The sequence below is a fragment of the Mycobacterium sp. 134 genome, assembly GCF_048282715.1.
Classification (GTDB): Bacteria; Actinomycetota; Actinomycetes; order Mycobacteriales; family Mycobacteriaceae; genus Mycobacterium; species Mycobacterium septicum.
In genome coordinates this window covers 1,866,230-1,922,748 of the sequence record NZ_JBLVUN010000008.1, presented here as the reverse complement: position 1 = coordinate 1,922,748, position 56,519 = coordinate 1,866,230, and the positions used below count along the sequence as shown (strand labels likewise).

The 56,519-nt window shown below is 65.8% G+C and carries 54 protein-coding genes, 1 tRNA gene, 3 rRNA genes and 1 pseudogene (2 of these 59 running past the window's edge); 15 read left to right on the top strand and 44 right to left on the bottom strand.

Annotated elements, in window-relative coordinates; all coding sequences use genetic code 11:
* Positions 1 to 899, top strand: partial view of a fatty acyl-AMP ligase gene (locus ACNQVK_RS14045; protein ID WP_418029991.1) — the end only. Its footprint begins 934 nt before the window's first position; the window shows 899 of its 1,833 coding nt (coding positions 935-1,833); the start codon falls outside the window, past its left edge; its stop codon occupies positions 897 to 899.
* 89 nt (positions 900 to 988) lie between these two features.
* On the opposite strand, the gene ACNQVK_RS14040 is transcribed toward ACNQVK_RS14045, so the two are convergent.
* Together ACNQVK_RS14040 and ACNQVK_RS14035 are read right to left on the bottom strand one after the other, a co-directional pair.
* On the bottom strand, positions 989 to 1,357 hold the full coding sequence (locus ACNQVK_RS14040) for an STAS/SEC14 domain-containing protein (protein ID WP_418029990.1): 369 nt from the start codon (positions 1,355 to 1,357) through the stop codon (positions 989 to 991).
* 55 nt (positions 1,358 to 1,412) lie between these two features.
* The gene (locus ACNQVK_RS14035; RefSeq protein WP_418029989.1) at positions 1,413 to 1,829 is read right to left on the bottom strand and encodes a hypothetical protein; all 417 of its coding nucleotides are present in this window, start codon (positions 1,827 to 1,829) and stop codon (positions 1,413 to 1,415) included.
* Between the two features lie 145 nt (positions 1,830 to 1,974).
* On the opposite strand from ACNQVK_RS14035, the gene ACNQVK_RS14030 reads away from it, so the two are divergent.
* Complete coding sequence (locus tag ACNQVK_RS14030) at positions 1,975 to 2,724, top strand: potassium channel family protein (protein ID WP_276128671.1); 750 nt, start codon at positions 1,975 to 1,977, stop codon at positions 2,722 to 2,724.
* 4 nt (positions 2,725 to 2,728) lie between these two features.
* Here the strand turns inward: ACNQVK_RS14030 and ACNQVK_RS14025 are convergent.
* Positions 2,729 to 2,812, bottom strand: a tRNA-Leu gene (locus ACNQVK_RS14025).
* An 89-nt stretch (positions 2,813 to 2,901) separates the two neighbouring features.
* On the opposite strand from ACNQVK_RS14025, the gene ACNQVK_RS14020 reads away from it, so the two are divergent.
* A complete protein-coding gene (locus ACNQVK_RS14020) occupies positions 2,902 to 3,642 on the top strand; it encodes a hypothetical protein (protein WP_418029988.1) in 741 nt (246 codons plus the stop codon).
* 14 nt (positions 3,643 to 3,656) lie between these two features.
* On the opposite strand, the gene ACNQVK_RS14015 is transcribed toward ACNQVK_RS14020, so the two are convergent.
* Positions 3,657 to 4,352, bottom strand: a complete 696-nt coding sequence (locus ACNQVK_RS14015; RefSeq protein WP_418029987.1) for a DUF6882 domain-containing protein — start codon at positions 4,350 to 4,352, stop codon at positions 3,657 to 3,659.
* A gap of 79 nt (positions 4,353 to 4,431) precedes the next feature.
* On the opposite strand from ACNQVK_RS14015, the gene ACNQVK_RS14010 reads away from it, so the two are divergent.
* Both ACNQVK_RS14010 and ACNQVK_RS14005 read left to right on the top strand, forming a co-directional pair.
* Positions 4,432 to 4,815 (top strand): hypothetical protein, encoded by a 384-nt coding sequence (locus ACNQVK_RS14010; RefSeq protein ID WP_409551634.1) that lies wholly within the window; start codon positions 4,432 to 4,434, stop codon positions 4,813 to 4,815.
* Entirely contained in the window at positions 4,812 to 5,174 is a 363-nt protein-coding gene (locus ACNQVK_RS14005) for a DUF3817 domain-containing protein (protein WP_044522150.1), read from the top strand. The genes ACNQVK_RS14010 and ACNQVK_RS14005 overlap by 4 nt, the downstream gene beginning before the upstream one ends.
* Positions 5,175 to 5,190: 16 nt before the next feature.
* Here ACNQVK_RS14005 and rdgB read toward each other — a convergent pair whose 3' ends face one another.
* From rdgB to clpS, 11 genes are all read right to left on the bottom strand, one after another.
* On the bottom strand, positions 5,191 to 5,796 hold the full coding sequence (gene rdgB, locus ACNQVK_RS14000; RefSeq protein WP_409551636.1) for an RdgB/HAM1 family non-canonical purine NTP pyrophosphatase: 606 nt from the start codon (positions 5,794 to 5,796) through the stop codon (positions 5,191 to 5,193).
* Positions 5,797 to 6,576, bottom strand: a complete 780-nt coding sequence (gene rph, locus ACNQVK_RS13995) for a ribonuclease PH (protein ID WP_003880216.1) — start codon at positions 6,574 to 6,576, stop codon at positions 5,797 to 5,799.
* 17 nt (positions 6,577 to 6,593) lie between these two features.
* A complete protein-coding gene (locus ACNQVK_RS13990; protein ID WP_044524100.1) occupies positions 6,594 to 7,361 on the bottom strand; it encodes a cyclic nucleotide-degrading phosphodiesterase in 768 nt (255 codons plus the stop codon).
* A gap of 64 nt (positions 7,362 to 7,425) precedes the next feature.
* A complete protein-coding gene (gene murI / locus ACNQVK_RS13985; protein WP_418029986.1) occupies positions 7,426 to 8,250 on the bottom strand; it encodes a glutamate racemase in 825 nt (274 codons plus the stop codon).
* 4 nt (positions 8,251 to 8,254) lie between these two features.
* Positions 8,255 to 8,920 (bottom strand): rhomboid family intramembrane serine protease, encoded by a 666-nt coding sequence (locus ACNQVK_RS13980; protein WP_418029985.1) that lies wholly within the window; start codon positions 8,918 to 8,920, stop codon positions 8,255 to 8,257.
* 10 nt (positions 8,921 to 8,930) lie between these two features.
* Positions 8,931 to 9,902 carry a cysteine synthase gene (locus ACNQVK_RS13975; RefSeq protein WP_418029984.1) on the bottom strand — a complete coding sequence of 324 codons (972 nt, stop codon included), beginning with the start codon at positions 9,900 to 9,902 and terminating at the stop codon, positions 8,931 to 8,933.
* A gap of 6 nt (positions 9,903 to 9,908) precedes the next feature.
* Positions 9,909 to 10,184: a MoaD/ThiS family protein gene (locus ACNQVK_RS13970; RefSeq protein WP_075923712.1), complete on the bottom strand. Its 276-nt coding sequence runs from the start codon at positions 10,182 to 10,184 to the stop codon at positions 9,909 to 9,911.
* A 30-nt stretch (positions 10,185 to 10,214) separates the two neighbouring features.
* Positions 10,215 to 10,628 (bottom strand): M67 family metallopeptidase, encoded by a 414-nt coding sequence (locus ACNQVK_RS13965; RefSeq protein WP_268952415.1) that lies wholly within the window; start codon positions 10,626 to 10,628, stop codon positions 10,215 to 10,217.
* A gap of 12 nt (positions 10,629 to 10,640) precedes the next feature.
* Positions 10,641 to 11,660 carry a P1 family peptidase gene (locus ACNQVK_RS13960; protein ID WP_418029983.1) on the bottom strand — a complete coding sequence of 340 codons (1,020 nt, stop codon included), beginning with the start codon at positions 11,658 to 11,660 and terminating at the stop codon, positions 10,641 to 10,643.
* A 5-nt stretch (positions 11,661 to 11,665) separates the two neighbouring features.
* Positions 11,666 to 12,244 carry a DUF2017 domain-containing protein gene (locus ACNQVK_RS13955; RefSeq protein ID WP_418029982.1) on the bottom strand — a complete coding sequence of 193 codons (579 nt, stop codon included), beginning with the start codon at positions 12,242 to 12,244 and terminating at the stop codon, positions 11,666 to 11,668.
* Positions 12,245 to 12,250: 6 nt separating this feature from the next.
* Positions 12,251 to 12,565, bottom strand: coding sequence for an ATP-dependent Clp protease adapter ClpS (clpS, locus tag ACNQVK_RS13950; RefSeq protein WP_044522132.1), 315 nt, complete (start codon positions 12,563 to 12,565; stop codon positions 12,251 to 12,253).
* 65 nt (positions 12,566 to 12,630) lie between these two features.
* On the opposite strand from clpS, the gene ACNQVK_RS13945 reads away from it, so the two are divergent.
* From ACNQVK_RS13945 to ACNQVK_RS13935, 3 genes are all read left to right on the top strand, one after another.
* The gene (locus tag ACNQVK_RS13945) at positions 12,631 to 13,941 is read left to right on the top strand and encodes a nicotinate phosphoribosyltransferase (RefSeq protein ID WP_418029981.1); all 1,311 of its coding nucleotides are present in this window, start codon (positions 12,631 to 12,633) and stop codon (positions 13,939 to 13,941) included.
* Complete coding sequence (locus ACNQVK_RS13940) at positions 13,938 to 16,061, top strand: helicase C-terminal domain-containing protein (RefSeq protein WP_418029980.1); 2,124 nt, start codon at positions 13,938 to 13,940, stop codon at positions 16,059 to 16,061. Before ACNQVK_RS13945 ends, ACNQVK_RS13940 begins: the two co-directional genes overlap by 4 nt.
* Positions 16,062 to 16,148: 87 nt before the next feature.
* Entirely contained in the window at positions 16,149 to 17,591 is a 1,443-nt protein-coding gene (locus tag ACNQVK_RS13935) for a neutral zinc metallopeptidase (protein WP_418029979.1), read from the top strand.
* A 3-nt stretch (positions 17,592 to 17,594) separates the two neighbouring features.
* On the opposite strand, the gene ACNQVK_RS13930 is transcribed toward ACNQVK_RS13935, so the two are convergent.
* The 3 genes from ACNQVK_RS13930 to ACNQVK_RS13920 all read right to left on the bottom strand — a co-directional run bounded on the left by ACNQVK_RS13930 (position 17,595) and on the right by ACNQVK_RS13920 (position 21,833).
* On the bottom strand, positions 17,595 to 18,320 hold the full coding sequence (locus ACNQVK_RS13930) for an MspA family porin (RefSeq protein ID WP_418029978.1): 726 nt from the start codon (positions 18,318 to 18,320) through the stop codon (positions 17,595 to 17,597).
* Between the two features lie 76 nt (positions 18,321 to 18,396).
* Positions 18,397 to 19,176 (bottom strand): virginiamycin B lyase, encoded by a 780-nt coding sequence (locus ACNQVK_RS13925; protein ID WP_418034159.1) that lies wholly within the window; start codon positions 19,174 to 19,176, stop codon positions 18,397 to 18,399.
* Between the two features lie 65 nt (positions 19,177 to 19,241).
* Positions 19,242 to 21,833, bottom strand: coding sequence for a glycosyltransferase family 1 protein (locus ACNQVK_RS13920; RefSeq protein ID WP_418029977.1), 2,592 nt, complete (start codon positions 21,831 to 21,833; stop codon positions 19,242 to 19,244).
* Positions 21,834 to 22,012: 179 nt separating this feature from the next.
* Here ACNQVK_RS13920 and ACNQVK_RS13915 point away from each other — a divergent pair, with 179 nt between their 5' ends.
* Positions 22,013 to 24,109: an alpha-1,4-glucan--maltose-1-phosphate maltosyltransferase gene (locus ACNQVK_RS13915; protein WP_418029976.1), complete on the top strand. Its 2,097-nt coding sequence runs from the start codon at positions 22,013 to 22,015 to the stop codon at positions 24,107 to 24,109.
* A 7-nt stretch (positions 24,110 to 24,116) separates the two neighbouring features.
* The gene (gene glgB / locus ACNQVK_RS13910; protein WP_418029975.1) at positions 24,117 to 26,324 is read left to right on the top strand and encodes a 1,4-alpha-glucan branching protein GlgB; all 2,208 of its coding nucleotides are present in this window, start codon (positions 24,117 to 24,119) and stop codon (positions 26,322 to 26,324) included.
* A gap of 6 nt (positions 26,325 to 26,330) precedes the next feature.
* On the opposite strand, the gene ACNQVK_RS13905 is transcribed toward glgB, so the two are convergent.
* Genes ACNQVK_RS13905 through ACNQVK_RS13895 form a run of 3 tightly spaced genes read right to left on the bottom strand, consistent with a single transcriptional unit; the run spans position 26,331 to position 28,877 of the window.
* Complete coding sequence (locus ACNQVK_RS13905) at positions 26,331 to 27,242, bottom strand: tetratricopeptide repeat protein (RefSeq protein WP_418029974.1); 912 nt, start codon at positions 27,240 to 27,242, stop codon at positions 26,331 to 26,333.
* 13 nt (positions 27,243 to 27,255) lie between these two features.
* Entirely contained in the window at positions 27,256 to 27,639 is a 384-nt protein-coding gene (locus ACNQVK_RS13900; protein WP_090434887.1) for a DUF3817 domain-containing protein, read from the bottom strand.
* Positions 27,640 to 27,686: 47 nt separating this feature from the next.
* Positions 27,687 to 28,877 (bottom strand): acetyl-CoA C-acetyltransferase, encoded by a 1,191-nt coding sequence (locus ACNQVK_RS13895; RefSeq protein ID WP_418029973.1) that lies wholly within the window; start codon positions 28,875 to 28,877, stop codon positions 27,687 to 27,689.
* Between the two features lie 82 nt (positions 28,878 to 28,959).
* Between ACNQVK_RS13895 and mce the strand changes: the two genes are divergently transcribed.
* Positions 28,960 to 29,436, top strand: coding sequence for a methylmalonyl-CoA epimerase (gene mce, locus ACNQVK_RS13890; protein WP_090434880.1), 477 nt, complete (start codon positions 28,960 to 28,962; stop codon positions 29,434 to 29,436).
* Here the strand turns inward: mce and ACNQVK_RS13885 are convergent.
* A complete protein-coding gene (locus ACNQVK_RS13885; protein WP_418029972.1) occupies positions 29,433 to 29,714 on the bottom strand; it encodes a hypothetical protein in 282 nt (93 codons plus the stop codon). The genes mce and ACNQVK_RS13885 overlap by 4 nt on opposite strands.
* Positions 29,714 to 30,385 (bottom strand): endonuclease NucS, encoded by a 672-nt coding sequence (nucS, locus tag ACNQVK_RS13880; RefSeq protein WP_409551655.1) that lies wholly within the window; start codon positions 30,383 to 30,385, stop codon positions 29,714 to 29,716. Before nucS ends, ACNQVK_RS13885 begins: the two co-directional genes overlap by 1 nt.
* A 46-nt stretch (positions 30,386 to 30,431) precedes the next feature.
* On the opposite strand from nucS, the gene ACNQVK_RS13875 reads away from it, so the two are divergent.
* A complete protein-coding gene (locus ACNQVK_RS13875; protein ID WP_418029971.1) occupies positions 30,432 to 32,039 on the top strand; it encodes an adenylate/guanylate cyclase domain-containing protein in 1,608 nt (535 codons plus the stop codon).
* Here the strand turns inward: ACNQVK_RS13875 and glsA are convergent.
* The gene (gene glsA, locus ACNQVK_RS13870) at positions 32,036 to 33,319 is read right to left on the bottom strand and encodes a glutaminase A (protein ID WP_418029970.1); all 1,284 of its coding nucleotides are present in this window, start codon (positions 33,317 to 33,319) and stop codon (positions 32,036 to 32,038) included. The genes ACNQVK_RS13875 and glsA overlap by 4 nt on opposite strands.
* 87 nt (positions 33,320 to 33,406) lie before the next feature.
* Here glsA and ACNQVK_RS13865 point away from each other — a divergent pair, with 87 nt between their 5' ends.
* Together ACNQVK_RS13865 and ACNQVK_RS13860 are read left to right on the top strand one after the other, a co-directional pair.
* On the top strand, positions 33,407 to 34,900 hold the full coding sequence (locus ACNQVK_RS13865; RefSeq protein WP_418029969.1) for a DNA-3-methyladenine glycosylase 2 family protein: 1,494 nt from the start codon (positions 33,407 to 33,409) through the stop codon (positions 34,898 to 34,900).
* Positions 34,897 to 35,394, top strand: coding sequence for a methylated-DNA--[protein]-cysteine S-methyltransferase (locus tag ACNQVK_RS13860; RefSeq protein WP_418029967.1), 498 nt, complete (start codon positions 34,897 to 34,899; stop codon positions 35,392 to 35,394). The genes ACNQVK_RS13865 and ACNQVK_RS13860 overlap by 4 nt, the downstream gene beginning before the upstream one ends.
* 101 nt (positions 35,395 to 35,495) lie before the next feature.
* Here the strand turns inward: ACNQVK_RS13860 and rrf are convergent.
* The 4 genes from rrf to murA form a co-directional block, all read right to left on the bottom strand.
* Positions 35,496 to 35,609: ribosomal RNA gene (rrf, locus tag ACNQVK_RS13855) — 5S ribosomal RNA — on the bottom strand.
* A gap of 156 nt (positions 35,610 to 35,765) precedes the next feature.
* Positions 35,766 to 38,886, bottom strand: a 23S ribosomal RNA gene (locus tag ACNQVK_RS13850).
* 370 nt (positions 38,887 to 39,256) lie between these two features.
* Positions 39,257 to 40,774, bottom strand: a 16S ribosomal RNA gene (locus tag ACNQVK_RS13845).
* The 16S, 23S and 5S rRNA genes sit together here, the layout of an rRNA operon.
* A 463-nt stretch (positions 40,775 to 41,237) precedes the next feature.
* On the bottom strand, positions 41,238 to 42,494 hold the full coding sequence (gene murA, locus ACNQVK_RS13840) for a UDP-N-acetylglucosamine 1-carboxyvinyltransferase (RefSeq protein WP_044519620.1): 1,257 nt from the start codon (positions 42,492 to 42,494) through the stop codon (positions 41,238 to 41,240).
* A 97-nt stretch (positions 42,495 to 42,591) separates the two neighbouring features.
* Here murA and ACNQVK_RS13835 point away from each other — a divergent pair, with 97 nt between their 5' ends.
* The gene (locus ACNQVK_RS13835; RefSeq protein ID WP_418029966.1) at positions 42,592 to 43,158 is read left to right on the top strand and encodes a cob(I)yrinic acid a,c-diamide adenosyltransferase; all 567 of its coding nucleotides are present in this window, start codon (positions 42,592 to 42,594) and stop codon (positions 43,156 to 43,158) included.
* A gap of 31 nt (positions 43,159 to 43,189) precedes the next feature.
* Here the strand turns inward: ACNQVK_RS13835 and ACNQVK_RS13830 are convergent, their stop codons facing one another.
* The 16 genes and pseudogenes from ACNQVK_RS13830 to fadD1 form a co-directional block, all read right to left on the bottom strand.
* Positions 43,190 to 43,636, bottom strand: a complete 447-nt coding sequence (locus ACNQVK_RS13830; protein ID WP_418029965.1) for a DUF2550 domain-containing protein — start codon at positions 43,634 to 43,636, stop codon at positions 43,190 to 43,192.
* A gap of 15 nt (positions 43,637 to 43,651) precedes the next feature.
* A complete protein-coding gene (locus ACNQVK_RS13825; RefSeq protein WP_090428637.1) occupies positions 43,652 to 44,017 on the bottom strand; it encodes a F0F1 ATP synthase subunit epsilon in 366 nt (121 codons plus the stop codon).
* A gap of 57 nt (positions 44,018 to 44,074) precedes the next feature.
* On the bottom strand, positions 44,075 to 45,502 hold the full coding sequence (gene atpD / locus ACNQVK_RS13820) for a F0F1 ATP synthase subunit beta (protein ID WP_044519623.1): 1,428 nt from the start codon (positions 45,500 to 45,502) through the stop codon (positions 44,075 to 44,077).
* A gap of 41 nt (positions 45,503 to 45,543) precedes the next feature.
* Positions 45,544 to 46,467, bottom strand: a complete 924-nt coding sequence (locus ACNQVK_RS13815; protein ID WP_211155326.1) for a F0F1 ATP synthase subunit gamma — start codon at positions 46,465 to 46,467, stop codon at positions 45,544 to 45,546.
* A gap of 7 nt (positions 46,468 to 46,474) precedes the next feature.
* On the bottom strand, positions 46,475 to 48,124 hold the full coding sequence (atpA, locus tag ACNQVK_RS13810) for a F0F1 ATP synthase subunit alpha (protein WP_273735029.1): 1,650 nt from the start codon (positions 48,122 to 48,124) through the stop codon (positions 46,475 to 46,477).
* A gap of 58 nt (positions 48,125 to 48,182) precedes the next feature.
* Positions 48,183 to 49,520: a F0F1 ATP synthase subunit B/delta gene (locus ACNQVK_RS13805; RefSeq protein ID WP_418029964.1), complete on the bottom strand. Its 1,338-nt coding sequence runs from the start codon at positions 49,518 to 49,520 to the stop codon at positions 48,183 to 48,185.
* Positions 49,521 to 50,039 (bottom strand): F0F1 ATP synthase subunit B, encoded by a 519-nt coding sequence (locus ACNQVK_RS13800; protein ID WP_418029963.1) that lies wholly within the window; start codon positions 50,037 to 50,039, stop codon positions 49,521 to 49,523.
* 9 nt (positions 50,040 to 50,048) lie between these two features.
* Positions 50,049 to 50,308 (bottom strand): annotated as a pseudogene (locus ACNQVK_RS13795) (F0F1 ATP synthase subunit C).
* 81 nt (positions 50,309 to 50,389) lie between these two features.
* Complete coding sequence (atpB, locus tag ACNQVK_RS13790; RefSeq protein WP_164480866.1) at positions 50,390 to 51,166, bottom strand: F0F1 ATP synthase subunit A; 777 nt, start codon at positions 51,164 to 51,166, stop codon at positions 50,390 to 50,392.
* Between the two features lie 10 nt (positions 51,167 to 51,176).
* The gene (locus tag ACNQVK_RS13785; RefSeq protein ID WP_044519629.1) at positions 51,177 to 51,623 is read right to left on the bottom strand and encodes an ATP synthase subunit I; all 447 of its coding nucleotides are present in this window, start codon (positions 51,621 to 51,623) and stop codon (positions 51,177 to 51,179) included.
* Positions 51,624 to 51,916: 293 nt separating this feature from the next.
* Entirely contained in the window at positions 51,917 to 53,113 is a 1,197-nt protein-coding gene (locus ACNQVK_RS13780; protein WP_418029962.1) for a glycosyltransferase family 4 protein, read from the bottom strand.
* A gap of 31 nt (positions 53,114 to 53,144) precedes the next feature.
* Positions 53,145 to 53,807 (bottom strand): L-threonylcarbamoyladenylate synthase, encoded by a 663-nt coding sequence (locus tag ACNQVK_RS13775; protein WP_418029961.1) that lies wholly within the window; start codon positions 53,805 to 53,807, stop codon positions 53,145 to 53,147.
* A gap of 30 nt (positions 53,808 to 53,837) precedes the next feature.
* Complete coding sequence (gene prmC, locus ACNQVK_RS13770) at positions 53,838 to 54,683, bottom strand: peptide chain release factor N(5)-glutamine methyltransferase (RefSeq protein WP_418029960.1); 846 nt, start codon at positions 54,681 to 54,683, stop codon at positions 53,838 to 53,840.
* On the bottom strand, positions 54,680 to 55,756 hold the full coding sequence (gene prfA, locus ACNQVK_RS13765; RefSeq protein WP_044519633.1) for a peptide chain release factor 1: 1,077 nt from the start codon (positions 55,754 to 55,756) through the stop codon (positions 54,680 to 54,682). Before prfA ends, prmC begins: the two co-directional genes overlap by 4 nt.
* 84 nt (positions 55,757 to 55,840) lie before the next feature.
* Positions 55,841 to 56,083, bottom strand: a complete 243-nt coding sequence (gene rpmE / locus ACNQVK_RS13760; protein WP_019344296.1) for a 50S ribosomal protein L31 — start codon at positions 56,081 to 56,083, stop codon at positions 55,841 to 55,843.
* A gap of 136 nt (positions 56,084 to 56,219) precedes the next feature.
* Positions 56,220 to 56,519, bottom strand: partial view of a fatty-acid--CoA ligase FadD1 gene (fadD1, locus tag ACNQVK_RS13755; protein WP_418029959.1) — the 3' portion only. Its footprint extends 1,254 nt past the window's final position; only the last 300 of its 1,554 coding nucleotides appear in the window; its start codon lies off the right edge, out of view; it ends in the stop codon at positions 56,220 to 56,222.

Sequence of the window (56,519 nt, the reverse complement as noted above, 5' to 3'; positions counted from 1 at the left end):
AGACGCTGGACCTGACCAACGTCGTCACGCTCCTCAACGGCTCCGAGCCGGTGACGATGGCCTCCGTCGAGAAGTTCACCTCGGCGTTCGCCCCGTACGGGCTGCCCGCGACAGCGATCAAACCGTCCTACGGGATGGCCGAGGCGACGCTGTCGGTGGCCAGCATCGCCCCGAGCGCCGCGGCCAGTGCCGTGTACCTCGACCGCGACCAGCTCAGCGCCGGACGCGCCGTGACGATCGCCCCGACCGACGAGGGCGCCGTGGCGCATGTGTCCTGCGGCCAGCCGATCCCGAATCAGTGGGCGGTGATCGCCGGCCCCGACGGCGACGAGCTGGCCGACGGCAACGTCGGCGAAATCTGGCTGCACGGCAACAACGTCGGCCAGGGGTACTTCGGCCGCGTCGATGAGAGCGAGCGGGTGTTCGCCAACAAGCTGCAGACTCGGCTCACGACGGGGAGCAACGCCGAGGAGGTGCCCGACAACGGCCATTGGCTGGCGACCGGCGACCTCGGGGTCTATCTCGACGGCGAGCTCTACCTCACCGGGCGGATCAAGGACATGATCCTGATCGACGGACGCAACCACTACCCGACCGACATCGAGACCACCGTCAGCGCGGCGTCCCCCGCCGTCCGCTCGGGTTACGTCGCGGCGTTCTCGGTGGTCGGAGACCGCGGCGAAGAACTGGTGATCGTGGCCGAGCGGGCCGCCGGAGCCGGACGTGCCGAGCCCGGCCCGATCGTCGACGCGATCCGCGCGGCCGTGTCACGCCACCACCAGATCCGGGTGGCCGACGTGCGCATGGTCGCCGCCGGCGTGATCCCCCGCACCACGAGCGGCAAGCTGGCCCGAAATGCCTGCCGCGCTGAGTATCTGAGCGGGAAGTTCAACAAGTAGGGGCTGGCTTCTGTCGCCGAGTGTGACGCTGTGGTCGTTGTCCGGCACGCAGAACGACCACAGCGTTGATTTCGGCCTGCCCGCCGGCCTCAGCCCGCGGCCCACTCCTTGGCCGCATCCAGCTCGCCGAGCCCGAAGACCTTGAGCTCGCCCGGAATCATCCACGCGAACGCATGCATGGCGTGGGCGACCCACTCCATGTCGGATACGACGGCGATCCGTTTGAACGCGGCGTGATGGCGGAACAGCACACCGAGGCCCAGCTTCAAATCCTCGACGAGCCCGCCGCTTCCGAATCCCTCATAGTCCGGCGAGATGACCTCGACGATCCGGATCTCGCCGGTGTCGAGCAATTCGTCCATCGCCGGCCGGAATTCGCGCAGATCGTCACCGCGCACTCGACCCGACACTCGGATACCGAACACACCCTCGGGCATGTCGGGAAGGACGTCGATCATCGGTTCTCCTCCCGTCTCACGCCTCGAGTCTGCACCCAAGCGACAATGCTTCGACTCAGGATCGCGAAGACTCCCAGAGACTTGATATCTCCGACGGCACGTTCTCGCTCTTGACGGCGCTCCGTGTCCACCCGCCATGGCTTCCCGGAGCGATCCTGTAGACACCATCGCCCGAATACACCCACAGCTGTTCGGGTTCGGTGGGCAGCCAGGTGATCATCACGCCGTTGCGGGGGCTGTAGGAGGAATGGTCATGGAAGACCTCCTTGCCGGCCTTGTCCCGAACCACCGCGACCCAGGGCTTCACGCCGTCCTCTTCCGTCGCCTCCTCCGCGAAGGCGGTGTAGGTGCCCGACGGGGACGCCTGGGAGTGGCCGGGGGTGACGGTCTGCGCGGACGCTCCATCGCCTTTACCGCAACCCGCGGCAATCGCCACCACCGCCAGAATCAACGCGACTATCCGCTTGCTCACGTGTGTCCGTTCCCCTTCCGCGCCACCCGCGCGTCGTACGCCTGCGCCGCGCCTCGGCGAGATGGAACGATACGGTCTGGCCGCCGAGAGCGGAATCTGTCGGGTTGCCTGAACCGACCGCGGATTTGTGTCGCACACTTTTGCGGTGACGATCCAGCAGCGCCTCGACAGGTGGGAGGCACGCGCCGAGTGGCCGCTGGCCTCGGTGGCAGCGGTGTTCCTCGCGGCGTACTCGGTGGAGGTGCTGGTGCAGCCGCACGGGTTGGCCGCCCGTGCGGTCGAACTGGCGACCTGGCTCACCTGGGCCGTGTTCACCGCGGACTATGCGGCCCGGCTGTATCTCGCCGACGACCGCAAGCAGTGGTTCCGGACCCACCTCGTCGATCTGGCGATCGTGCTGCTGCCGCTGCTGCGGCCCCTGCGGCTATTGCGACTTGTCGTACTGATCGGCGTGATCCAGAAAGCGGTCGGCCACGCGATCCGCGGCAAGGTCATCATCTACACGATCTCGGGTGCGGTCCTGCTGGTGTACGTCGCGTCGCTGGCCGTGCTGCAGGCCGAGCGTGGTCACCCCGACGCGCACATCACCGATTTCGGCCAGGCGATCTGGTGGGCGATCACCACCATCACCACAGTCGGCTACGGAGACATGTACCCGGTCACCACGACCGGACGAGTCATCGCAGCGCTGTTGATGATTGGCGGGATCAGCCTGGTCGGTTCGATCACCGCGACGATCGCGTCGTGGATCGTGCAGACCGTGGCTGTCGACGACGCTGCCAGTGCGGCGGTGACGGCGGCCCACATCAATGAGCTACGTGCCGAGATCGCGTCGCTGCGTGAGGAGTTGCGGGCGCCGGCCGTGGAGGGCGCGGGAACCGACCACCGACGGTGAAGAGTGCGGGCGGTGGGACTCGAACCCACACGCTCTTTCGAACACGGGCACCTAAAGCCCGGGCGTCTACCAATTCCGCCACGCCCGCAGAGCCCTGATCGTACAGGTCCCGTGACGGCCGAATCTGTCGGTGGGCGCCAATATCGTTGAGGCATCCGTCAGCGAGAAGGATGCACCATGCGGCCGGTCGAGGAATTCAGCAATGTGCAGCAACTCATTACGGCAGGCTTGAACGACTGTGAAATCTCGCGCCAAACGGGCATACCTCGCAAGACCGTCTGGCAATGGCGCTGCAAACCCGGAATCCGTCCGAGGTCGACAACCGACGCTTCAGGACGCTGCACCGTCCACGACTTCTCCGCACTTCCCGCCAAAGCCTATTGCTACGTCCTCGGCATCTACCTCGGCGACGGTTGCATCTCCCGAGGCGCTCGGACATGGCACCTGAGGATCACGCTCGACACAAAGTACCCAGGCATCATCGACAGCTGCCGTGACGCGCTCGACATTCTGATGCCTGGTCAGCACGCAGCTCTTGTCCGCCGCAAAGACAACTGCGCCGACGTGTCGCTCTGCTCGAACCACTGGCCATGCCTCCTTCCGCAGCACGGTCCGGGCAGGAAACACACCAGACCGATTCGGCTGGTGCCTTGGCAGGAGGCACTCGTCAAGCGAGCCCCAGAGGACTTCGTGCGCGGCCTGATTCACAGCGACGGTTGTCGCGTGATTGCGGACGATCGTGGCGTCAAGAGCATCCGGTATCACTTCTCGAATAGGTCTGACGACATTCGGGGACTCTATTGCGCAGCGCTCGATGAGCTCGGGATTCCGTGGACGCGCCCCAGCAAGTACGACGTCGCCGTGTACCGCAAAGCCGCCACCGCTCGGCTCGACGAATTCATCGGCCCCAAGGTCTAGTGGCAGTAGACGCACTACCCGGACGGAAGAACCTGACCCGACATGTTGATCAGCCGGTCGTGCTCGTCGAAAAACAGTTCGGCATGGCCGTCGGGCAGCACGACCCGCAGTCCGCCCGGAATCTGTTCGACCGACACTTCCCGCAAGGCCGCCCACACGTACACGCTGCGGGGTGCGACCGGCATGGCCTGCAACGCCTCGCCGACGCAGCGCAGCAGCCGAGGCGCGCTCGGCGCGGGTAACTGAAGGCGATCGTCGGTCAGCACGATCACGCCGACGATCCCATCCTCGAGCGCGAAGGTATAGCAGGGCTTCAACCCGAGATTCAGCGACGCGATGGCGCCCATCCACCACGCGAACTCGCGCGGCGTCACGTCGCCGAGCGGTACCTCCGCATCGCGCAATTCGGCAATACCGTTCAGCTCACCGCAGTCGCGGAGCACGGCGCTTCCGTATTCGTCCGGACGCGGGAAATCGGGGTTCGCCCATCCCCACTGCCACATCCCCCGTTCCGCCGAGGCAGCGCCGAGCAGCTCGCCCCGTGCGACGAAAGGTGCCACGCCACTCGTCGAGGCCAGCGAAAACTGATGGGTTTCGGCATCAAAGCTCCAGCCGCCGTCATACGGGGTACCTTCGCCGACGAGGTCCGAGAGATAGGCCTGCGCCTCGGCTTGAACGATCGCGGCGTCGAGCAGCATTTCTTCGAGCACGCAAAAAGCCTAAGTGCCATTCGCGGCCCATCTGGGCACGTATTTTCGACCCTCGAGACCCGCGCCGTACCATGGACGAATGTCCACTACACGGCGTAGGAGACCAGCGCTCATCGCACTGGTCTGCCTGGGCGCTGCCGGCTGCCTCGCACTGGCCTGGTGGCAGTGGACCCGCTACGAATCCGCCTCGGGCACCTTCCAGAATCTGGGCTACGCCCTGCAGTGGCCGATGTTCGCCGGGTTCTGCTTCTACGCCTATTACAAGTTCGTCCGTTACGAGGAGGCACCGCCGGAGCGGGACAACGGTGAGCTCACCGAGATCCCCGCGGGCCTGTTGCCCGAACGCCCCAAGGCCGCCGCGGCGGACGCCGGCGATCAAGAAATGTCCGAGTACAACGCCTACCTTGCCGAGCTGGCCAAGTCCGACGCCCAGCCCGAGAAGAAAGACAGGACCGATAGATGACCGCACCAGAACCGGGCGCCGAGGTCACGCCGCCTGTTTCGATGCCCAAGGAGACCATCCGCAAGGCCCTGCTGGGCTACCGCGTGCTGGCCTGGACGACGGGCCTCTGGCTGATCGCGCTGTGCTACGAGATGGTGCTCAAGTACATCGTCCAGGTGGACAACCCGCCGAGCTGGATCGGCATCGTGCACGGCTGGGTGTACTTCATCTACCTGCTGTTCACGGCCAACCTCGCGGTCAAGGTCCGCTGGCCCATCGGCAAGACGATCGGTGTGCTGCTCGCGGGCACGATCCCGCTCCTGGGCATCATCGTCGAGCACTTCAACACGCTGGATCTCAAGAAGCGCTTCGAGCTCTAGCCGGCCGCCGAGCCCGCTAGGACCCGGCCAGCTCCCGCAGCGCAGGCACCAACAACGCCAGCGCCCGGCCGCGATGCGACGCCGCATCCTTCTCGGCGGGTGACAGCTCGGCGGCCGTCGAAGCGGACCCCTCGGGCAGGAACACCGGGTCGTAACCGAACCCGCCATCGCCACGGGGTTCGCGGGTGACCGTGCCCGGCCACTCCCCGCGCACCACCGTGGAGCCCGACGCAGACACCAACGCACACGCGGAGACGAACGCCGCCCCGCGCCGTTCGTCGGGCACATCGGCCAGCTGCCCGAGCAGCAACGCGGTGTTCGCGGCGTCATCCCCGTGGCGCCCGGCCCACCGTGCCGAGAGCACCCCGGGCATCCCGTTCAGGGCATCCACTGAGATCCCGGAATCGTCTGCCACACAAGCCAATCCTGTGGCGCGAAAGCCATCTGAAGCCTTGGCCAGTGCGTTCTCCTCGAACGTCGCACCGGTTTCTGGCGCCTCGTCGTAGGCAGCCACATCGGCCAGCGACACCAGGTCCAGCCCGGTGATCCCGGCCGCATCCAGCACCCGGCGCAGCTCGGCCAGCTTCTTGGCGTTACGGCTGGCTACAAGGAGTGCGGGCACTCAGCTTCCAAACGCTTTCTTGGGCGCGGGCCCTTCCGGCAGCACGCCCGGATACGGCAGTTCCAGCGCCTCGCGCTGGATCACGAACAACTGCTCGCAGGCGCCGAGCGCAGCGTCGAGCATCTTGTCCAGCGTGGACCGCGGGAAGGTCGCGCCCTCACCGGTGCCCTGGATCTCCACGAGGGTGCCGGTGTCGGTGGCGACGACGTTCATGTCCACCTCGGCGCGGGAATCCTCGACGTAAGGCAGGTCGACACGGACGCGTCCGTCGACCACGCCCACCGACACGGCCGCGATCGCACACGACAGCGGGCGCGGATCGGAAAGCCGCCCGGCCGCAGCCAGATACGTCACGGCATCGGAGAGTGCGACGTAGGCGCCGGTGATGGCCGCGGTGCGGGTACCGCCGTCGGCCTGCAGCACGTCGCAGTCGATCGCGATGGTGTTCTCCCCCAGCGCGCCGAGGTCGATGCACGCGCGCAGCGAACGTCCGACCAGTCGGCTGATCTCCTGGGTGCGGCCGCCGACGCGGCCCTTGACCGATTCGCGGTCCGAGCGGTCGTGAGTGGCGGCCGGCAGCATGGCGTACTCGGCGGTCAGCCAGCCCTGCCCGGAACCCTTCCGCCAGCGCGGCACGCCTTCGGTGACCGAGGCGGTGCACATGACGCGGGTCTGGCCGAACTCCACCAGTACCGAGCCTGCGGGATGCGATGTGAAACCGCGGGTGATGGTTACCGGGCGCAGCTCGTCGTCAAGACGGCCGTCTTCTCGCTTGGACACCCGCCAACCCTAGCGGGTCAGCGCCGGGTGACGTCGAAGGTCTCGCCGCACACCACGGCGTGAACCGGGCCGTCGAACTCGGCCTTGGCTTCGCTGATCACGTCCTCGCGTGAGGTCCACGGCGGAATGTGGGTCAGCAGCAGTTCACCGACGCCTGCTTCGGCGGCCGCGCGTCCCGCCTCGGTGCCCGACAGGTGCAGGTGGGGCGGACGAGAGGGATCGTGCGTCCACGACGCCTCGCACAGGAAGACGTCGGCGCCACGGGCGAGGTCGACGAGCGCGTCGCAGTATCCGGTGTCACCGCTGTAGACCAGCGTCGCCCCGGACGGATCGGTGAAACGCATGCCGTAGGACTCGGTGGGGTGACACACCAGCCGCGGCGTGATGTTGAGCGTGCCCATCTGCACCGGGGAGCCGTCCTCCCAGTGCCGCACCTCGAAGATGTCGGTGAAGTCGTCGATCTCGCCGCCTTCGGGCGACGACGCCGCGCCCAGCCGGGCCCACGTGTTGGCCGGCCCGTACATCAGGCCGCGTTCGGTGGCCGGGATCGGGTGATACCGGCGCCAGACGAACAAACCGGGCAGATCGAGGCAGTGATCGGCATGCAGATGCGACAGCAACACGTTGACCGAATTCGGATCGGCGTAGCGCTGCAACGCACCCAAGACGCCACCGCCGAAGTCGACGACCATCGGAATCGTGTCTGGTGCGGTGACGAGATAGCCGGAGGCTGCCGAATCCGGGCCGACAACGCTGCCGGAGCATCCCAGGATGGTCAATCGCACAGTGTCTAGCTTGCCATGCCCGATGTGCACGTTGCCAAGACATCGCCGGTTTGGGCGACGGAGATCATTTTCCGACGCCCGCGTGACGCCGGACCTGCCGCGCCCCGTCCAGCCCCGGTCCCAGGAAGCGGGCGGCGAGGGAGGTGAACGCCTCCGGATCGCCGGTCGCCTCGAACACCCGTTGGGCCGGGCCGGATTCGTGGGGTTTCAGCAAATCGAGCTCGGTGAGCACCCGGAGCAGGTCCTTGGCCGTCTCCTCTGCCGAGGACACCAGCGTGACGTTGTCGCCCATGGCCAACTGGATCAGACCGGACAGCATCGGATAGTGCGTGCAACCCAGCACCAGGGTGTCCACCTCGGCGCGCTGCAGCGGCTCCAGGTATCCCTCGGCCAGACCCAGCACCTGACGCCCGCTGGTGACCCCGCGCTCGACGAAGTCGACGAACCGCGGACAGGCGACCCCGAACACCTCGGTGTCCCGGGCGGCCGCGAACGCGTCCTGATAGGCGCCGGAGGCGATGGTGGCGGCAGTGCCGATCACGCCGATGCGTCCGTTGCGGGTGGCGGCCACCGCGCGCCGCACCGCGGGCAGGATCACCTCGACCACCGGCACCGGCGAGTAGCGCTCACGTGCGTCGCGCAGGCAGGCCGACGACGCCGTGTTGCATGCGATCACCAGAGCCTTGACCCCGCGGGCCACCAGGTCGTCGCCGATGGCCAACGAGTGCGCGCGGATCTCGGGGATGGTCAGCGGCCCGTAGGGGCCGTTGCCGGTGTCCCCGACGTAGATGATGTCCTCGTCGGGCAGCTGGTCGATGATCGCGCGGGCCACGGTCAGTCCGCCGACGCCGGAGTCGAAGATGCCGACGGGGGCCAGGGGGTCGTTCATATGGTCACGCGCTCAGCCGTGGCTGGGCGGAATTCTTCTTCGCTTCCCGCGACTTACGTTCCGGTCCGGACAAGAGGTACGCCGCTACCACGCCGGCAAGGGCCCCACTCAGGTGGCCCTGCCAGGAAACCCCCGCATTGCCGGGCAGTACCCCGAACAGGACGCCGCCGTAGATGAACAGGACGACGACACCGATCACGATCTCCCACACATTGCGGGTGAAGAACCCGAACACGATCAGGAACGCCAGCCAGCCGAAGATCAAGCCGGATGCGCCGATGTGGGTGCTCGTGCACTGCACGGTCACGTAGGGGCAGTGCAGGCCGATGTTTCCGATCAGCCACGTGCCGAAGCCGCCGAGTATCCAGATGATGGCGGTCGCGGTGATGAACCGCCCCATCCCGGCTAGCGTCATGAGAAAGCCGAGCACCAGGGCGGGCACGGTGTTGGCGATCAGGTGCGGCCAGCCGCCGTGCAGCAGGGGCGCCCACAGAATGCCCCACAGTCCGTCGGTCTGCAGGGGCCGGATGCCGTCCTGGTCGAGCCGGTGGCCCATCGCGGTGTCGACGATCTCGATCACGTACAGCAGCGCGACGAAACTGACGATCGTGACGCCGCCGACGATCCATGCCGGTCGCTTCTTCGGTGCGGTCGAAGGGAGGTTCGTCATGCCTGCCCACTCACGCCCATAGCTGCCCTTCCAACGCATCCTCTGCGTCATCAAGGCTACCGGCGTAGGCACCGGTGGACAGATACTTCCAGCCGGCGTCGGCGACCACGAACGCGATGTCGGCGCGCTCGCCGGCCTTGATCGCCTTGGCGCCCATACCCAGTGCGGCGTGCAGGACCGCGCCGGTGGAGATGCCGGCGAAGATGCCTTCGCGGGTCACCAGATCGCGGGTGCGTTTGACCGCGTCGTAGGAGCCCACCGAGAACCGGGTGGTCAGCACGTCGGCGTCGTACAGCTCGGGGATGAACCCCTCGTCGATGTTGCGCAGCGCGTACACGCCCTCGCCGTAGCGGGGTTCGGCGGCCACGATCTGTACACCCGGCACCTGCTCGCGCAGGAAGCGGCCGGTGCCCATCAGGGTTCCGGTGGTACCGAGCCCGGCGACGAAGTGGGTGATCTCGGGCAGGTCGGCGAGCAGCTCAGGGCCGGTGCCGTAGTAGTGCGCGTCGCTGTTGGCCGGGTTGCCGTACTGGTACAGCATCACCCACGAAGGGTTCTCCGCCGCAAGCTCTTTCGCGGTCGCCACGGCGGTGTTGGAACCGCCCTCGGCCGCGCTGAAGATGATCCGCGCGCCGTAGAGCTCGAGGATCTGACGCCGCTCGATGGAGGTGTTCTCGGGCATCACGCAGATCATGTTGTAGCCCTTGAGCATCGCGGCCATGGCCAGCGAGATCCCGGTGTTGCCGCTGGTGGGCTCCAAGATCGTGGCGCCCGGGCTCAGCAGCCCGTCACGTTCGGCCTGCTCGATCATGCGCAGCGCGGGCCGGTCTTTGATCGAGCCGGTCGGGTTGCGGTCCTCGAGCTTGGCCCACAGCCGCACATGCGGCCCGTCCGGACCGTCCTCCCACCGGGGCGACAGGTGCTGCAGCCCGACCAACGGGGTGTTGCCGAGGGCCTGCAGCAGCGAGTCGTATCTGGTCATGGACCCTCAGGCTCCGCCCGCAACGGCAGGAAGGATCGTCACCGAGTCGCCATCGGCGATGGTGGTGTCCAGGCCGCCGGAGAACCGTACGTCCTCGTCGTTGACGTAGATGTTGACGAAGCGGTGCAGCTTGCCGTTGTCCACAAGTCGGTCGGAGATGCCCGAGTAGTTGGCCTCGAGGTCGGCGATCACCGCCTGCAAGGTGTCGCCGGAGGCGCTGACGCGCTTCTGCCCGTCGGTGTGCGGACGCAGGATGGTCGGGATCGAGACGGTGACTGCCATGGAAACTCCTTAGGTGTACTGCTCGGCTGCTCAGTATTGGTCGACAACTGTGACGGGTTCCTCGGTGACGACCCCGTCGAGGATGCGGTAACTCCGCAGCTCGTGCTCTTGCGGGTCGCGCGTGGAGACCAGCACGTAGTGCGCATCGGGCTCTTGGGCCAGCGAGATGTCGGTGCGGCTCGGGTAGGCCTCGGTCGCGGTGTGCGAGTGGTAGATGACGACGGGCACCTCGTCGGCCTCGTCCATCGAGCGCCACACCTTGAACTGCTCCATCGAGTCGAAGCGGTAGAAAGTCGGCGAACGCTCGGCGTTGACCATCTCGATGAACCGCTCGGGCCGATCAGAGCCCTCCGGTCCGGCGATCACCCCGCACGCCTCGTCAGGATGGTCGGCGCGGGCATGCGCAACCATGGCCTCGACGAGATCCCGGCGGATCACCAGCACGTCACAACTCCTTCATTCGAACGCTCCCGGCAACATGTCACGGTAGGTCGGTATTCCGGCCACCGGCTCGGCGGCCAGCAGCCCGACCAGCACAGCGCGGGCGAGCACCTCCGCCGCGGCCGCCCCGACCCGGGTGACCAGTGCCGTCTCCGGCGACATCGCCACCGGTGTCTTTTCGTCCGGCTCGACGGTCACCGCGCCGGTCGCCAGCGCAAACACCGTATCGCCATCCAGCGGGGTGTGACACGGCGAGATGGTCCTGGCCAGCCCGTCGTGCGCGGCGACGGCCACCCGACGGCACCCGGCAGGGCTGAGCTCGGCGTCGGTGGCGACCACCGCGATGGTGGTGTTCAACGGAGCCAGCTCGGTGTGCCGATCGCCGTAGGCGGCGAGCTGATCGGCGGGCGGGGCGATCAGCCCGAACTCCTCGATCAGCCCAGCCATCCAGGGCAGACCGGTGGCCGGATCCACCACGTCACCGGCGGCGTTGAGCACGACCAGGGCACCCACGGTCACCCCGCAGTCCAAGGTCACCGAGGCGGTGCCGACACCGCCCTTGAGGACTCCGGCCCGCGCACCGACACCGCCGCCGACGGTCCCGAGCGCGAACTCCGTCGAGGCCGCTGCGGCCGCCGCGTAGCCGAACTCCGCCGTCGGCCGGTTGGCCCAGCCGCCCACTGGCAGATCGAAGATCACCGCGCCAGGCACGATCGGCACCACGCCGCCGTCCATCGCCACCCCGCGGCCCTGCTCCTCCAGCCAGGTCATCACCCCGTCGGCGGCGGCCAGGCCGTAGGCGCTGCCACCCGTCAGCACGACGGCGTCGACGTGGCGCACGGTGTTGATCGGGTCGAGCAGGTCCGTCTCGCGGGTACCCGGGGCACCGCCGCGTCCGTCGACGGCGCCGACGGTGCCCGGCGGGGCCAGCACCACGGTCGATCCCGACGCCCACCCCGAGCCCAACGTCACGTCGGGGTCGATGCGGTGGTGGTGGCCGACCAGGATGCCGCCGACGTCGGTGATCGACCCCATCGGACTCATCTCCCCATCAGGCTGAGGACGAGGTACTCCTGCAGCACGGTCAGCCACTGGTAGACGTCGACGTGCCCGGCCATCGGGTGCTCGGCGGGCAACTGCTCGGGGCCCTGCGCGCCGATGTCGAGCATGGTGCCCAGCGCCAGCCGGATGTCGTTGACCGCGGCGGCCCACGCCTCGGCGTCGTCCTCGGTCAGCTCGAACTTGCCGCCGCCATCGGGAATGGTGTCCAACAAACGTTGGGCCGCTTCACGTTTGGCATCGATGATGGCAGGTTCGTGAAGTCCGCGCAGCGCGCTGTTGAGGCTCTCGGCAGTGCCCGAACCGGCGGGATGCTCAGTCTGCGGCCGATAGAAATCCGGGAGCAGACGCTTCATGGTGGCGTCCTCGGGTGCCTGCGGATTGCCGGTCTTCATGCCGGTGATCATCTCGAGTTCGTCTGTGGGCCCGGATGATCCGCGCTCCTCGAGCATCCCGAGCATCGAAGTTCCCAGGCTCGCCAGCAATGCGGCCTCGTGGGCCTCCAACGCCGAGCGCAACCGCAGACCGTCGGCGGTCTCGACCCTTTTCCATTTGCGCACAGTCGATCAGCGGTCCTGTTGCATGGTGGCCCACAGCCCGGCGGCGTGCAGTTTGGACACGTCGGTCTCCATCGACTCGCGGCTGCCTGCCGACACCACGGCCTTGCCCTCGTTGTGCACCTGCAGCATGAGTTTGGTGGCGTGCGGCTCGCTGTATCCGAACAGTTTCTGGAACACGTAGGTGACGTAGTTCATCAGGTTGACCGGATCGTCCCAGACGATGGTCACCCAGGGGCTTTCGGTGGCCGCATCTTCCCGTGGCGCCGCCTCGACGCTGCGCTCTTCGCGGGTCCCCGGTCGGGCCTTCGCCGGTGTAACCATGGGCCCACAATACCGGCAGGGGTGCCGCGATATTGAAACAGCTGCGAACAGCTACGGTTGCTGGTGTGACCGTCGCGTTGCTCACCGACAAGTACGAGCTGACGATGCTCGCGGCCGCGCTGCGCGATGGCACGGCGCACCGCCGCACCACATTCGAAGTCTTTGCCCGCCGGCTGCCCGAGGGCCGGCGCTACGGCGTGGTCGCCGGCACCGGACGGTTTGTGGAAGCGTTGGCAGAGTTCACCTTCACCTCCCGCGAACTCACCGCACTCTCGGAGTTTCTGGATACGACGACACTCGATTTCCTGTCGGGCTACCGGTTCAGCGGTGACATCGACGGCTACGCCGAGGGCGAGCTCTACTTCCCCGGTTCCCCGGTGCTCTCGGTACACGGGACCTTCGCCGAGTGCGTGGTGCTGGAGACCCTCGTTCTCTCAATCCTCAACCACGACACGGCGATCGCGTCGGCAGCGGCCCGGATGGCCAGCGCGGCCCACGGCCGGCCGATGATCGAGATGGGCTCGCGGCGTACCCATGAGCTGGCCGCCGTGGCCGCCGCCCGCGCGGCCTACCTGGCCGGCTTCACCGGATCGTCGAATCTGGCTGCCCAGCAGCGCTACGGGGTACCCGCACTGGGCACCGCGGCGCACGCCTACACGCTGCTGCACACCACGGAATCCGGACCGGACGAGCAGGCCGCGTTCCGCGGCCAGGTGGCGGCCCTCGGCGTCGACACCACCCTGCTGGTGGACACCTACGACATCACCGCGGGTGTGGCCAACGCGATCGCGGCGGCCGGCCCGCAGTTGGGCGCTGTGCGCATCGACTCGGGCGATCTGGGTGTGCTGGCCCGCCAGGTGCGCCAGCAGCTCGACGGCCTCGGTGCCACGAACACTCAGATCGTGGTGTCCGGAGACCTGGACGAGTTCGCCATCGCAGCACTTCGCGCCGAACCCGTCGACAGCTACGGGGTCGGCACCTCGGTGGTCACCGGATCCGGCGCGCCGACCGCGGGCATGGTCTACAAGCTGGTCGAGGTCGACGGAATGCCGGTGGCCAAGCGCAGCAGCCGCAAGGAGTCCCACGGTGGCCGCAAGCGGGCCGCTCGGCTCGCCAAGGCCTCGGGCACGATCGTCGAGGAAGTGGTCTACCCGTACGGCCAGGAGCCGCTGGAGACATCGGGACTCGTCGCACGCGCGCTCACCGTCCCGCTGGTGACCGGCGGAGTCCCTGTCGAAGGACACCACCCCGCCACCGACCTGGCCGCCGCGCGTGAGCGGGTCGCCGCAGGGCTGCACAGCCTTCCGTGGGACGGGCTCAAACTGTCCCGCGGCGAGCCGGCCATCCCCACCCGGGTTGTGCCGTTCCAGACATGACGACCAAATCGAAGCCATCCCGCGAGGTGGCCAATGTGGTGACCAATCTCCTCAAGATCGCCGTCAAAGGACTCGGCGGCGCCAGCCGTTCGGGTCAGGTGGAGATGGCCGAGGCGGTCGCCAACGCCTTCGAGTCCGGTGAGCACCTGGCGGTGCAGGCCGGCACCGGCACCGGTAAATCGCTGGCGTACCTGGTGCCGTCGATCGCCCGCGCCCTGCAGACCGAGCAGCCGGTGGTGGTCTCGACCGCCACGATCGCGCTGCAGCGTCAGCTCGTGGACCGCGATCTGCCCCGGCTGGTGAACTCGCTGGCCGACGCGCTGCCCCGCAAGCCCACGTTCGCGCTACTGAAGGGCCGGGGAAATTACCTGTGCCTCAACAAGATTCACAATGGAGCGGCCGACGAGCCGGCCGACCGTCCCCAGGACGAACTGTTCTCGCCGATGGCGATCAGCGCCATGGGCCGCGATGTGCAGCGGCTGACGGAATGGTCCTCGGACACCGAGACCGGTGACCGCGACGAGCTGACTCCCGGTGTGCCGGACCGGTCCTGGTCCCAGGTCAGCGTGTCGGCACGTGAGTGCATCGGGGTGTCGCGCTGCCAGTTCGGTACCGACTGCTTCGCCGAACGGGCGCGGGAGAAGGCCGGTGCCGCCGACGTCGTCGTCACCAATCACGCACTGCTGGCCATCGACGCGCTCTCCGATTTCTCGGTGCTGCCCGAATACGAACTGCTGGTGGTCGACGAGGCCCACGAACTGGCCGACCGGGTGACCGGGGTGGCCACCGCCGAACTCTCGGCGACGTCCATGTCGGTGGCACACCGCAGGATGGCGCGATTGGTGGATGACGAACTGGCGCAGCGCTTCGAGGCCGCCGTCGCGACGTTGTCCTCGATGCTGCACGAACTCGACGCGGGCCGCATCGACGTGCTCGACGAGGAACTGGCTACCTACCTGACCGCATTGCGCGACGCGGCCAATGCGGCGCGCACAGCGATCGACACCACCCCCAGCGACCCCCAGGCCGCCTCGGCGCGCACCGAGGCCGTCACCGCACTGAACGACGTGAGCGACACCGCCACCCGGATCCTCACCTCGTTCGTGCCGCCCATCCCCGATCGCCTCGACGTGGTCTGGGTGGAGCAGTCCGAGGGATCGAACGCCGGAAACACCGGGGCTCCTCGACCCGGGCGGTCCCTGCTGCGGGTGGCGCCGATGTCGGTCTCGGGCCTGTTGCGCACCAGACTGTTCGCCAACACCACCGCTGTGCTGACCTCGGCGACCCTCACCCTCGGCGGCAACTTCGACGCGATGGCGCGCAACTGGGGACTGGGCGGCTTCGCCGACGCCGGCGAGCCGGCCAAACCAGGCAACGCCGGCGAGCCGGCCAAACCAGGCAACGCCGGCGCGCCCGCCAAACCAGGCAGCGCCGGCGCGCCCGCCAAACCGGGGTGGCGCGGTATCGATGTGGGGTCGCCGTTCGACCACGCCAAATCGGCAATCCTGTACGTGGCCAAGCATTTACCACCGCCCGGGCGGGACGGCACCGACACCCGGACGCTGGACGAGATCGAGGGCCTGATCACCGCGGCCGGTGGCCGCACCCTGGGCCTGTTCTCGTCGATGCGCGCGGCCAAGGCCGCCGCCGAGGTCATGCGAGGACGACTGTCCACCCCGGTGCTCTGCCAGGGTGAAGACACCACTTCGGCTCTGGTGCAACAGTTCTCCGATGATCCCGAGACCTCATTGTTCGGCACCCTGTCACTGTGGCAGGGCGTGGACGTCCCGGGGCCGTCGCTGTCATTGGTCCTGATCGACCGGATTCCCTTCCCACGCCCGGACGATCCGTTGCTGACCGCGCGGCAGCGGGCGATCAGCGCGCACGGCGGCAACGGCTTCATGGCGATCGCCGCCAACCACGCCGCACTGTTGCTGGCCCAGGGCACCGGTCGGCTGCTGCGCCACACCGACGACCGCGGGGTGATCGCGGTGCTGGACTCCCGGCTGGCGACCGCCCGCTACGGCGGCTACCTGCGTTCGTCGCTGCCACCGTTCTGGTCCACCACCGACCCTGACCGGGTGCGACAGTCGCTGAAGCGGCTTCGGGGCGCGGGCTGATATCGCACCCTGTGCGCGCTGAGTTAACTAGTGTGTGCGGCATACCCGCGGACAGTTGGCCGCCAGAGTGCACCGGAAGGCATCCATATGAGCCGACGCGCCCTGTTCGGCATCGCGTTCGCGGTGTGCACGGCGTTGCCGCTGGCCTCCTGTTCCGCCCTGGTGGGTGGCACGGCTGTGTCGGTGTTCAGCGATCCCTTCTCGGTCGCCGGCATGCCCGCGACCGACGGTGCCAGCGGACTGCGTCCCGATGCCGAGAAGCCCTCGCGCAAGGTCAACAACACCGACGGGGGCAAGATCGACAACCTCGCCGCCAGTGCCGTCAGTGACCTCGAAGAGTTCTGGTCAGGCGCCTACTCAGAGGCGTTCGACGGCGAGTTCCAACCGGTGCGCGCGCTGATCTCTTGGGACGCCGAGAGTTTCGACGGCGGGTTCTGCGGGATGGAGACCTACGGACTGGTCAACGCCGCATTCTGCAAGCCGGATCGGACCATCGGTTGGGACCGCGGCGTGCTGATGCCCGGCCTGCGCCGGCAGAACGGCGACATGGGAGCCGTCATGGTGCTCGCCCACGAGTACGGCCATGCGATCCAGCAGCAGGCCGGACTGATCAACCGCCAGACACCCACCCTGGTCGCCGAGCAGCAGGCCGACTGCCTGGCGGGCACCTACATGCGATGGGTGGCCCAGGGCGATTCCCAGCGGTTCGCGCTCAGCACCGCAGACGGGCTGAACAAGCTGCTCGCCGCCGTCATCGCGTTCCGGGATCCGCTGCTCACCGAGGCTGAGGCCCAGGTCGGGATCGACGAGCACGGCTCGGCGTTCGAACGGATCTCGGCCTTCCAGTTCGGGTTCACCGACGGCCCCGCGGCCTGTGCCGCGATCGACCTCAAGGAGATCAACCAACGGCGCGGCGACCTTCCCGTCCTGCTTCCCGAGGACCAGAGCGGCGACCTGGACATCACCGAACGCTGGGTGCGCTCGATGATCGACGCGCTCAACACCATCTTCAAACCCGCCGATCCCCCGCGGCTCGACTTCCGGCCCGACGCCGCGGTGGAATGTCCGAGCGCACGGCCCAGCCCGCCGGCCTCCTACTGCCCTGACAGCAACACCATCGTGGTCGACCTGGCCGAACTGCAAGCGCTCGCAGCACCATCCGATGAGGTCGACGTCGGCGACCTGGCCGGCGGTGACAACACCGCCTTCTCCGTGCTGATCTCCCGCTACACGCTGGCGCTGCAGCACGCCCGTGGCCTGGTGCTCGACAACGCCGAGGCAGCGCTGCGCACTGCCTGCCTGACCGGGGTGGCCACGGCCAAGATGATCAAACCCGTGCACCTGCCCAACGGGGACACCATCCTGCTGACGGCGGGTGACGTCGACGAGGCGGTATCGGGCATCCTCACCAACGGGCTGGCGGCCAGCGACGTCAACGGCGAGTCGGTGCCGTCGGGGTTCGCCCGGATCGATGCCTTCCGGGTCGGCATCCTCGGTGACGAGGAACGCTGCCTCAAGCGGTTCGCCTGAGCGTCAAACCACCTTCGTGGTGCCGTACCAGGCGAGTACCGCCTCGGACTCGTCGGTCGACCGGGTCAGCACCGCATAGGACCGGATGAACGACTGCCCCACGCAGCCGTCGATCTTCACCCGGAAGTTGCTGATCATCACCCACGGCTCGGTGCCCTTGAACTCCTTCTTGGCCACCGGGATGAGGTTGATGATGCCGGGCTTGAGGCCGATCGTGATACCCCCGCCGATGTTCGCCCCGACCCCCGGCAGGATGCCCTCCGGCCAGGGTGAGACCACGTCGGTGCCGAGAACCCCGATGGAGGAGTTGAGTCCCGCGGTGCCGGTCAACGAGACGCCGTTGGAGGTGCTCATGTCGATGCCGCAGCCGATCTGATAGCCGGCCTCCAGGGTGCCGCGCGGGTCATCGCGGTCGGGACCGGACATCGCGCCCCGGTACGTGCCGCCGACCACATATTCGCGCGAGGAAATCGCGGTGGTCAGGGGCGCCACCACGGCCTGCGTCTCGTCACTGGCCGACACCGTCAGATTCCAGCCATCGGGGGTCTTGAGGTTGGCCGGCGGAGTCGACTCGACCAAGTCGGCGGCGGCCGGTTCACCCGGTGTCGGCACCACATCGGCGACGACCTCGACTTCGGGAGCGACGACGGGATCAGCCCAGGCAGGCGCCACCGATGCCGCACAGGCCAGGGCCACCGCGGTGAGCAGTCCGACGGAGCGAATCAACACAGGGGCCTCCCGTAACCGTTCCCGGAGGGAACAAGACTGCCCTTGTACTTACCCGACCGTCAGCGCCCCTGCGCACTCAGGTCGGCATTTTCAGGACGAACCCACACTCCAGCGCCACCCAGCAGGCGCCGTCGGGACCGATCGCCAACCCGTGCGGTTCGCTGCCGGGCGGCAGGTCGATGGTCACCACGTCGCCGTCCCCGCTGATCCGGGCGATCTGATCTGCGCCCCACAGACTGACCCACACTCCGTCGGTCGGGTCGGCGACCACCGCATGCGGTTTGCCCGGAAGATCCAACTCCTGGATGGCGTCATTGACCGGGATCCGGCCGATCTTGTCGGCACGAATCTCGGTAAACCACACGGCGTCATCATGAGTGGCCGCGATGCCGACGGGACCTGCTGCAGCAGTGGGTAATTCGCGCACCTTGAGCGACCCGTCAACCGTCAGCCGGCCCACAGCGCCGGTCTCGTTGAGCGTGAACCACAGCGCACCGTCGGGCCCCTTGGTGATCATCGACGGCATTCCGCCGACTGTGGCCGCAGTGCTGATCTCACCGTCGGTGCCGATCCTGCCGATCTCGCCCGATGACATCGTGGTGAACCACAATGCGTCGTCGGGACCCGCGGTGATGCCGAAAGGCGCACTGCCCTCAGGCAATTCGAATGAGCTCAATTCCCCCGCGGTGCTGATCCGGCCGATTCGATCGTCGCCGGAGCGGGTGAACCACAGCGCCCCGTCCGGTCCTGCCGCGATGATCGACGGTCGTGAGCATTCTCCGACCGAGTACGTGCTGACCTCACCGGTGGGCGAAACGCGGGCGACGGCGCCACCGTGCACCAGGGTCACCCACATCGCGCCGTCGCTCCCGGCAGCCAGCGCGTACGGTCCGCCGTCGAGCTGAACTTTGAGCGCTCTACTCAAGCCAGCGCCACCAAGCCGAGCTCATTGTCAGCGGTCAACAGCCGATGGTGCGGCAGCACCCGGACGGTGTAGCCCACCGGCCCGGCCACCGGCAGCGGTGTGCTGGTCGAGAACACCTCGGTACCGCCGTCGGTGGAACCGGTGTGCGCCATCGGCACGGTCACCGGATTCAGGATCACGTCGCCTGGGTCCACCCGGCCCAGCACAGCCTGCACCGTCACCTCGTCGGGACGCAGACCGGCCAGTTGCACCGTGGCGGTCAGCGTCAACTGCGACCCCAGCAGCGGCGTATCGGGCAGGCCGTAGCTGTCCACATCGGTGATCTGGATCTTCGGCCAGGCCTCTTGGGCACGCCGCCGGTAATCGGACAGCTCCCGGGCCGCACCGAACGGCTCCCCCGAAGTGGCCTCGACGGTCTGGCGCAACGACTGGGCCGCAGGCAGGTAGTACTTCTCGGTGTAGTCCCGCACCATGCGCGAGGCCAGCACCTTCGGCCCGAGCACCTGCAGCGTGTGACGCACCATCTCGACCCAGCGGGTCGGCACCCCGTGCTCGTCGCGGTCGTAGAACTTCGGTGTCACGGCGTTTTCGAGGAGGTCGTAGAGGGCCGCGGCCTCCAGATCGTCGCGGCGTGCCTCATCTTCCACTCCGTCGGCGGTCGGGATCTCCCACCCGTTCTCGCCGTCGTACCACTCGTCCCACCAGCCGTCCCTGATCGAGAGGTTCAGCCCGCCGTTGAGCGCACTCTTCATCCCCGATGTACCGCAGGCCTCCAACGGCCGCAGAGGATTGTTGAGCCAGACGTCGCAACCCCAGTACAACAGCCGGGCCATCGACATGTCGTAGTCCGGCAGGAACGCGATCCGGTGCCGGACCTCCGGCCGGTCGGCGAACCGCACGATCTGCTGGATGAGCGCCTTGCCACCGTCGTCGGCCGGGTGCGACTTGCCCGCCACGATCAGCTGCACCGGCCGCTTGTCGTCAAGCAGCAGTTTCTCCAGCCGCTCCGGGTCACGCAGCATCAAGGTCAGCCGCTTGTAGGTGGGCACCCGCCGGGCGAACCCGACGGTCAGCACCGACGGATCGAAAGCCGTTGCGATCCAGCCAAGTTCGGCCTCGGACGCGCCGCGCTCCAGCCAGGAGCGGCGCAGGCGGTCACGCACGTCGCCGATCAGCGTCTCGCGCAGCTGGGAGCGGATCCACCACATGTGCGCCGGTTCGACCTCCTGCAGCCGCTCCCACACCGCCGGTTCCGCCGCCTCCGAGCCGATCAGCTCCCGCCCCAGGGCCAGCCACTGCGGGGCCGCCCAGGTCGGGGCGTGCACACCGTTGGTGATCGACCCGATCGGCACCTCGGCCCGGTCGAATCCCGGCCACAGGTCGTTGAACATGCCCCGGCTGACCTGGCCGTGCAACAGCGACACCCCGTTGGCCCGCTGGGCAAGTCGCAGACCCATGTGCGCCATGTTGAACTTCGACGGGTCGTCCTCGGCACCGAACGCGATCACCCGCTCCAGCGGCACACCGGGCAGCAACCGGGAGTCGGCCGGACCACCGGGCGGGCTGCCGAAGTAACTCCTGATCATCTCGACCGGGAACCGGTCGATGCCGGCCGGGACCGGGGTGTGCGTGGTGAAGACCGTCGACGACCGCACCACGGTCAATGCGGTGTCGAAATCCAGCCCCGCCGCGACCAGTTCGCGGATCCGCTCGACCCCGAGGAAGCCTGCGTGGCCCTCGTTCATGTGGAAAACCTCAGGGGCAGGCAGGTTCTCGATCTCGGTGAAGGCGCGGATCGCACGCACACCGCCGATACCGGCCAGGATCTCCTGCTTGATGCGGTGTTCCTGATCGCCGCCGTACAGCCGGTCGGTGACCCCGCGCAGTTCGTGCTCGTTCTCCGGGACGTCGGAATCGAGCAGGAGCAGCGGAATCCGGCCCACCTGTGCGATCCACACCCGGGCCCGTAGTTCACGCGCATCCGGCAAGGCCAACTCCACCAGCACCGGCGTCCCGGACGCGTCGGTGAGCAGCCGCAACGGAAGCCCCTGCGGGTCGAGCGACGGATAGGTCTCATGCTGCCAACCGTCAGCGGTCAGGGACTGCCGGAAGTACCCCGAGCGGTAGTACAGGCCCACCGCGACCAACGGCAGCCCGAGGTCCGATGCGGATTTCAGGTGATCCCCGGCCAGGATGCCCAGACCGCCCGAATAGTTGGGCAACACCTCGGCGACGCCGAACTCCATCGAGAAGTACGCGATGCCCTTGGGCATCGCGACCCCGTCGGCGATCTGCTGCTGGTACCACAGCGGCCGGCTCAGATAGTTGTCCAGGTCCGCGGTCAACTCGTCCAGCCGGCCCAGGAACGATTCGTCACCGGCGAGTTCGTCGAGCCGTTGCGGGCTGACCGCCCCCAGGAGCGCCACCGGGTCGCCGTTGGTCTGTTCCCACAGGTCGGCGTCGACGACAGCAAACAAATCCTGGGTGGGCTTGTGCCACGACCAGCGCAGGTTGATCGACAGCCGTTCCAGCGCCGCCAATCGCTCGGGAAGGTGCGCGCGGACGGTGAACCTTCTGAGGGCTTTCACGCGATCCAACCTTACTGACAATTCCGGTTCGTGCAGCGGTGAGCGGTATCGGCACGAGCAGCGGTCAGGTCGTGCTTAACGCCCGCGAGATTGGGCAGCCCATTACGGTGGGTATCAGACGCGACAAGGCGAGTGAACACAGACAGCCGCTTGATCGAGACGACGTGAGGAGTGGATGGGTGGCCGGTCGTATCGGAATCGACGATGTCGCGCCTGTGGTGTTCGGCGGGCAGTTCCCGGCAAAAGCCGTCGTCGGCGAGGTGGTCCCGGTACGGGCCACGGTGTGGCGCGAAGGCCATGACGCTGTCGCGGCCACCCTGGTGGTGCGGTATCTCGGCACCGACTACCCGCGGCTGGCCACCGGACCCGGCACCGCGGCCCTACCGGTGCCGATCGACACCGTGTTGCCCACCAACCCTGGGGTGCGTCCTTCACAACGCATCAAGCCGCAGGCCCTGCCCATGGCACAAGGCGATGTCCCCGATATTTTTCATGGCCAGTTCACGCCCGACAGCGTCGGGCTGTGGACGTACCGGGTCGACGGCTGGGGCGATCCGCTGGCCACCTGGCGTCATGCTGTCGAGGCCAAGCTGCGCGCCGGTCAGAGTGAGGCCGAGCTGTCCAACGACTTGCTGGTCGGGGCACGCCTGCTCGAGCGCGCCGCCGCCGGGGTGCCCCGCAAACTGCGTGAACCCTTGATCGAGGCAGCCGCGGCGCTGCGTGTCCCGGGCGATCCGTTCCTCCGTGCCGGGGCAGCGCTGTCCGAAGAGGTCACCGAACTGCTCGACCAGTACCCGCTGCGCGAATTGATCACCCGCGGTGAGCAATACGGGGTCTGGGTGGACCGGCCGCTGGCCCGGTTCTCCTCGTGGTACGAGATGTTCCCGCGGTCCACCGGCGGCCGGGACAAAGCCGGACATCCGGTGCACGGGACGTTCGCGACCGCCGCCGAGCAGCTCCCCCGGATCGCCCGCATGGGTTTCAACATCGTCTACCTGCCGCCCATCCACCCCATCGGCAAGGTGCATCGCAAGGGCCGCAACAACGCGGTGACCGCCGGGCCCGACGACGTCGGGTCGCCGTGGGCGATCGGCAGCGACGAGGGCGGCCACGACGCCGTGCACCCCGCACTCGGCACGATCGACGACTTCGATGCCTTCGTGGCCGCCGCGCGCAAACAGGGCGTCGAGGTGTCATTGGATCTGGCGTTGCAGTGCGCGCCGGATCATCCATGGGCCGCCGTGCATCCGGAGTGGTTCACGGTGCTGCCGGACGGCACCATCGCCTACGCGGAGAACCCGCCCAAGAAGTACCAGGACATCTATCCACTCAACTTCGACAACGATCCCGCCGGCTTGTACCACGAGGTGCTTCGGGTCGTGCGCTTCTGGATCTCACATGGCGTCAAGGTCTTTCGCGTCGACAATCCGCACACCAAACCGCCGAACTTCTGGGTCTGGCTGATCGCCGAGGTGAAGAACGAGGATCCGGACGTACTGTTCCTGTCGGAGGCGTTCACCCGGCCGGCCCGGCTCTACGGGTTGGCCAAACGCGGCTTCACCCAGTCCTATACGTACTTCACCTGGCGCACCAACAAGTGGGAGCTCACCGAATTCGGCAACGAGATCACCGCGAATGCCGACAGCGCGCGGCCCAGCCTGTGGGTCAACACCCCAGACATCCTGCACGAGTCACTGCAGCACGGCGGTCCGGGCATGTTCGCGATCCGCGCGGTGCTGGCCGCGACGATGAGCCCCTCGTGGGGGATGTATTCCGGCTTCGAACTGTTCGAGCACCGGGCCGTCCGCGAGGGCAGCGAGGAGTATCTGGACTCCGAGAAGTACGAGCTGCGTCCCCGCGACTTCGCGGCAGCACTGGACGAGGGGCGTTCGCTCGAGCCTTTTGTCACCCGCCTCAACGAGATCCGGCGCCTGCACCCGGCCCTGCGCCAGCTGCGCACCCTCACCTTCCACCACGTGGACAACGACGCGCTGCTCGCCTACAGCAAGTTCGACCCGATCACCGGAGACGCCGTGCTCGTGGTGGTCACGCTCAACCCGTTCAGCGCCGAGGAAGCCATGGTGTGGTTGAACATGGAGGCATTGGGTATGGAATCACATGACCGGTTCTGGGTACGCGACGAGATCACCGGCGAGGAATACCAATGGGGGCAGTCGAATTACGTCCGCATCGATCCCGCCAAGGCGGTGGCGCACGTATTGAACATGCCACTCGTACCCTATGAGCAACGACTGGGCTTGCTACGCAGGGAATGAGAACGAGATGACGAGAAGCAACCACCTCACCGACCTACATCTGCGGCCCGACCCATCCGACATCCAGCGGCTGCTGATCGGTCAACACCACGATCCGCATTCGGTGCTCGGTGCCCACGAATACAGCGGCCGGACCGTGATCCGGGCCTATCGCCCACACGCCTCCAAGGTCGTTGCGGTGATCGGGGGTGACCGATTCCCCATGCAGCACATCGACTCCGGACTTTTCGCGGTGGCCGTTCCGTTCACCAACCTGGCCGACTACCGCCTGGAAATCGGCTATCCCGGCGCGGACGACACGATCTTCACCCACACCACAGCGGATGCCTACCGGTTTCTGCCCACGCTCGGCGAACTCGACCTTCATCTGTTCGCCGAGGGGCGTCACGAACGCCTGTGGGAGATCCTGGGCGCGCATCCGCGCAGCTTCACCACTCCCGACGGGATCGTGGAAGGCGTGTCGTTCGCGGTGTGGGCACCGAACGCCAAGGGCGTCAGCGTGATCGGTGATTTCAATCACTGGGACGGCAACGAGGCGCAGATGCGGGCGCTGGGCTCGTCGGGGGTCTGGGAATTGTTCTGGCCCGGCTTCCCGGCCAACGGTCTGTACAAGTTCCGCGTGCACGGCGCCGGCGGAGGCACCACCGACCGCGCCGACCCGATGGCATTCGCCACCGAGGTACCACCGCAAACCGCATCCCGGGTCGCCACCAGTTCCTACACCTGGAACGACGGCAAGTGGATGGCGCGGCGCGCTGCGCAGAACCCGGTGTTCGAACCGATGAGCACCTACGAGGTGCACCTGATGTCCTGGCGCCCGGGGCTCAGCTACCGGCAGCTGGCCGTCGAACTGACCGAATACGTTGTGGAACAGGGCTTCACCCACGTCGAGATGCTCCCGGTGGCGGAGCATCCCTTCGGCGGTTCGTGGGGCTACCAGGTGACCTCCTACTACGCCCCGACGTCCCGGCTGGGAACTCCCGACGACTTTCGGTTCCTGGTGGATTCGCTGCACCGGGCCGGGATCGGAGTGATCGTCGACTGGGTGCCGGCCCACTTCCCCAAGGACGCCTGGGCGCTGGGCCGTTTCGACGGCACCCCGCTCTACGAACATTCCGACCCGCGCCGCGGCGAGCAGCTCGACTGGGGCACCTACGTTTTCGACTTCGGCCGGCCCGAAGTGCGCAACTTCCTGGTCGCCAACGCGTTGTACTGGCTGAAGGAGTATCACGTCGACGGACTACGCGTCGACGCGGTGGCCTCGATGCTCTATCTCGACTACTCCCGCCCCGCTGACGGCTGGACGCCCAACATCCACGGTGGCCGGGAGAACCTGGAGGCGGTGCAGTTCCTGCAGGAGATGAACGCCACCGTGCACAAGGTGTCGCCGGGAATCGTCACCATCGCCGAGGAGTCGACCTCCTGGCCCGGTGTCACCCGCCCGACCAACCTAGGCGGCCTTGGTTTCTCGATGAAATGGAACATGGGCTGGATGAACGACACGCTCGACTACGTCAGCCATGACCCGGTGCACCGCAGCTATCACCATCACGAGATGACGTTCTCGATGCTGTACGCCTTCAGCGAGAACTACGTGCTGCCCATCAGCCACGACGAGGTCGTGCACGGCAAGGGCACGCTGTGGGGCCGAATGCCCGGCGGCGACCACGCCAAGGCCGCGGGCCTGCGCAGCCTGCTGGCCTATCAGTGGGCCCACCCGGGCAAGCAACTGTTGTTCATGGGCCAGGAGTTCGGCCAGCGGGCCGAGTGGTCGGAAGAGCGCGGTCTGGACTGGTTTCAGCTCGACGAGCAGGGCTTCTCCGGCGGCGTGCAGCGGTTGGTGCGCGATCTCAACGGGATCTACCGCCGCCACCCGGCGCTGTGGAGCCGCGATACCAGCCCCGAGGGCTACTCCTGGATCGACGCGAACGACTCGGCCAACAACGTGCTGAGCTTCCTGCGGTTCGGTGCCGACGGTTCCGTGTTGGCCTGCGTGGTCAACTTCGCCGGCAGCGAGCACAGCGAGTACCGGCTGGGTCTGCCGCACGCCGGCGCCTGGCAGGAGGTGCTGAACACCGACGCGACGATCTACAACGGGTCGGGCATCGGGAACTTCGGTGCGGTGCAGGCCACCGACGAACCATGGCACGGCCGTCCGGCCTCGGCGGTGATGGTGCTGCCGCCGCTGGCGATGCTGTGGTTCGAGCCCGCCTGACCCGTCCTAGTACAGCGCGTTGGCCAGATTGCGACGGCCCGCGACCACCTCTGGGTCGGCCGGGTCGAAGAGGTCGAACAGCTCGACGAGCCGGGTCCGCACCGCGGTCCGGTCATCGCCTGCGGTGCGCTTGATCAGTGCGATGAGCCGATCGAAGGCCGCGGACACGTCCTGGGCCAGGATCTCGGCGTCGGCAGCCGCCAATGCCGCCTCGATGTCGTCGGGGGCGGCATCGGCAGCGGCCACCGCGTCAGGGCGCTGCGCGCTTGCCCGCTGCAGGAACGCGATCTGCCGCACCGCACCCTTGGCCTCGGCGTGGCCGGGCTGCGCATCGAGAATCGCCTGATAGGCGGCGGCGGCTGCGGGAAAATCCCCTTCGTCCAGGTAAGCCCTGGCCGCGGCCAGCTCCGGATCGACCTGCTCTGGCTCATCGTCACCGGGACCGGACCCGGGCAGCTTGCCCGCGGTCGCCTCGAGCAGCGAATCGACCCAGCGACGAAGTTCGTCTGCCGGCTGAGCGCCCTGGAAACTGGCGATCGGCTGTCCTCCGGCGAGCGCAACCACGGTGGGCACGCCCTGGATGCCGAACATCTGCGCCACCCTCGGGGTGGTGTCGACGTTGACCAGCGCCAGGGACCACTTGCCGTTGTCGGCCGCAGCCAGACCCGCCAGGGCGTCCCCCAGCGCGGCACTGGAATCACTGCGCGGCGACCACAGCAGTACGACCACCGGCACCTGGCCCGAGCGGACCAGCACCTCGGCTTCGAAGTTGGCTTCGTTGACCTCTGTGATGTTCGGGCCGCCGGCAGCACTGGGGCTGCCACCACCCGCACCGCCCGCCGCGGGCCGCTGCTTGAGTGCCGAGAGGTCAACCGCGCCGGCCAGCGCCGGCCCGACAGAAGGTCGTGGACGAGTCACGCCACCAAGTCTGTCACGTCGTTTCGGGCACGGCGCCGCCCGGTTGCGGCACCAGGGCCGAACCGTCGACCGGCGCGAGCCGAACGGTCCGATCCGCCCATATGACGAAGATCACGCTGCCCAGTGGCACGATGCTGGCCAGCAACGCCAGAATCCAGGTGCCGACGCCCCACTTGTGGGCAATGCCGACCAGCACGGCGGCCACCACGAAGGCGACGAAAACACCACCGTGAATCGGGCCGAACACCTTGACCCCGATCTCGGTGCGGGGGCTGCCCAGGTACTTGAAGTACATGCCGACCAGCAGACCGGCCCAGCTCACCGCCTCAGCGAGAGCGATGAGCCGGAACCAGCCCGAAACCGTGCGCAGGTCGAAGGAGCGTGTCATGGCCGCCATTGTGCCGGACCGGACGGCCAGCTACTACACGCCGTCGTTGATAGCTGTCAGCGACGCAGGATCAGCGCATCGCCCTGGCCACCGGCGCCACAGAGCGCGGCCACGGCGTAGCCGGAACCCTTGCGGGCCAGTTCCAGCGCGGCATGCAGCGTGATGCGGGCACCCGACATTCCGATCGGATGACCGATCGCGATCGCGCCGCCGTTGACGTTCACCTTGGCCGGGTCGACGCCCAGCTCCTTGGTCGAGGCCAGCGACACCGCAGCGAACGCCTCGTTGATCTCGAGCACGTCGAGCTGATCGACGCTGATGCCCTCACGCTCGACGGCCTTCTTGATCGCGTTGGCCGGCTGGCTCTGCAGCGTGGAATCCGGACCGGCCACCACACCGTGCGCACCGATCTCACACAGCCAGTCCAGCCCCAGCTCCTGCGCCTTGGCCTTGCTCATGACCACGACCGCGGCCGCGCCGTCGGAGATCTGCGACGACGACCCGGCGGTGATGGTGCCGTCCTTGCGGAAGGCCGGACGCAGACCACCCAGCGATTCGGCCGTGGTGTTGGCACGGATGCCCTCGTCCTCGGCGAACTCGATCGGGTCACCCTTGCGCTGCGGGATCGACACCGGCACCACCTCGTCGGCGTACACCCCGTCCTTCCACGCCGCGGCGGCCTTCTGGTGCGACTGGGCGGCGAACTCGTCCTGCTCGGCCCGGGTGAACTTGTCGACGTCGTTGCGCTGCTCGGTGAGCGCACCCATCGGCTGGTCGGTGAACACGTCGTGCAGACCGTCGTAGGCCAGGTGGTCGACCAACGTCGCATCGCCGTACTTGTAGCCCTCGCGGCTCTTGGGCAGCAGGTGGGGAGCCTGGCTCATGGATTCCTGGCCTCCGGCGACGACGACCTCGAACTCACCGGCGCGGATCAGCTGATCGGCCAGGGCGATGGCATCGATGCCGGAAAGGCACATCTTGTTGATGCTCAGCGCGGGCACGTCCCAGCCGATGCCTGCGGCCACCGCAGACTGGCGGGCGGGCATCTGACCGGCGCCGGCGGTCAGCACCTGACCCATGATCACGTAATCGACCAGCGAAGCGTCCACCTTGGCCTTCTCCAGGGCACCGCGAATCGCGATCGCACCCAGGTCACTGCCGGAAAAATCCTTCAGCGAACCCATCAACTTACCGACCGGAGTACGCGCTCCAGCAACGATCACCGACGTGCGATTTTCCGCAGTCATTTCCTACCTCCAAAGCCGTGTCCAAGAGCTGTGTGGGCGATCACACATACGCAAACGTTCAGGTTGAGGTTACCGTTACGTTATGACCGCCGATCAGGTTGATGCCCGACCCACACTCGCCTCCGCGCTGGTGACGGCGATCGATCACGTCGGCATCGCCGTTCCCGATCTGGATGCCGCCGCCAAGTGGTACCACGACAACCTCGGCATGATCGTCCTCCACGAGGAGATCAACGAGGAGCAGGGTGTACGCGAGGCGATGCTCTCGGTACGCGGCGCACCCAAGGGCAGTGCCCAGATCCAGCTGTTGGCCCCGCTGGACGAGAAGTCGACGATCGCCAAGTTCATCGACCGCAGCGGCCCCGGCCTGCAGCAGCTGGCCTACCGGACCAGCGACATCGACGCGCTGAGTGAGCGCCTGCGCAGCCAGGGCGTGCGACTGCTCTACGAAGCCCCTCGCAAGGGCACCGCGAATTCGCGGATCAACTTCATCCACCCCAAGGATGCCGGCGGCGTGCTGATCGAGCTGGTCGAACCGGCCGCGGATTCAGAGCACTAAGACCACTTTCTCGTCGGGCCGCGATTGGCCCGATTCGCCCAGCAGGCGGTGTGCCAATGCCTGCGGTCATCGACATCGCCGACATCGATCGGCACCACCACCACGTGCGCGGTAGCCACGCGGATCTCGTGGTCGCACCCAGGGCATCGATAGACCTTGACCGCACGCGATGCGGTGACCGCCCGCACCTCGTAGTCGTAACCGTCGGGCCCGGTCTCGACCCGGCGCGACGGCGGCAGGGGCGCCAGCCGGCGGTGTTCGCGGGGCCGGCGGCGCATCAGAACAGCCGGTATTCGTCGCTGTCCATGCCCCGCATCTGGTCATAATCCAAAGTCACACAACGGATTCCACGGTCAGTCGCCAGAGTTCGGGCCTGGGGCTTGATCTGCTGGGCGGCGAACACGCCGGCCACCGGGGCCAGCACGGTGTCGCGGTTGAGCAGGTCGAGGTACCGCGTGAGCTGTTCGACACCGTCGATCTCCCCGCGGCGCTTGATCTCCACGGCCACCGAGCGGCCCAGTTCATCACGGCACATCAGATCGACCGGGCCGATCGCGGTCGGGTACTCACGGCGCACCAATGTGTAGCCCGCGCCCAGCAGCTCGACGTGCTCGGCCAGCAGTACCTGCAGGTGCGCCTCCACGCCGTCCTTCACCAGGCCGGGATCGACACCGAGTTCGTGGCTGGAGTCGTGTTCGACGTCCTCGACCGTGATGCGCAACTGCTCACCGGCCTTGTTCTCGACCACCCACACCGGCGCTCCCTCGCCGTCCTGCTCGATGAGCCAGCACGGCGGGCTCATCCAGTTCAGCGGCTTGTAGGCGCGATCATCGGCATGGACACTGACCGAACCGTCGGACTTGAACAACAACAGCCTGCGGGCCGATGGGAGATGAGCGGTCAGCCGCCCGACGTAGTCGACGGTGCACTGGGCAATCACGAGGCGCACCCGATCCACCTTAAGGGCATCGGGAACGAACTAGGCTGACGCCACAATGAACTCCGACAAATCGCTGGCACGAAGGCTGGGCCGAGTCCTCGAGGGTGTCACCCGCCAAAGCAGCAAGTTGCCGGCGGTCACGCCCGAATACGGATCATGGGTGCTGGGCCGGGTGTCGGAGAGCCAGCGCCGGCGCAGGGTGCGCATCCAGCTCATCCTCACGACGTTCGTGATCCTCGGGAACCTGCTCGGTATCGGCATCTCGATGATCATCGTCACGCTGTTGTTCCCCTCGCCGGGTGTGTTCGATCCGCAGGTCCGCTGGATCACCTTCATCGTGGCGCCCATCTACATGGCCTCGGCGCTGATCGTCGGGGTGTTCTGGGCGACGACCCGGGTGATCGACAACGTGCGCTGGGCGATCGAGGAACGCCCACCCACCATCGCCGACCAGCGGAACACGTTCCTTGCCCCGTTCCGGCTCACCCGCGTGCTGCTGTTCCTGTGGGGCATGGGCACCGCGCTACTCACGACGCTCTACGGTCTGGTCGACACCAATTACATTCCGAAGTTCCTGCTGGGCATCAGTTTTCCCGGCATCGTGGTGTCGGTCAGCTGTCATCTCTTCACCGAGTTCGCCCTGCGGCCGGTGGCCGCCCAGGCGCTGGAGGCCGGCCCGCCACCGGTTCGGCTGGCCCAGGGCATCATGGGCCGCACCATGGTGGTGTGGGCGTTGAGTTCAGGGGTGCCGATTCTCGGCATCATGCTGGCCGCGGTGTTCGCCGTGACGCTCAACAACCTGACCCCGGTCCAATTCGCCTACGCAGTAATCGGTCTCGGCTCGTTTGCGCTGGTGTTCGGATTCCTGCTGATGTGGATCCTGTCCTATCTGACCGCAACCCCGATCCGCGTCGTGCGCGCCGCCCTCAACCGTGTCGAGCAGGGCGATCTGGACACCAACCTGGTGGTGTTCGACGGCACCGAACTGGGCCAGCTGCAACGCGGATTCAACTCGATGGTGCACGGCCTGCGCGAGCGCGAACGGGTCCGCGATCTGTTCGGCCGACATGTCGGCCGCGAGGTCGCCGCACTCGCCGAGCAGGAGAAGCCCGTCCTCGGCGGCGAGGAGCGCCACGCCGCAGTGATTTTCGTCGACGTCATCGGCTCGACGCAGCTGGTCACCACACGGCCCGCGGTCGAGGTGGTCGATCTGCTCAACCGGTTCTTCGCCGTCATCGTCGATGAGGTCGACAATCACCGCGGCCTGGTCAACAAGTTCGAGGGTGACGCCATACTCGCGGTGTTCGGTGCGCCGGTCTCGCTGCCCAACGCCGAGGACGAGGCCCTGGGCGCCGCACGGGCGATCGCGCAGCGGCTGCGTGTCGAGGTTCCCGAGCTCGAGGCAGGGATAGGGGTGGCGGCCGGTCAGGTGGTGGCGGGCAACGTCGGGGCAAAGCAGCGCTTCGAGTACACCGTGATCGGAGAGCCGGTCAACGAGGCCGCCCGGTTGTGCGACTTCTCCAAACAGGTGCCCGGACACCTGGTGGCCTCATCGGACACCATCGCCAATGCGTCCGAAACCGAAAGGGCTCGTTGGTCGCTGGGCGAATCAGTCACCCTTCGGGGGCTGGGCGAGCCGACGCGCGTGGCCGTACCCGCCTAGCCGGCGCCCCATTGCCGCGCCGCTTCGACCGCCTCGTCGAGAGTGCGGAACACGACGCCGTCATAGTCGTCGCGCCGGTCGGCAGGCACCACGCGGCCGTCGGGGTCGACGAGATAGGCCTCCTTGCCCGTGGCGGCCAGGCTGGCCCGCATCCCGGTCAGCATGCCGCGCGCGGCATCGTTGATGTCGTCGACCCGGGTCACGTCCAGCACGGCGACGTCGTACTCGCCACGATCGTGCTCGGCGGTCCGTAACACCTGCTCGGCACCGGCGAACAACAGATCGCCCTGAACTTCGTAGACCCGAATGCCGGGGTTGACCTGGTACGCCGCTCGCAACGTCGACGACGACTCACGGCCGACCGTGAGGAAGTGAAGTCCCAACTGCGAGGAAAGGTTGCGGCACACGTGTACCCCGCGCACGCTGTTGCCACGCGAATCCAGACGCGGTGAGTAGACACCGATGCCGAGTTGGCCGGGCAGCACCGCCACGATGCCGCCGCCGACCCCGCTTTTGGCGGGCATGCCGACGGCGCTGACCCAATCGCCTGTCGCGTCGTACATTCCGCAGGTGACCATCACACTGAGGGTGCGCCGAACCACGTTGGCATCGATGACGCGCCGGCCGGTCAACGGGTTGAACCCGCCCCGGGCCAGCGTGGCGGCCATCCGGGCCACGTCGGTGCTGGTCACCTTGACCGAACACTGGCGGAAGTACACGTCGAGGACCTCGTCTGGATCGCCGTCCAGCACACCGAAACTGGCCAGCATGTACGCGATCGCCCGATTGCGGTTGCCCGTCGCCTTCTCCGAGGCGTACACATCCATGTCGATCTCGAGTCGCCGTCCCGCGCATGCCGAATAGAACTCGTGGATGCGGTCGAACCTCTCATCGGCACTCGCCCCGGGGATCAGCGAAACCGCCGCGATGGCACCGGCGTTGATCATGGGGTTCTTCGGCGTCTTGGTCACGTCGTCCACGCTGATCTCGTTGAACGCCTCACCCGAGGGTTCGACGCCGATCCTGGCGTCGACGGCATCCTGGCCGATCTGGTCCAGCGCGAGCGCGTAGGTGAACGGCTTGGAGATGGACTGGATGGTGAATTCCACTGCGGTGTCGCCGGATTCGTAGACATATCCGTCCGAGGAGGACAGACTCAGACCAAATCCCTCGGGGTCCACCTTGGCGAGTTCAGGGATGTAGCTCGCAAGAGTGCCGTCGCGGAGTTCGATCTGCTCGGCACGGATCCGGTCCAGGTAGTGCTGCACCAGCTCGGCCACAGGTCGCAGTCTAGCCACGGACATGCTCCCACGACCATGTCGTTTTTCCGCTAGTGAAGCGGCGGATGCCGTGCCATCGTGGGATACATGCACGAGGATTTCGACCGCTGTTACCGGGCAGTCCAGTCCAAGGACGCACGGTTCGACGGCTGGTTCGTCACCGCCGTGCTCACCACGGGCATCTATTGCCGCCCCAGCTGCCCGGTACGGCCACCGTTCGCCCGCAACATGCGGTTCTATCCGACCGCGGCCGCCGCCCAGGCAGCCGGCTTCCGAGCCTGCAAACGCTGCCGCCCCGACGCCTCGCCAGGCTCCCCCGAATGGAACGTGCGCGGCGACATCGTGGCACGGTGCATGCGGCTGATCGCCGACGGCACCGTGGACCGCGAGGGAGTGACGGGGCTGGCGGCCCGCGTCGGCTACACGAGCAGGCAGTTGCAACGCATCATGCAGGCCGAGCTGGGGGCCAATCCGCTGGCGCTGGCCCGGGCGCAACGCACCCAGACGGCGCGGGTGTTGATAGAAACCACCGAGCTGCCGTTCGCCGACGTCGCGTTTGCCGCGGGCTTCGCCAGCATCCGACAATTCAACGACACCGTACGGGCGGTGTGCGATCTGACGCCGACCCAGCTGCGGTTGCGGGCCCGCAACCGATTCGCCGCCGATGCCTCCGCTGCACCCGGCGTCCTGTCCCTGCGACTGCCGGTGCGAACCCCTTTCGCCTACGAAGGGTTGTTCGGGCATCTCGCGGCCAGTGCGGTGCCGGGGTTGGAGGAGGTGCGCGATGGGCAGTACCGGCGCACCCTTCGGCTCCCGCACGGCCACGGCGTGGTGGGCCTGACCCCGCAGCCCGATCATGTCCGCTGCCAGTTGGTCCTGGAGGACTTCCGCGACCTGTCGGCCGCCATCGCACGGTGCCGACGCCTGCTGGATCTCGACGCCGATCCCGAAGCGGTGGTGGAGGCGCTCCAGTCCGATCCGCGGCTCGCCGCGGTGGTCGCCAAGGCGCCGGGGCAGCGGATCCCCCGCACCGTCGACGAATCCGAGCTCGCGCTGCGGGTGGTGATCGGCCAGCAGGTGTCGATCAAGGCGGCCGGCACCCATGTCGGACGCCTGGTCGCCGGCTACGGGACCGCCGTCTCCGACGAGGCCGGAGGGCTGACCCACGTGTTCCCCAGCATCGGCGACCTCGCCGCCCTGGATCCTGGTCATCTGGCGATGCCGGCCTCCAGGAAGCGGACCGTCACGGCGCTGGTGACGGCGATCGCCGATGGCGAGCTGGTCCTCGATCCGGGATGCGACTGGGAGCGGTCCCGCGAACAGTTGCTCGCGCTCCCCGGAGTGGGCCCATGGACCACAGAGGTGATCGCCATGCGCGGCCTCGGTGATCCAGATGCCTTCCCCGCCACCGATCTCGGCGTACGCGCGGCCGCGGACCAGCTGGACCTGACCCCTGACGGCCTCGTCGAACACAGCACCAGATGGCGGCCATGGCGCGCGTATGCGACACAACACCTCTGGACCACACTGGACCACGCGGTGAACGAATGGCCCCCGCACGATCGACAGGAGAAGTCATGACGACACTGCACTACCGCACCATGGAAAGCCCGGTCGGCCTTCTCACGCTGGCCGGCCGGGATGGAAAGCTCATGCACCTACGGATGGTCGATCAGACCTACGAACCGAGCCGCGAAGGCTGGGAAGCCGACGACACGGCGTTCTCCGACGCCGCCGACCAACTGTCCGCATACTTCGCCGGCGAGCGTACGGAATTCGATCTCGAGCTCGACATGGTCGGGACGCAGTTTCAGCGCCGCGTGTGGGAGGCACTGCAGACGATTCCGTACGGCGAAACCTGCTCATACGGAGAGATCGCGCGACAGATCGGGTCACCGTCCGCATCACGAGCCGTCGGCCTGGCCAACGGGCACAATCCGATCGGCATCATCGTGCCCTGTCATCGGGTGATCGGCGCGAATGGCAGCCTCACCGGCTACGGCGGCGGCCTGGACCGCAAGCGTGCATTGTTGGAATTGGAGAGAAGCCGCACGATGCCGGCGCTTTTCAATTAAAAAGGGACGTTTTCAATTTCGAAATTGGAATTGAAAACGCCCCTATATACAAAATGCCCGAGCCCTCCAATCGAAATTGGAGGGCTCGGGACTTAATTTGTGTTCGGCGGTGTCCTACTTTTCCACCCGACAGGGTAGTATCATCGGCGCTGGCAGGCTTAGCTTCCGGGTTCGGGATGGGACCGGGCGTTTCCCTGCCGCTATGGACCGCCGTAACTCTATTCACTCGTTGTTGAGTGTACATCTTGTGTTTTGGTGGTGGGGCATGGGGAACCATGTCCCGACACAAGTGTCGTGTGTGGTTTATGAATGTGGTTGCGTAGCAAGGTGTGCGTCTTACTGAAACTCATCAAACATTGGTGTTTGTTGGTTGTTGTAAGTTTTCGGCCGGTTAGTGCCAGTTCCCTGCACCTATTACTAGGCTTCCAGGTCTGGTCTATCAATCCCGTGGTCTGCGGGGGGCCTTATCCCTCTAAAAGGGTGAGAAGCCTGGTCTTGGAGGGGGTTTCCCGCTTAGATGCTTTCAGCGGTTATCCTGTCCGAACGTGGCTATCCAGCGGTGCTCCTGGTGGAACAACTGGTATACCAGAGGTTCGTCCGTCCCGGTCCTCTCGTACTAGGGACAGATTTCCTCAAGCTTCTGACGCGCGCGGCGGATAGAGACCGAACTGTCTCACGACGTTCTAAACCCAGCTCGCGTGCCGCTTTAATGGGCGAACAGCCCAACCCTTGGGACCTGCTCCAGCCCCAGGATGCGACGAGCCGACATCGAGGTGCCAAACCATCCCGTCGATATGGACTCTTGGGGAAGATCAGCCTGTTATCCCCGGGGTACCTTTTATCCGTTGAGCGACACCCCTTCCACTCAGAGGTGCCGGATCACTAGTCCCGACTTTCGTCCCTGCTCGACATGTATGTCTCGCAGTCAAGCTCCCTTGTGCACTTACACTCAACACCTGATTGCCGTCCAGGTTGAGGGAACCTTTGGGCGCCTCCGTTACATTTTGGGAGGCAACCGCCCCAGTTAAACTACCCACCAGGCACTGTCCCTGAACCGGATATACGGTCCGAGGTTAGAGGCCCAATACGATCAGAGTGGTATTTCAACAACGACTCCACCCACACTGGCGTGTGAATTTCACAGTCTCCCACCTATCCTACACAAACCGTATCGAGCACCAATACCAAGTTGTAGTGAAGGTCCCGGGGTCTTTTCGTCCTGCCGCGCGTAACGAGCATCTTTACTCGTAGTGCAATTTCGCCGAGTCTATGGTTGAGACAGTTGAGAAGTCGTTACGCCATTCGTGCAGGTCGGAACTTACCCGACAAGGAATTTCGCTACCTTAGGATGGTTATAGTTACCACCGCCGTTTACTGGGGCTTAAATTCTCTGCTTCACCCCGAAGGGTTAACAGGTCCTCTTAACCTTCCAGCACCGGGCAGGCGTCAGTCCGTATACATCGTCTTGCGACTTCGCACGGACCTGTGTTTTTAGTAAACAGTCGCTTCTCACTGGTTTGTGCCACCCCCTCCCGCTGCCGGCCGCAAGAGCCTTGACGATATGGGGGTCCCCCTTCTCCCGAAGTTACGGGGGCATTTTGCCGAGTTCCTTAACCATAGTTCACTCGTACGCCTTAGTATTCTCTACCTGACCACCTGTGTTGGTTTGGGGTACGGGCCGTGTATGTCCTCGCTAGAGGCTTTTCTTGGCAGCATAGGATCACCGAATTCGCCTCAAACGGCTATGCATCACCTCTCAGGATTAATGCCAGACGGATTTACCTATCTGACTCCCTACCGGCTTACCCCAGTACAACCACTGACTGGTACGGCTACCTTCCTGCGTCACCCCATCGCTTGACTACTACCCACCGGGGTCCCACGCAGCCCCGTCAACGCCTCACCCCGAAGGGATCGGTCACGACGGTTTTGGATGGTTAGCACAATGGATTCATCATGGACGCACATACACGGGTACGGGAATATCAACCCGTTGTCCATCGACTACGCCTGTCGGCCTCGCCTTAGGTCCCGACTCACCCTGGGAGGACTGGCCTGGCCCAGGAACCCTTGGTCTTTCGGCGGGCAAGGTTCTCACTTGCCTATTCGCTACTCATGCCTGCATTCTCACTCCCACACCCTCCACAGCTAGATCACTCTGCTGCTTCACCGGATGCAGGACGCTCCCCTACCCAACGATAAATCGTTGCCGCGGCTTCGGCGGTGTACTTGAGCCCCGCTACATTATCGGCGCACAATCACTTGACCAGTGAGCTATTACGCACTCTTTCAAGGGTGGCTGCTTCTAAGCCAACCTCCTGGTTGTCTTCGCGACTGCACATCCTTTTCCACTTAGTACACGCTTAGGGGCCTTAGCCGGCGATCTGGGCTGTTTCCCTCTCGACGCACGGAGCTTATCCCCCGCCGTCTCACTGCCACATTCTTGGACTTGTCGGCATTCGGAGTTTGGCTGACGTCAGTAACCCTGTGGGGCCCATCGGCCATCCAGTAGCTCTACCTCCAACAAGAAACATGTGACGCTGCACCTAAATGCATTTCGGGGAGAACCAGCTATCACGGAGTTTGATTGGCCTTTCACCCCTACCCACAGCTCATCCCCTCAGTCTTCAACCTAAGTGGGTTCGGGCCTCCACGCGGTCTTACCCGCGCTTCACCCTGGCCATGGGTAGATCACTCCGCTTCGGGTCCAGAACACACCACTACACCAACCCCTACGGATTGGATACGCCCTATTCAGACTCGCTTTCGCTGCGGCTACCCCACACGGGTTAACCTCGCGACATGTCCCTGACTCGCAGGCTCATTCTTCAAAAGGCACGCCATCACCCCACCACGAAGGAGGGCTCTGACGGATTGTAAGCGCACGGTTTCAGGTACTATTTCACTCCCCTCCCGGGGTACTTTTCACCATTCCCTCACGGTACTAATCCGCTATCGGTCACTGGGAAGTATTCAGGCTTACCGGGTGGTCCCGGCAGATTCACAGCAGATTTCACGGGCCCGCTGCTACTCGGGAACACCATTAAGGTAGATGTCAGGTTTTCACGTACCGGGCTCTCACCGTCTACGGCAGGTCATCCCAAACCATTTCCGTTAACCACGACATTTTCTTACTACCCTCCAGTCGGATAGAACTGGAAAAACAGGTCCCACAACCCCGCACACACAACCCCTACCCGGTATCACATGCATACGGTTTAGCCATCCTCCGCTTTCGCTCGCCACTACTCACGGAATCACTTTTGTTTTCTCTTCCTACGGGTACTGAGATGTTTCACTTCCCCGCGTTCCCTCCTGCACCCTATGTATTCAGATACAGGTAACACGACATCACTCGTGCTGGGTTTCCCCATTCGGACATCCTCGGATCAACGCTCGGTTGGCAGCTCCCCGAGGCATATCGCAGCCTCCAACGTCCTTCATCGGCTCCCAGTGCCAAGGCATCCACCATGCGCCCTTAAACACTTACAACACAAAAACCAAAAAATGAGTTTCAAAAGAAATTGCACATCAACACACAAAACCAGGCCCCACCCACAAGGAGTGAGACCACACATTTCGCGTGCTAGATGCTCGCAACCACTATCCACAAATCAAACACCACACCCCACCACCAAAGTGTGAGGCAACAACACGCCGACACCCCCAACGGGATGCCACCCCCCGAAAGGGGCACGGGCCTGTTGTCTCAAAGCCCAATAGTGTGTCTGGCAGTTCTACAAGTTTGTTGTTGCACCAGACCCCCACCCACTACAGGTGCGAGGCCATCCAACGAATCGCCTGAAAGCTCAGCTGATCCCGCGATTTACGGGGCCGGCCCAGGTCTCGTGGTGCTCCTTAGAAAGGAGGTGATCCAGCCGCACCTTCCGGTACGGCTACCTTGTTACGACTTCGTCCCAATCGCCGATCCCACCTTCGACGGCTCCCTCCACAAGGGTTAGGCCACCGGCTTCGGGTGTTACCGACTTTCATGACGTGACGGGCGGTGTGTACAAGGCCCGGGAACGTATTCACCGCAGCGTTGCTGATCTGCGATTACTAGCGACTCCGACTTCACGGGGTCGAGTTGCAGACCCCGATCCGAACTGAGACCGGCTTTGAAAGGATTCGCTCCACCTCACGGCATCGCAGCCCTTTGTACCGGCCATTGTAGCATGTGTGAAGCCCTGGACATAAGGGGCATGATGACTTGACGTCATCCCCACCTTCCTCCGAGTTGACCCCGGCAGTCTCTCACGAGTCCCCACCATTACGTGCTGGCAACATGAGACAAGGGTTGCGCTCGTTGCGGGACTTAACCCAACATCTCACGACACGAGCTGACGACAGCCATGCACCACCTGCACACAGGCCACAAGGGAACCAATATCTCTACTGGCGTCCTGTGCATGTCAAACCCAGGTAAGGTTCTTCGCGTTGCATCGAATTAATCCACATGCTCCGCCGCTTGTGCGGGCCCCCGTCAATTCCTTTGAGTTTTAGCCTTGCGGCCGTACTCCCCAGGCGGGGTACTTAATGCGTTAGCTACGGCACGGATCCCAAGGAAGGAAACCCACACCTAGTACCCACCGTTTACGGCGTGGACTACCAGGGTATCTAATCCTGTTCGCTCCCCACGCTTTCGCTCCTCAGCGTCAGTTACTGCCCAGAGACCCGCCTTCGCCACCGGTGTTCCTCCTGATATCTGCGCATTCCACCGCTACACCAGGAATTCCAGTCTCCCCTGCAGTACTCTAGTCTGCCCGTATCGCCCGCACGCCCACAGTTAAGCTGTGAGTTTTCACGAACAACGCGACAAACCACCTACGAGCTCTTTACGCCCAGTAATTCCGGACAACGCTCGGACCCTACGTATTACCGCGGCTGCTGGCACGTAGTTGGCCGGTCCTTCTTCTATAGGTACCGTCACTTGCGCTTCGTCCCTATTGAAAGAGGTTTACAACCCGAAGGCCGTCATCCCTCACGCGGCGTCGCTGCATCAGGCTTGCGCCCATTGTGCAATATTCCCCACTGCTGCCTCCCGTAGGAGTCTGGGCCGTATCTCAGTCCCAGTGTGGCCGGTCACCCTCTCAGGCCGGCTACCCGTCGTCGCCTTGGTAGGCCATTACCCCACCAACAAGCTGATAGGCCGCGGGCCCATCCCACACCGCAAAAGCTTTCCACCACACCCCATGAAGAGCACGGTCATATTCGGTATTAGACCCAGTTTCCCAGGCTTATCCCAAAGTGCAGGGCAGATCACCCACGTGTTACTCACCCGTTCGCCACTCGAGTACCCCGAAGGGCCTTTCCGTTCGACTTGCATGTGTTAAGCACGCCGCCAGCGTTCGTCCTGAGCCAGGATCAAACTCTCCAAACAAAAACCCCTCATCCAAAGACAAGGCAGAATTCAATCAGAAAAATCCGATCACAAACAAAAGACACCAACAATCTGGCATCAAAAAAACAGCCACCCATCATGATCGGAAGACGGGGAGTCCCCCAAAATGAGTGGCAAAAAACAACAAACAAAAACCACCAAACACACTATTGAGTTCTCAAACAACAGACATTTTTTGCTTTGTCACCCTGTTTTGGGGCAACCCCACCAGCTTAATCGGAATCTTGCCGGCAAGTCAAGTTGCTTCATTTTGGCTTATTTCATCCGGTCTGAGGCAACCTCGCCAGCTTAGTACGTTCTCGGCTGGCTTGTCAAGTCGCTCCGGTCCGGGGTGTTTCACCCGCTCCGTGGCGACTTCAAAAGATTAGCCCGGGCCACCGTGCAAGGTCAAATCGGCTGGTCAGCGCGATTTCGAGGCTGCAGACAGGCCCGAACGTGCTGTCTAAGAGCCTACGCGTTCGATCTCGGCTCCGAGGCTCAACAGGTTTTCCACGAACAACGGGTAGCCGCGATCGATGTGGAACACGTCGTGAACCTCGGTCTCTCCGTCCGCGACCAAGCCGGCGAGCACCAGGCCGGCGCCGGCCCGGATGTCCGAGGACCACACCGGCGCACTCGAAAGCTGCGGGATTCCGCGCACCACCGCATGGTGACCATCCGTCCTGGCGTCAGCACCCAGCCGGATCATCTCCTCGACGAACCGGAAGCGGGCTTCGAACACGTTCTCGGTGATCATCGAAGTGCCGTCGGCCACCGAGGCCAGCCCGATCGCCATCGGCTGCAGGTCGGTCGGAAATCCCGGGAACGGGAGCGTCGCCACATTGACCGCCTTGGGTCGCTCGTACTGCACCACCCGGAAACCGTCATCGTTCTGGGTCACCGTGGCGCCGGCGTCATGCAGCTTGTGCAGCACCAGCTGCAGGTGCTGAGGGTCGACGCCCGTCACCGAGATGTCACCGCGGGTCATCGCCGCGGCTATCCCCCACGTCGCGGCCACGATCCGGTCACCGATCACCCGGTGTTCGGTGGGATAGAGCCGATCGACACCGGTGATCGTCAGCGTCGACGTACCGGCGCCACTGACCTTGGCACCCATCTGGTTGAGCATCGCGCAGATGTCGACGATGTCGGGCTCGCGTGCGGCGTTGTGGATGGTGGTGACACCTTCGGCCAGTACCGCGGCCATGAGGATGTTCTCCGTCGCCCCCACCGAGGGGAACTCCAGCTGGATCTCGGCACCCCGCAGATGGTCGGCTTCGGCCACCACACAGCCGTGCTCGATGTTGCAGGTCGCACCCAGTTGGCGCAGCCCGGCCTGGTGCATGTCCAGCGGCCGCGACCCGATCGCATCACCACCGGGCAGCGCAACCTTGGCCTTCCTGCAGCGGCCTACCAGTGGGCCCAGCACGCAGACCGACGCGCGGAACTGACGTACCGCGGCGAAATCGGCGTCGTACTTGGGTTCATCAGGCGACGTGATGCGCACCGTGTCCCCGTCCAGCTCCACCGTGGCACCCAACCCCCGGAGGACCTCCGCCATCAGCGGGACATCCAGGATGTCGGGGCAATTGGTGATCGTGCTGGTGCCTTCGGCCAGCAACGAGGCGGCCATCAGTTTCAGCACACTGTTCTTCGCGCCGCCGACAGCAACTTCGCCTGATAACCGGTTTCCTCCGGTCACCAAGAAACGCTCGCTCACGCCGGTCAGTGTAAACAGCCCGCCGCAGAGTTTCTGCCTGCTCGGACAGATCCGACGGCCCCGGCGAGCCTGTCCTCAAGCCCGGTACGGTTCAGCTATGGCGGTTCATCTCACGCGTATCTATACCCGCACCGGCGACGACGGCACGACCGGGCTGAGTGACTTCAGCAGGGTTTCCAAGAATGATTCGAGGTTGGCGGCCTACGCCGACTGTGACGAAGCCAACGCCGCCATCGGCGTCGCGGTAGCCCTGGGCGAACCCGATCAGCAAATCCTCGCGGTGTTGCGTCAGATTCAGAACGACCTGTTCGACGCCGGCGCAGATCTGTCCACGCCGGTCGTGGAAAACCCTGAGCACCCGCCGCTGCGGATCTCGCAGGCCTACATCGATCGGCTGGAGAAGTGGTGCGACGAGTTCAACGAAGCGCTGCCCGCACTGAATTCGTTCATCCTGCCGGGCGGCACTCCCCTGTCCGCGCTGTTGCATGTCGCACGCACCGTGGCTCGCCGGGCTGAACGGTCGGCATGGATCGCTGTGGAGGAGCACGGCGAATCGGTCAGCGTCCTGCCGGCGAAGTATCTCAACCGGCTTTCAGATCTGCTGTTCATCCTGTCGCGGGTGGCTAACCCTGACGGAGACGTCCTCTGGAAGCCCGGCGGATGAGCCGCTTGCGCGAAGACCATGCGGTCGGCGCTCAGTAGTTGCGCCGCCGGGCCCGCGGCGATGGCCGTGACTCGAGCCAGGACGTGAACGCCGTCAGGGCGCCCCGGTCCAGGGCGATCTCATAGCCCTGCCGGCGTTCGGGACTGTTGTCGCGCAGTTCGAGAATGACCGTGGCGTCGGTCATGATGTCGAACTCGTCGCCACGCGGGGCGCGGCGCGACACCACTTCCAGCCCCCGCCGGCTCAATCGTCGGTCAGGCCACCAACGGATGCTGGAAAGCCGGTAGAAACCGGCCTCTCCTCCGCGGTAGCGCATCACGCCGTGGCGCCAGCCGCTACCGCCGTCGGCGGGAATGTCGCGCAGGATGGCGGCTGTCCCGCCAACCTGACGTAGCTTCCACAATCGGTAGCTCAGCGCGCCTGCGAAAACGGCCAGAACGCAGACGAGCGCGACCATGACAATCATGGGCGCGCTCATCTGTCGTCTCTGTCGTCAGTCGATCTGGCCGAGAGCGCGCAGGCGCGCCCGACCCCATGCCGCTGTCTGCTCGTCGTCGGACTCGGCGTCCTGCTTGGCCGAATCCGCGTCGATCTCGGATTCGAACTGCGCGTTCTCCACCAGGATCCGGACCGTCTCCTCGGTCACCGACAGGAAACCGCCGTCGACGGCGATACGCAGATCGTCCTCGCCTTCACGCTCGACCCGCACCATGGCGTCGTCGACCAGCTGCGCCACCAACGGAATGTGGCGCGGCAGGATGCCGATCTCACCAGCGGTGGTCCGGGTGAAGACGAACGTAGCGGTGCCGGACCAGAGCTCACGCTCGACGGCAACGATCTCGACGTTCAAATCAGCCATTCCACACTCCCGTCCTTTGTGCTCCTCGCGTGCGCAGCCTTCGGGCTGAAGCGCTCATCACAGCTTGGCGCCGAGGCTTTCGGCCTTCTTCGCCAGGTCGTCCAGACCACCGATGAGGAAGAACGCCTGCTCGGGCAGGTGATCGAACTCGCCCTTGGCCAGCTTGTCGAAGGCCTCGATGGTCTCCTTGAGCGGCACGGTCGAACCCGGCTGGCCGGTGAACTGCTCGGCCGCCATCATGTTCTGGCTCAGGAAGCGCTCGATCTTACGGGCGCGGTACACCAGAACCTTGTCCTCTTCCGACAGCTCGTCGATACCGAGGATGGCGATGATGTCCTGGAGATCCTTGTAGCGCTGCAGGATCCGGATGACTTCCTGGGCGACGCGGTAGTGCTCGTCGCCGACGACGCTGGGGTGCAGGATCGTCGAGGACGAAGCCAGCGGGTCCACCGCCGGGAAGATGCCCTTGGAGAACACCGCACGCGAAAGCTCCGTGGTGGCATCCAGGTGGGCGAACGTGGTGGCCGGCGCCGGGTCGGTGTAGTCGTCGGCGGGCACGTACACGGCCTGCATCGAGGTGATGGAGCGACCACGGGTCGAGGTGATGCGCTCCTGCAGCTCACCCATCTCGTCGGCCAGCGTCGGCTGGTAACCCACGGCCGAAGGCATACGACCCAGCAGGGTCGAAACCTCGGAACCGGCCTGGGTGAACCGGAAGATGTTGTCGATGAAGAGCAGCACGTCCTGGTTCTGCTCGTCGCGGAAGTACTCGGCCATGGTCAGGGCCGACAGGGCGACGCGCATACGGGTGCCTGGCGGCTCGTCCATCTGGCCGAACACCAACGCGGTGTCCTTGAGCACGTTGGCGTCGGCGAGCTCGACCCAGAGGTCGTTGCCCTCACGGGTGCGCTCACCCACGCCGGCGAACACCGAGGTACCACCGAAGTTGCGGGCAATACGGTTGATCATCTCCTGGATCAGAACCGTCTTACCCACACCGGCGCCACCGAACAGGGCGATCTTGCCACCACGCACGTACGGCGTGAGCAGGTCGACGACCTTCAGACCGGTCTCCAGCATCTCGGTGCGGGGCTCCAGGTCGGCGAAGGCCGGCGGCTTGCGGTGGATCGACCAGTGATCGAAGTCCTTGCCGTAGCCGGGCTCGTCGAGGCAGTCGCCGAGGGCGTTGAACACGTGGCCCTTGACTCCGTCGCCGACGGGCACCGAGATCGAGGCGCCGGTGTCGCGGACGTCGGTGCCACGCACCAGGCCGTCGGTGGGCTGCATGGAGATGCAGCGCACCAGGTTGTCGCCGAGGTGCTGGGCAACCTCAAGCGTCAGGGTCTTCGCGAGCGCGCCATAGGTGATGTCGGCGTGCAGCGCGTTGAACAGCTCGGGCACGGCGCCGCGCGGGAATTCAATATCCACCACCGGGCCGGTGATGCGGACTACGCGGCCCGCGGTCTTTTCTGCAGTAGCAGTCATTCTCTCTTCGCTTTCCTACGAGGCTTTCGTCTTTGGTCCGGCTAGCGCGCGTCGGCCAGCGCGTTCGCGCCGCCCACGATCTCGCTGATTTCCTGGGTGATCTGCGCCTGACGTTCGCGGTTGGCCGCGAGCGTGAGTGCCTTGATCAGATCGTCGGCGTTGTCGGTGGCCGACTTCATGGCGCGCCGGCGCGACGCCGACTCCGAGGCGGCCGCCTCCAGCAGTGCTGCGTACACGCGGGTCGCGATGTAGCGCGGCAGCAATGCGTCGAACAGGTCCTCGGCATTCGGCTCGAACGAGTACAGCGTGTGCGGGCCGGTGTCCGGCTCCCCGACGTACTCGACGACCAACGGCGCTATCTGATGGGCCACCGCGGTCTGCGAGAGCATCGAACGGAATTCGGTGGAGACGATGTGGAGTTCGTCGACACCCAAGATGCCGTCGGCTCCCGCGTCGTCGCCCTCGTCATCGGCGCCGGACATGAACGTCGCCACCAGGGTGTCGGCGATCTCCTTGGCGTTCTCGTAGGTGGGCCGCTCGGAGAAGCCGGTCCACGATTCGGTCACCGTCCGCTGGCGGAAGCTGTAGTAGCCCAAGGCTTTCCGGCCGACGACGTAGAGCACCGGGTTCTTGCCCTGTTCCCGCAGCAGCGAGAACAGTTCTTCGGCCCGACGCAGCACGTTGGCGTTGTAACCGCCGCAGAGACCGCGATCCGAGGACACCACGAGCACACCGGCCCGCTTGGGGTTCTCCCGCTGCACGAGCAGCGGGTGATCCAGCGCGCTGGCGCCCGCAAGCTCGGTGAGCATGTTGGTGATCTCGGTGGAGTAGGGCCGGGCCGCGTCGACCCGGGCCTGCGCCTTGGCGATCCGCGACGTGGCGATCAGCTCCTGTGCCTTCGTGATCTTCTTGATCGACGAAGCGGAGCGGATACGCCCGCGTAGCTCGCGAAGTGTGGCTGCCATTGGTTACCTAGGCCTTCTTCGGAGCCGGCTTGCGGACCTTGACCGATTCCTTCTCCAGGTCCTCGGGGTCCAGTGCGTCAGCATCGGCCTCCTTGACAACCACGGAGCTGCCGTCGGTGGCGGCGAAGCCCTTCTTGAACTCGTTGATGACCGAGACCAGCTTCTCCTCGTTGTCCTCGGAGAGCTTCTTGGTCTCCTTGATGCTCTTGAGGATGTCGGAGTGGCTGGCCTTGACATGCTCCAGCAGCTCGTCGACGAAGCGGGTGACGTCCTCGGCCGGAACCGAATCCAGGTGCCCCTGGGTACCGAGGAAGATCGAGACGACCTGATCCTCGACCGCCAGCGGGCTGTACTGCGCCTGCTTGAGCAGCTCGACCAGGCGGACACCACGATCCAGCTGGGCCTTCGAGGCCGCATCCAGATCCGAGGCGAAGGCCGCGAAGGCCTCCAGCTCGCGGTACTGCGAGAGGTCCAGACGCAGCGAACCCGCGACCTCTTTCATGGCCTTGATCTGCGCGGCGCCACCGACGCGGGACACCGACACACCGACGTTGACGGCCGGTCGCACACCCTGGTTGAACAGGTCCGACTCGAGGAAGCACTGGCCGTCGGTGATCGAGATGACGTTGGTCGGGATGAACGCCGAGATGTCGTTGGCCTTGGTCTCGATGATCGGCAGGCCCGTCATCGAGCCACCGCCGAGTTCGTCGGACAGCTTGGCGCAACGCTCCAGCAGGCGGGAGTGAAGGTAGAAGACGTCGCCGGGGAATGCCTCGCGGCCCGGCGGGCGGCGCAGCAGCAGCGAGATGGCGCGGTAGGCGTCGGCCTGCTTGGACAGGTCGTCGAAGACGATCAGCACGTGCTTGCCGTCGTACATCCAGTGCTGGCCGATGGCCGAACCGGTGTAGGGCGCCAGCCACTTGAAGCCGGCCGGATCAGAGGCGGGAGCCGCGACGATGGTGGTGTACTCCATCGCGCCACCCTCTTCCAGCGCGCGCTTCACGCTGGCGATGGTGGTGCCCTTCTGACCGATGGCGACGTACACGCAGCGCACCTGCTGCTTGGGATCGCCGGTCTCCCAGGCTTCGCGCTGGTTGAGGATGGTGTCGACGCAGACCGCGGTCTTGCCGGTCTTGCGGTCACCGATGATCAGCTGACGCTGGCCACGGCCGATCGGGGTCATGGCGTCGATGGCCTTGATACCGGTCTGCAGCGGCTCGGACACGCCCTGGCGCTGCACCACCGAAGGGGCCTGCAGCTCGAGTGCGCGCCGGGTCTCGGACTCGATGTCGCCCTGGCCGTCGATCGGCTGGCCGAGCGGGTTGACGACGCGACCGAGGAACGCGTCGCCGACCGGCACCGAGAGCACCTCGCCGGTGCGCTTGACCTGCTGGCCTTCTTCGATCTTCTCGAACTCACCCAGGATGACGGCGCCGACGCTGTGCTCGTCGAGGTTGAGTGCCACACCCAACACACCGCCCGGGAACTCGAGGAGCTCCTGGGTCATGACCGAGGGCAGGCCCTCGACGTGAGCGATGCCGTCACCGGCATCGACGACGGTGCCGATCTCTTCACGCTCGGTGTCGGCGGAAAACGAGGATACGTAGTCCTCGATGGCACCTTCGATATCAGCAGCCGAGATTGTCAACTCTGCCATGGTTTTTCGTCTTCCTACCTTGTTCTTGGGGTGGTTCTGGGGTTGCCAGTGCCGTCGGTCAGTCCGGCAGCTGGGTGGCCGCTGCGGCCAGTCGGGACGAGATCGAGCCGTCGATCACTTCGTCACCGACGGTGATCGACAGACCACCGAGCAGTTCGGGGTCGACGTGCAGTTGCACTGACACCGGGTGTCCGTAGATGCGGGTGAGCACCTCCGACAGCCGGGTCCGCTGGGCATCGGTCAGGTCGGCCGCGGCGGTCACGTGAGCGACCACCTCGCCGCGGCGGGACACCGCGAGCTCGGCGAGATCGATGACTGCCTCGTCGGCACGCTCGCCGCGCAGCAGTCCCACAGTCTGGGCCAGCAGCGCTGCCGCCGTCCCGTTTCCGCCCCCGTTGCCGCCAAGCACCTTGTTCAACAAGGCAATCCGGCCGTCGACCGGGGTGGTGTAGTCACTGAGCAGGGCCGAGAGCTTGGGCTCGGCGTCGAGCAGGCGGCCGAACCGGAACAGCTGGTCCTCCACCTCGTCGACCTCACCGGCCGTCTCGGCGCGCTTGAGCAGCGCCAGACGCGCGGTGTGTTCAATGGCGTCGACCAGGTTCGACTCGGTCGACCAGCGCTGCGAGACAGCGGTCCGCAGCACGTCCAGGGCGGTGTTGCCGACCTTGCCGGACAGCAGGCGGTCGATCAGCTCCACCTTGGCGGCGCCTTCGTCGGTCGGCTCGGCCAGATGCCTGGTGAGCACCGACTCCGACAGCAGCAGCTTGGCCACCGAGGTCAGGTCGTCGGCCAGCGCCGTCAGGTCGTCGGCACCGAGACCGCTTGCGACGGAGTCGAACTTGTCGACCACGACGGCCAGCGACTCGCGGCTGGCAGCGCGCAGCTTCGCGGTTGCGGCGGTGTCGATCACAAACGCCGACGGGGCCATCTGATCGAGCTCGGCGAGGAACCGGTCGACCGTGGCCGCCTGCGCGGCCGGGTCGGCGACATGCGCCCGCACCAGAGCGTCGGCCTTGGCGACCGACTCCGATCCGAGACCGGTCCGCAGCTGGCGGATGAGCTGCTGGCGCATCAGCTGAACCTGCTGAACACCCTGCGCCTTGATCCGCTCGGCCTCCGTGCCTGCCTGCTCGGCCAGCTGAGCGGTGATCCGCTCGGAGTCCTGCGAGGCCTCATCGGTCACCTTGGCCGACTCGGCCTTGGCGTCGGCGAGTGCCTTGGCGTGCATCTCATCCGCTTCGGCGAGCTTCTTCGCCGCATCGGCGCTCTCGGCGAGGGCGACCCGCACGGCTTCCTGCTGCTTCTGCATCAGGCTCCGCACTGGCGGCACCACCCACTTGATGATGATGTAGGCGATGACGGCAAAGCCGATCAGCTGCCCGATAAATATCGACATCTACTGCGTCCCACCTGATTTCACGTCGACGCCCAAAATTCGGCTGGCCAGGGTCTGCGAGAGTCCGTCCACCGACGACTCCAGGTCCGACCGCACCTCGGCACTCTGAGCAGCGAGCTGCTCGTCGGCCTGGCGCACATTCTCGGCCACCTCGGTGCCGGCCTCGGCGCGCTTGGCATCGACCACCTCGCGACCCGCTACGCGGGCCTCGTCACGGATGGCCGACGCCTGGGTACGCGCCCCGGCCATCGCCTCGTCATAGTCAGCCTGCGCTGCGGCCACCTGCTCGGCAGACTTCCGATTGTCAGCGGCGGTCTTCGCCAGCATCGCTTCGCGCTCTGCCAGCACCTTGCCGACCGGTGGCACAACCCATTTCGCGATCACGGCAAGCGTGATCAGGAAAATGATCAACACGGCGAAGAAGGTGCCGTTGGGGACCAGGAAGTTGCTCTGGCCCCCACCGCCTTCCTCCGCCGCTGCCTGGCTTGCAGCCAGGATCGTTGCGCTCAGTTCACCCATGCTGATGGACTACTGCAGGCCCGGGGTGGCGAAGACGAACAGCGCCATGAAGGCCAGGTTGATGAAGTACGCGGCCTCCACCAGACCGACGGTGATGAAGAACGGGGTGAACAGACGGCCCTGGGCCTCGGGCTGCCGGCGATGCCCGAGATCAGCGCGTTACCCGCGATACCGTCACCGATACCAGCGCCGATGGCGCCGCCACCCATGATCAAACCGCCACCGATCAGAGCGCCGGCCGTGATGAGGGCGTTGGGGTCGAGTTCCATTCCTTTTATCCTCCTTGATAACTGGTGGCTGTGCCGCCAGAGGTTCGTGTCGTGCAGTTGTAGGGATCTAGCCGGTCATGCTCAGTGATCTTCGTGGTCCAGCTCCATCGACTGGCTGAAGTACAGGATCGTCAGCAGCGAGAAGATGAAGGCCTGGATCAGGCCGACGAACAGGTCGAAGGTCTTCCAGATTGCGTTGGGTGCCCACTGGATGTACCAGGGGAACATCGCGATCAGCGCGACGAGGATGCCGCCGGCGAAGATGTTGCCGAAAAGACGGAGGGCCAGCGAGATCGGCTTGGCGAGTTCCTCGACGATGTTGATCGGCAGCAGCGCGGGGACGTGACCCTTGAGCACCTTGACCGGGTGGCCGATGATGCCGCGCCTCCAGATGCCGGCCGCGTGGTAGCAGACGAACACGAACAGGGCCAGCGCCAGCACGAAGTTGATGTCGGAGGCCGGCGGCTTGTACCACTCGGCGGCGGCACCGTCCGGTCCCCCGTACTGCAGCGGCAGCACCGACAGCCAGTTGGAGACCAGGATGAAGACGAAGATCGTCACTGCCAACGGCAGCACGAACGGCGCGACCTTCATGCCGATCGCGGCCTCGATCTGGCCGCGCATCTGGATGGTCAGGGCCTCCCAGAACAGCTGGACACCGCCCGGCACGCCGGTCGAGGTGACCTTCGCGCGCAGGACGAACGCCAGGGCGATCACGATCACCGCGGTGACCGCGGTGGCCAGGATGGTGTCACCGTTGAACGTCATCCCGAACAGCTCGAACACCATCGTGTGGTGGCCGACGTGGATGGCGGCGCCACCCTCTTCGGCTGCGAGCACGGTCGTCGTCTGAGTCATATAGGTCAGCTCAACCCTTCGATTCCGTATCCAAGACATCCAGGCCGTTCGAGCGGATCTTCCGCAGCACGGGGATGCTGGTGCTCATCACCAGCAGAGCCTGGAAAATCGCCAGCCCGAACAGCACCGCGATGCCGCCCGAGGTTTTGAAGACAAATGCGATGCCGAGTGCGATCGCGGTGATGATCAGCAGCCGTGTCGCGGAGTTCACGGCCATCTTCTTCTTGAGCGGGTGATCTTCGGCCGTGATCGATTCGACGGCCCGGCGCACCAGCAAGGCGTTGACCAAGCCGAGGCCCAGTCCGACACCGAAGAAGACGCCGAAGTAGATGTGTCCGGTGAATGCGGCTGCCACTACGGCCAGCGCGGTCAGTACGACGCAAACGATCAGGAGACGCAGCGGCCGGAAGGCCACTGACGGGAACACCAACGGCGCGTCTTGCGCTGGCGTCGTCACTGCTTCACCCCAATCCCGCTGTCACGAAAAGCTGCACCCTCGGAGATGCCACCGGTTGCTATCCCCTGGCAAAAGCCTGTGCATGCCCGCCGAGAATATCGGAGGGCTGCGGGCGGGCTTGAATCACCCACGGGGTAGCTCCCTTTGTCGGTCGTTGATCGGCACCTGACGGTTCGTCGAACCGATGGGCCGGGCCGGCAACCCGCGAGGTTTTTCGGGTTCTGGCAGCACCCTAACACATGGTAGGCACCCCTAAACGTGGCCTACTACTTTTCGTCGTACTTAGCTCCGCGCTAGTCCTCGGACCCTTCGCTCCCGCGTTGCAACAGCGGAATCAATGTCACCACGATCGCGACCAGAATGGCCGCCACGACGACCGCTCCGGTGTAGCGCGGATCGAAGAAGATCGTGGCTGCCGCACCGAAGGCGATGATGCCCACCCATAGGTAGATCAGCAGCACGGCGCGGCGATGCGAGTGCCCTATCTGCAGCAACCGGTGATGCAGGTGCATCTTGTCGGGGCTGAGCGGGCTACGGCCGGCCCGGGTGCGCCGCACGATGGCCAGCAACGTGTCCAGTGCCGGCACCAGCATCACGGCGATCACCAGTAGGAACGGCGACATCAACGCGAACACGTCGCGGGCACCGTAGGCGTTCTGCGAGATCGGCCCCGCGGCCGTGGTCGACGCCGCACCCAACATCAGGCCGATCAGCATCGAACCGGAGTCGCCCATGAAGATCTTGGCCCGGTGGAAGTTGTGCGGCAGGAAACCCAGACAGGCCCCGGCCAGAACCACCGAGATCACCGCGGGCGGGTAGAACAGCACGTCGCCACCGTGGTCGCGCAGCAGCCCGACCGAGAAGATGCAGATCGCCAGCGCGGTGATCAGCCCCAGCCCTGCGGCCAGGCCGTCCAGCCCGTCGACGAAGTTCATCGCGTTGACGATCGACACCGTCAGCGCGAGCGTCAACAGGATCGACGACACCTGGTCGAGCACGATGGTGCCCACTCCCCCGATCGGGATGTAGAGCACGCTCCATGCCACACCCATCGTGACCAGCACGCTGGCCGCGGTGATCTGCCCGGCGAATTTGGTCAGGGCGTCCAGGCCCCAACGATCGTCGATCAATCCGATGGCCATGATCAGCCCGCCCGCCACCACGACTGCGGGCATACCGGTGGAGTAGACGAAACCCCGTGTGAGTGCGGGCAGTTGGGAGGCCAGCAGCACCGCGGCGGCCACCCCGATGTACATGGCCAACCCGCCCATCCGCGGTATCGGTTGTACGTGGACGTCACGCTCGCGCGGATAGGCGACGGCGCCGATCCGGATGGCCAGCACGCGCACCCAGCCGGTGGCGAAGTACGTGATGATAGCGGCGGTCAACCCGACGAGCGCGAGTTCACGCAGCGGTACTCCGGCACCCCGGTCCGACAGGGCAAGAAGCCCGGCTTGACTCGCGGAGATCAATTGGTCGCCGGCCGTCATCACCGATGAACCGTACTGCAGCAAGCTGAGATCACTCCGTAGGTGTTGTTGTGAGCGTGGACGTTTCCACGCCGACGACCCTGGCGATGTCGGCCGCGCTGATCGGGCCGGTCCGCAGGATGCGCGGCTGGTCACCGGTGAGGTCGACGATGGTGGAGGCGGCCTGTTGTTCGGCGGGCCCGCCGTCGAGATAGACCTCGACCTTGTCGCCGAGTTGCTCGTGGGCCTGAGCCGCGGTGACCGCGGCGGGCCGGCCCGAGACATTCGCGCTGGACTGGGCCATGGGCCCGACCTCCCGCAGCAGCTCGATGGCCACCGGGTGCAGCGGCATCCGGAGCATGACGCTGCCGTTGGCGTCCCCGAGGTCCCATTGCAGTGACGGCGCCTGCGTGACCACCAGGCTCAGCGCGCCCGGCCAGAATGCGCGGATGAGTTCGCGGGCGGCCGGCGGCACCGAATAGACCAGCCCGTCGATGGTGTTCCACGAGCCGACGAACACACCGACGGGCATGTTGCGGCCACGGCCTTTGGCGGCGAGCAGACTGCCGACCGCATCACGATCGAAGGCGTCCGCACCGATCCCGTAGACGGTGTCGGTCGGCATGACCACAAGCCTGCCGCCCTTCACCGCGCTGATCGCCGAGGCGATACCAGTCGTGCGCTCATCGGCATCGCTGCAATCGAAGATGGTCATGTCGGCTCCCCGGTCGGTGCGCGCATCAGCTCAGCTTCTCCCAATCCGGGTCGCCGTGACAAAGCGGGGTCGTCCGGCGAGGTCACGACGTGCGGTGACCTCACTGAAGTGCCCGTCGTGGGCGAAGACCTCGACGGACAGCTCAGAGGTGGTGTCGTCGTGCTCGACGGCGCACGGCGCACCGTCGCGCAACCACCGGGCGGCCAGCGCGACGATCGGCCGGATCACCGACATGCCGTCGGCGCCACCGAACAGGGCGTGCGCGGGATCGTGTTCGGCCACTTCCGGTTCCAGGACGGCGGCCTCGGGGATATAGGGCGGGTTGGACACCAGCAGGTCCACCCGGTCATCGAGTTCGGGCAACAGGTCCGGGGCGGTGACGTCGGCGTCGAGGATTTCGACGTGCGTCCCTGCCGCGTTGCGACGCGCGAATTCCAGGGCCGCGGGCGAGTTCTCCACCGCCATCACCCGGGCATCGGGCCACTGCGCGGCCAGCGCCAGCGCCAGCGCACCCGAACCCGTGCACAGGTCGACGATGAGGGGGTTGGACGGGAGCCGTTGCGCGCAGGCCCACTCGAGCAGCGCTTCGGTCTCCGGCCGGGGAATGAACACCCCGGGGCCGACCGCGAGCGTCAACGGGCCGAATGGCGCGGTGCCGATCAGGTGTTGCAGGGGAATCCGGCGGGACCGGGCGGCGACGAGTTCTTCGTAGGCCTGCTCGAACCGTTCATCGGGGTCATCGAGAAACATCAACCGGCTGCGGTCGACGCCCGCGACGTGCGCGGCGAGCAGTTCGGCGTCGATGCGCGGAGAGGCCACGCCGGCGGCGGCCAGGCGTGCCGTCGCGGCCGCGACCGCCTGCCGCACCGGCGTCATGACTGCTGCTGCAGCCGGGCCTGTTTGTCGGCGGTGCCCAGCGCGTCGAGCAGCGCGTCCATGTCCCCGTCGAGCACCTGGTCGAGGTTGTGCGCCTTGAAGTTGATGCGGTGGTCCGCGATCCGGTTCTCGGGAAAGTTGTAGGTGCGGATCCGCTCGCTGCGGTCGACCGTGCGGATCTGGCTGGCGCGATCGGCCGAGGCGTCGGCCGACGCCTGCTCCTCCGCCAGCGCCTGCAGCCGGGCGGCGAGCACCACCATGGCGCGGGCCTTGTTCTGCAGCTGCGAGCGTTCGTTCTGGCAGGTCACGACGATGCCCGTGGGCAGGTGGGTGATGCGCACCGCCGAGTCGGTGGTGTTGACGCCCTGACCGCCCTTACCGGAGGACCGGTACACGTCGATGCGCAGATCCGATTCGTCGATCTGCACCTGCTCCACGTCTTCGGGCTCCGGATAGACCAGGACGCCGGCAGCGGAGGTGTGCACGCGGCCCTGCGATTCGGTGACGGGCACCCGTTGCACGCGGTGAACGCCACCCTCGAACTTCATCCGCGACCAGACGCCGTCGGCGGAATCGCCCTTGCCGGCGATGGTGATGGTGGCGTCCTTGTAGCCGCCGAGGTCAGACCACGTCTCGTCGAGCACGGTGACCGTCCAGCCGTGCCGCTCGGCGTACCGGATGTACATGCGCGCCAGGTCGGCGGCGAACAGTGCCGACTCCTCCCCGCCCTCCCCGGACTTGACCTCCAGCACGATGTCGTCGGCATCGTGCGGGTCGCGAGGTGCGAGCTGGTCGGTCAGCTGGGCGTCGAGTTCGGCGACCTTGGCGGTCAGCTCGTCCACCTCGGCGGCGAAGCTGGCGTCGTCGGCGGCGAGTTCACGGGCGGCCTCGAGGTCGCCGCGGGCGGCCTCCAACTTGCGGTAGGTACCCACGACCGGTGACACCTGGGCGAACCTCCGGCCCACCTTGCGGGCGGCGGAGGCATCGGCGTGCAGGTTGGGATCGGCGAGCTGGCGCTCCAGGTCCGCGTGCTCAGCGAGCAGCGCCTCGATCGCGGGTGCGGTATCCGTCACGTCAGCCTCCTCCAACTTTCTCCGGAAACGAGAACAGCGCCCAGATCTGACGCATATGCGACAGATCGGGCGCCGTTGACGTAGCTACTTGTCGGCTGCAGCAGCCTGATCACCGGCAGGCTTGCGCTTGCCGTACCGCTTCTCGAAGCGGGCCACGCGGCCGCCGCTGTCGAGGATCTTCTGCTTGCCGGTGTAGAACGGGTGGCACTGCGAGCAGACCTCGACCACGATCTGGCCGCTCTGCTTGGTGCTACGGGTCTGGAAGGTGTTGCCGCAACCACAGTGCACCGTGGTCTCGACATACTCCGGATGAATGCCTGTTTTCATGGTTCCTCTTCAATCGTTGGCCCGGGTCGCCCGCACGGACGTGAACCGGGACCGAGGGTCGGCGGTCCATTATGCCAGGTCAACCGCCAACCTCCTAAACGCGCGATAACCGGCCGCTATTCCTGGCCGGGACTCGTCAGATGGCCGCGTACGACGTACCGTCGCGCTTCCACACCACCCGGCCGGCCGGGTCAGCGCCGAGGGCGACCAGTTCGCGCTTGAGGATCTTGTTGGTCGCGGTGCTGGGCAGATCCTCGGCCAGCCAGACGTACCGCGGCCAGGACTTGGGCGACAGATCCGCCTGACCGGCGAGGAATTCGGCAAACGCTTCCGGGGCGAGCTCCTGGCCGTCGCGCAGCACGATGGCGGCCATCACCTGATCGCCGACGAACTCGTCGGGTACCGGGTAGACCGCCACCCGGCTGATCGCCGGCTG

Excerpts from the sequence above, each read along its gene's own strand:
- ACNQVK_RS14040 (WP_418029990.1), bottom strand. The coding sequence starts at position 1,357 with ATGATCGACGTCCTTCCCGACATGCCCGAGGGTGTGTTCGGTATCCGA.
- ACNQVK_RS14020 (WP_418029988.1), top strand. The coding sequence starts at position 2,902 with ATGCGGCCGGTCGAGGAATTCAGCAATGTGCAGCAACTCATTACGGCA.
- ACNQVK_RS14010 (WP_409551634.1), top strand. The coding sequence starts at position 4,432 with ATGTCCACTACACGGCGTAGGAGACCAGCGCTCATCGCACTGGTCTGC.
- ACNQVK_RS14005 (WP_044522150.1), top strand. The coding sequence starts at position 4,812 with ATGACCGCACCAGAACCGGGCGCCGAGGTCACGCCGCCTGTTTCGATG.
- murI (WP_418029986.1), bottom strand. The coding sequence starts at position 8,250 with ATGAACGACCCCCTGGCCCCCGTCGGCATCTTCGACTCCGGCGTCGGC.
- ACNQVK_RS13980 (WP_418029985.1), bottom strand. The coding sequence starts at position 8,920 with ATGACGAACCTCCCTTCGACCGCACCGAAGAAGCGACCGGCATGGATC.
- ACNQVK_RS13975 (WP_418029984.1), bottom strand. The coding sequence starts at position 9,902 with ATGACCAGATACGACTCGCTGCTGCAGGCCCTCGGCAACACCCCGTTG.
- ACNQVK_RS13970 (WP_075923712.1), bottom strand. The coding sequence starts at position 10,184 with ATGGCAGTCACCGTCTCGATCCCGACCATCCTGCGTCCGCACACCGAC.
- ACNQVK_RS13960 (WP_418029983.1), bottom strand. The coding sequence starts at position 11,660 with ATGGGGTCGATCACCGACGTCGGCGGCATCCTGGTCGGCCACCACCAC.
- clpS (WP_044522132.1), bottom strand. The coding sequence starts at position 12,565 with ATGGTTACACCGGCGAAGGCCCGACCGGGGACCCGCGAAGAGCGCAGC.
- ACNQVK_RS13940 (WP_418029980.1), top strand. The coding sequence starts at position 13,938 with ATGACGACCAAATCGAAGCCATCCCGCGAGGTGGCCAATGTGGTGACC.
- ACNQVK_RS13935 (WP_418029979.1), top strand. The coding sequence starts at position 16,149 with ATGAGCCGACGCGCCCTGTTCGGCATCGCGTTCGCGGTGTGCACGGCG.
- ACNQVK_RS13925 (WP_418034159.1), bottom strand. The coding sequence starts at position 19,176 with ATGTGGGTGACCCTGGTGCACGGTGGCGCCGTCGCCCGCGTTTCGCCC.
- glgB (WP_418029975.1), top strand. The coding sequence starts at position 24,117 with ATGACGAGAAGCAACCACCTCACCGACCTACATCTGCGGCCCGACCCA.
- ACNQVK_RS13900 (WP_090434887.1), bottom strand. The coding sequence starts at position 27,639 with ATGGCGGCCATGACACGCTCCTTCGACCTGCGCACGGTTTCGGGCTGG.
- ACNQVK_RS13895 (WP_418029973.1), bottom strand. The coding sequence starts at position 28,877 with ATGACTGCGGAAAATCGCACGTCGGTGATCGTTGCTGGAGCGCGTACT.
- mce (WP_090434880.1), top strand. The coding sequence starts at position 28,960 with ATGACCGCCGATCAGGTTGATGCCCGACCCACACTCGCCTCCGCGCTG.
- ACNQVK_RS13885 (WP_418029972.1), bottom strand. The coding sequence starts at position 29,714 with ATGCGCCGCCGGCCCCGCGAACACCGCCGGCTGGCGCCCCTGCCGCCG.
- ACNQVK_RS13875 (WP_418029971.1), top strand. The coding sequence starts at position 30,432 with ATGAACTCCGACAAATCGCTGGCACGAAGGCTGGGCCGAGTCCTCGAG.
- ACNQVK_RS13865 (WP_418029969.1), top strand. The coding sequence starts at position 33,407 with ATGCACGAGGATTTCGACCGCTGTTACCGGGCAGTCCAGTCCAAGGAC.
- ACNQVK_RS13860 (WP_418029967.1), top strand. The coding sequence starts at position 34,897 with ATGACGACACTGCACTACCGCACCATGGAAAGCCCGGTCGGCCTTCTC.
- ACNQVK_RS13835 (WP_418029966.1), top strand. The coding sequence starts at position 42,592 with ATGGCGGTTCATCTCACGCGTATCTATACCCGCACCGGCGACGACGGC.
- ACNQVK_RS13830 (WP_418029965.1), bottom strand. The coding sequence starts at position 43,636 with ATGAGCGCGCCCATGATTGTCATGGTCGCGCTCGTCTGCGTTCTGGCC.
- ACNQVK_RS13825 (WP_090428637.1), bottom strand. The coding sequence starts at position 44,017 with ATGGCTGATTTGAACGTCGAGATCGTTGCCGTCGAGCGTGAGCTCTGG.
- atpD (WP_044519623.1), bottom strand. The coding sequence starts at position 45,502 with ATGACTGCTACTGCAGAAAAGACCGCGGGCCGCGTAGTCCGCATCACC.
- ACNQVK_RS13815 (WP_211155326.1), bottom strand. The coding sequence starts at position 46,467 with ATGGCAGCCACACTTCGCGAGCTACGCGGGCGTATCCGCTCCGCTTCG.
- atpA (WP_273735029.1), bottom strand. The coding sequence starts at position 48,124 with ATGGCAGAGTTGACAATCTCGGCTGCTGATATCGAAGGTGCCATCGAG.
- ACNQVK_RS13805 (WP_418029964.1), bottom strand. The coding sequence starts at position 49,520 with ATGTCGATATTTATCGGGCAGCTGATCGGCTTTGCCGTCATCGCCTAC.
- ACNQVK_RS13800 (WP_418029963.1), bottom strand. The coding sequence starts at position 50,039 with ATGGGTGAACTGAGCGCAACGATCCTGGCTGCAAGCCAGGCAGCGGCG.
- atpB (WP_164480866.1), bottom strand. The coding sequence starts at position 51,166 with ATGACTCAGACGACGACCGTGCTCGCAGCCGAAGAGGGTGGCGCCGCC.
- ACNQVK_RS13780 (WP_418029962.1), bottom strand. The coding sequence starts at position 53,113 with ATGACGGCCGGCGACCAATTGATCTCCGCGAGTCAAGCCGGGCTTCTT.
- ACNQVK_RS13775 (WP_418029961.1), bottom strand. The coding sequence starts at position 53,807 with ATGACCATCTTCGATTGCAGCGATGCCGATGAGCGCACGACTGGTATC.
- prmC (WP_418029960.1), bottom strand. The coding sequence starts at position 54,683 with ATGACGCCGGTGCGGCAGGCGGTCGCGGCCGCGACGGCACGCCTGGCC.
- rpmE (WP_019344296.1), bottom strand. The coding sequence starts at position 56,083 with ATGAAAACAGGCATTCATCCGGAGTATGTCGAGACCACGGTGCACTGT.